51 protein-coding genes and 1 pseudogene are annotated in these 55,938 nt (G+C 73.4%); 22 read left to right on the top strand and 30 right to left on the bottom strand.

What is annotated here, in order from left to right; genetic code table 11:
* The first annotated feature begins 451 nt into the window (after positions 1-451).
* Together J2S46_RS05920 and J2S46_RS05915 are read left to right on the top strand one after the other, a co-directional pair.
* Positions 452-880: an SRPBCC family protein gene (locus J2S46_RS05920; RefSeq protein WP_191292747.1), complete on the top strand. Its 429-nt coding sequence runs from the start codon at positions 452-454 to the stop codon at positions 878-880.
* Between the two features lie 189 nt (positions 881-1,069).
* Positions 1,070-1,984 (top strand): alpha/beta hydrolase, encoded by a 915-nt coding sequence (locus J2S46_RS05915; RefSeq protein WP_191292746.1) that lies wholly within the window; start codon positions 1,070-1,072, stop codon positions 1,982-1,984.
* A gap of 31 nt (positions 1,985-2,015) precedes the next feature.
* Here the strand turns inward: J2S46_RS05915 and J2S46_RS05910 are convergent, their stop codons facing one another.
* The 3 genes from J2S46_RS05910 to J2S46_RS05900 all read right to left on the bottom strand — a co-directional run bounded on the left by J2S46_RS05910 (position 2,016) and on the right by J2S46_RS05900 (position 4,921).
* Positions 2,016-3,737: a dolichyl-phosphate-mannose--protein mannosyltransferase gene (locus tag J2S46_RS05910; protein WP_191292762.1), complete on the bottom strand. Its 1,722-nt coding sequence runs from the start codon at positions 3,735-3,737 to the stop codon at positions 2,016-2,018.
* Positions 3,738-3,823: 86 nt separating this feature from the next.
* On the bottom strand, positions 3,824-4,243 hold the full coding sequence (locus J2S46_RS05905; RefSeq protein WP_191292745.1) for a cellulase: 420 nt from the start codon (positions 4,241-4,243) through the stop codon (positions 3,824-3,826).
* 168 nt (positions 4,244-4,411) lie between these two features.
* Positions 4,412-4,921: a SigE family RNA polymerase sigma factor gene (locus J2S46_RS05900; RefSeq protein WP_191292744.1), complete on the bottom strand. Its 510-nt coding sequence runs from the start codon at positions 4,919-4,921 to the stop codon at positions 4,412-4,414.
* A gap of 688 nt (positions 4,922-5,609) precedes the next feature.
* Between J2S46_RS05900 and J2S46_RS05895 the strand changes: the two genes are divergently transcribed.
* Positions 5,610-6,254: a dihydrofolate reductase family protein gene (locus J2S46_RS05895; RefSeq protein WP_191292743.1), complete on the top strand. Its 645-nt coding sequence runs from the start codon at positions 5,610-5,612 to the stop codon at positions 6,252-6,254.
* Between the two features lie 133 nt (positions 6,255-6,387).
* Positions 6,388-7,599, top strand: coding sequence for a glycosyltransferase (locus J2S46_RS05890; RefSeq protein WP_191292742.1), 1,212 nt, complete (start codon positions 6,388-6,390; stop codon positions 7,597-7,599).
* 258 nt (positions 7,600-7,857) lie between these two features.
* Here the strand turns inward: J2S46_RS05890 and J2S46_RS05885 are convergent, their stop codons facing one another.
* Positions 7,858-8,505: a DJ-1/PfpI family protein gene (locus J2S46_RS05885; protein WP_191292741.1), complete on the bottom strand. Its 648-nt coding sequence runs from the start codon at positions 8,503-8,505 to the stop codon at positions 7,858-7,860.
* Between the two features lie 71 nt (positions 8,506-8,576).
* Between J2S46_RS05885 and J2S46_RS05880 the strand changes: the two genes are divergently transcribed.
* Together J2S46_RS05880 and J2S46_RS05875 are read left to right on the top strand one after the other, a co-directional pair.
* Entirely contained in the window at positions 8,577-9,551 is a 975-nt protein-coding gene (locus J2S46_RS05880; RefSeq protein WP_191292740.1) for a helix-turn-helix domain-containing protein, read from the top strand.
* Between the two features lie 73 nt (positions 9,552-9,624).
* Positions 9,625-10,590, top strand: coding sequence for an alpha/beta hydrolase (locus J2S46_RS05875; RefSeq protein ID WP_191292739.1), 966 nt, complete (start codon positions 9,625-9,627; stop codon positions 10,588-10,590).
* 64 nt (positions 10,591-10,654) lie between these two features.
* Here J2S46_RS05875 and fdxA read toward each other — a convergent pair whose 3' ends face one another.
* Positions 10,655-10,978, bottom strand: a complete 324-nt coding sequence (gene fdxA, locus J2S46_RS05870) for a ferredoxin (RefSeq protein ID WP_191292738.1) — start codon at positions 10,976-10,978, stop codon at positions 10,655-10,657.
* 96 nt (positions 10,979-11,074) lie between these two features.
* Between fdxA and soxR the strand changes: the two genes are divergently transcribed.
* The 3 genes from soxR (at position 11,075) to J2S46_RS05855 (ending at position 13,098) form a co-directional block, all read left to right on the top strand.
* Positions 11,075-11,539, top strand: a complete 465-nt coding sequence (gene soxR / locus J2S46_RS05865) for a redox-sensitive transcriptional activator SoxR (RefSeq protein ID WP_191292737.1) — start codon at positions 11,075-11,077, stop codon at positions 11,537-11,539.
* Between the two features lie 198 nt (positions 11,540-11,737).
* On the top strand, positions 11,738-12,118 hold the full coding sequence (locus J2S46_RS05860; RefSeq protein ID WP_191292736.1) for a MerR family transcriptional regulator: 381 nt from the start codon (positions 11,738-11,740) through the stop codon (positions 12,116-12,118).
* Complete coding sequence (locus J2S46_RS05855; RefSeq protein ID WP_191292735.1) at positions 12,115-13,098, top strand: aldo/keto reductase; 984 nt, start codon at positions 12,115-12,117, stop codon at positions 13,096-13,098. The genes J2S46_RS05860 and J2S46_RS05855 overlap by 4 nt, the downstream gene beginning before the upstream one ends.
* A 135-nt stretch (positions 13,099-13,233) precedes the next feature.
* Here the strand turns inward: J2S46_RS05855 and J2S46_RS05850 are convergent, their stop codons facing one another.
* Entirely contained in the window at positions 13,234-13,725 is a 492-nt protein-coding gene (locus tag J2S46_RS05850; protein WP_191292761.1) for a pyridoxamine 5'-phosphate oxidase family protein, read from the bottom strand.
* A gap of 310 nt (positions 13,726-14,035) precedes the next feature.
* Here J2S46_RS05850 and J2S46_RS05845 point away from each other — a divergent pair, with 310 nt between their 5' ends.
* Positions 14,036-15,292: an alpha/beta hydrolase family protein gene (locus tag J2S46_RS05845; RefSeq protein WP_229913141.1), complete on the top strand. Its 1,257-nt coding sequence runs from the start codon at positions 14,036-14,038 to the stop codon at positions 15,290-15,292.
* Here the strand turns inward: J2S46_RS05845 and J2S46_RS05840 are convergent.
* From J2S46_RS05840 to J2S46_RS05815, 6 genes are all read right to left on the bottom strand, one after another.
* Positions 15,279-15,836: a DUF6924 domain-containing protein gene (locus J2S46_RS05840; protein ID WP_307348937.1), complete on the bottom strand. Its 558-nt coding sequence runs from the start codon at positions 15,834-15,836 to the stop codon at positions 15,279-15,281. The two genes, J2S46_RS05845 and J2S46_RS05840, sit on opposite strands and share 14 nt — an antisense overlap.
* A gap of 179 nt (positions 15,837-16,015) precedes the next feature.
* Entirely contained in the window at positions 16,016-17,233 is a 1,218-nt protein-coding gene (locus J2S46_RS05835) for an aminotransferase class V-fold PLP-dependent enzyme (RefSeq protein WP_191292732.1), read from the bottom strand.
* A 254-nt stretch (positions 17,234-17,487) separates the two neighbouring features.
* Positions 17,488-18,465 (bottom strand): ROK family protein, encoded by a 978-nt coding sequence (locus tag J2S46_RS05830; RefSeq protein ID WP_191292731.1) that lies wholly within the window; start codon positions 18,463-18,465, stop codon positions 17,488-17,490.
* 252 nt (positions 18,466-18,717) lie between these two features.
* The gene (locus J2S46_RS05825; protein WP_191292729.1) at positions 18,718-19,620 is read right to left on the bottom strand and encodes a carbohydrate ABC transporter permease; all 903 of its coding nucleotides are present in this window, start codon (positions 19,618-19,620) and stop codon (positions 18,718-18,720) included.
* The gene (locus tag J2S46_RS05820; RefSeq protein ID WP_191292728.1) at positions 19,617-20,555 is read right to left on the bottom strand and encodes a carbohydrate ABC transporter permease; all 939 of its coding nucleotides are present in this window, start codon (positions 20,553-20,555) and stop codon (positions 19,617-19,619) included. Before J2S46_RS05820 ends, J2S46_RS05825 begins: the two co-directional genes overlap by 4 nt.
* Positions 20,556-20,677: 122 nt before the next feature.
* Positions 20,678-21,946 (bottom strand): extracellular solute-binding protein, encoded by a 1,269-nt coding sequence (locus J2S46_RS05815; RefSeq protein ID WP_191292727.1) that lies wholly within the window; start codon positions 21,944-21,946, stop codon positions 20,678-20,680.
* A gap of 566 nt (positions 21,947-22,512) precedes the next feature.
* On the opposite strand from J2S46_RS05815, the gene nagA reads away from it, so the two are divergent.
* The 3 genes and pseudogenes from nagA to J2S46_RS05800 form a co-directional block, all read left to right on the top strand.
* Entirely contained in the window at positions 22,513-23,685 is a 1,173-nt protein-coding gene (gene nagA, locus J2S46_RS05810; RefSeq protein ID WP_191292726.1) for an N-acetylglucosamine-6-phosphate deacetylase, read from the top strand.
* Between the two features lie 62 nt (positions 23,686-23,747).
* Positions 23,748-24,263 (top strand): P-loop nucleotide/nucleoside kinase family protein, encoded by a 516-nt coding sequence (locus J2S46_RS05805; RefSeq protein WP_191292725.1) that lies wholly within the window; start codon positions 23,748-23,750, stop codon positions 24,261-24,263.
* A gap of 126 nt (positions 24,264-24,389) precedes the next feature.
* Positions 24,390-24,803 (top strand): annotated as a pseudogene (locus J2S46_RS05800) (NPCBM/NEW2 domain-containing protein); the annotation flags it as partial.
* 62 nt (positions 24,804-24,865) lie between these two features.
* Here J2S46_RS05800 and J2S46_RS05795 read toward each other — a convergent pair.
* The 6 genes from J2S46_RS05795 to J2S46_RS05770 all read right to left on the bottom strand — a co-directional run bounded on the left by J2S46_RS05795 (position 24,866) and on the right by J2S46_RS05770 (position 34,032).
* Positions 24,866-25,729: a class II fructose-bisphosphate aldolase gene (locus tag J2S46_RS05795; protein ID WP_191292724.1), complete on the bottom strand. Its 864-nt coding sequence runs from the start codon at positions 25,727-25,729 to the stop codon at positions 24,866-24,868.
* A 30-nt stretch (positions 25,730-25,759) separates the two neighbouring features.
* The gene (locus J2S46_RS05790; protein WP_191292723.1) at positions 25,760-26,677 is read right to left on the bottom strand and encodes a 1-phosphofructokinase family hexose kinase; all 918 of its coding nucleotides are present in this window, start codon (positions 26,675-26,677) and stop codon (positions 25,760-25,762) included.
* A gap of 82 nt (positions 26,678-26,759) precedes the next feature.
* Entirely contained in the window at positions 26,760-27,644 is an 885-nt protein-coding gene (locus J2S46_RS05785) for an SIS domain-containing protein (protein WP_191292722.1), read from the bottom strand.
* Between the two features lie 292 nt (positions 27,645-27,936).
* Positions 27,937-30,483, bottom strand: a complete 2,547-nt coding sequence (locus J2S46_RS05780; protein WP_191292721.1) for a phosphocholine-specific phospholipase C — start codon at positions 30,481-30,483, stop codon at positions 27,937-27,939.
* 231 nt (positions 30,484-30,714) lie between these two features.
* Entirely contained in the window at positions 30,715-32,520 is a 1,806-nt protein-coding gene (locus J2S46_RS05775; RefSeq protein WP_191292720.1) for a ricin-type beta-trefoil lectin domain protein, read from the bottom strand.
* Positions 32,521-32,964: 444 nt separating this feature from the next.
* Positions 32,965-34,032 (bottom strand): ROK family protein, encoded by a 1,068-nt coding sequence (locus tag J2S46_RS05770; RefSeq protein ID WP_229913140.1) that lies wholly within the window; start codon positions 34,030-34,032, stop codon positions 32,965-32,967.
* A gap of 150 nt (positions 34,033-34,182) precedes the next feature.
* Here J2S46_RS05770 and J2S46_RS05765 point away from each other — a divergent pair, with 150 nt between their 5' ends.
* Positions 34,183-34,968 carry a DeoR/GlpR family DNA-binding transcription regulator gene (locus J2S46_RS05765; RefSeq protein ID WP_073928001.1) on the top strand — a complete coding sequence of 262 codons (786 nt, stop codon included), beginning with the start codon at positions 34,183-34,185 and terminating at the stop codon, positions 34,966-34,968.
* A 260-nt stretch (positions 34,969-35,228) separates the two neighbouring features.
* On the opposite strand, the gene J2S46_RS05760 is transcribed toward J2S46_RS05765, so the two are convergent.
* Positions 35,229-35,882 carry a TetR/AcrR family transcriptional regulator gene (locus tag J2S46_RS05760; protein ID WP_191292719.1) on the bottom strand — a complete coding sequence of 218 codons (654 nt, stop codon included), beginning with the start codon at positions 35,880-35,882 and terminating at the stop codon, positions 35,229-35,231.
* 1,022 nt (positions 35,883-36,904) lie between these two features.
* Here J2S46_RS05760 and J2S46_RS05750 point away from each other — a divergent pair.
* Positions 36,905-38,497: an alpha-L-arabinofuranosidase B gene (locus tag J2S46_RS05750; RefSeq protein WP_191292718.1), complete on the top strand. Its 1,593-nt coding sequence runs from the start codon at positions 36,905-36,907 to the stop codon at positions 38,495-38,497.
* 249 nt (positions 38,498-38,746) lie between these two features.
* Here the strand turns inward: J2S46_RS05750 and J2S46_RS05745 are convergent, their stop codons facing one another.
* The 4 genes from J2S46_RS05745 to J2S46_RS05730 form a co-directional block, all read right to left on the bottom strand.
* On the bottom strand, positions 38,747-39,937 hold the full coding sequence (locus J2S46_RS05745) for an NAD(P)/FAD-dependent oxidoreductase (RefSeq protein WP_191292717.1): 1,191 nt from the start codon (positions 39,935-39,937) through the stop codon (positions 38,747-38,749).
* An 85-nt stretch (positions 39,938-40,022) separates the two neighbouring features.
* Positions 40,023-40,973 carry an RNA polymerase sigma factor SigJ gene (gene sigJ / locus J2S46_RS05740; protein ID WP_191292716.1) on the bottom strand — a complete coding sequence of 317 codons (951 nt, stop codon included), beginning with the start codon at positions 40,971-40,973 and terminating at the stop codon, positions 40,023-40,025.
* 131 nt (positions 40,974-41,104) lie between these two features.
* On the bottom strand, positions 41,105-41,923 hold the full coding sequence (locus tag J2S46_RS05735; protein WP_191292715.1) for a hypothetical protein: 819 nt from the start codon (positions 41,921-41,923) through the stop codon (positions 41,105-41,107).
* Between the two features lie 66 nt (positions 41,924-41,989).
* The gene (locus J2S46_RS05730) at positions 41,990-42,496 is read right to left on the bottom strand and encodes a SigE family RNA polymerase sigma factor (RefSeq protein WP_191292714.1); all 507 of its coding nucleotides are present in this window, start codon (positions 42,494-42,496) and stop codon (positions 41,990-41,992) included.
* Between the two features lie 243 nt (positions 42,497-42,739).
* Here J2S46_RS05730 and J2S46_RS05725 point away from each other — a divergent pair, with 243 nt between their 5' ends.
* From J2S46_RS05725 to J2S46_RS05715, 3 genes are all read left to right on the top strand, one after another.
* Positions 42,740-43,168 (top strand): PPOX class F420-dependent oxidoreductase, encoded by a 429-nt coding sequence (locus J2S46_RS05725; protein ID WP_191292713.1) that lies wholly within the window; start codon positions 42,740-42,742, stop codon positions 43,166-43,168.
* A gap of 273 nt (positions 43,169-43,441) precedes the next feature.
* A complete protein-coding gene (locus J2S46_RS05720; RefSeq protein ID WP_191292712.1) occupies positions 43,442-43,600 on the top strand; it encodes a hypothetical protein in 159 nt (52 codons plus the stop codon).
* A gap of 409 nt (positions 43,601-44,009) precedes the next feature.
* Positions 44,010-44,150, top strand: a complete 141-nt coding sequence (locus J2S46_RS05715; RefSeq protein WP_191292711.1) for a hypothetical protein — start codon at positions 44,010-44,012, stop codon at positions 44,148-44,150.
* Between the two features lie 109 nt (positions 44,151-44,259).
* Here the strand turns inward: J2S46_RS05715 and J2S46_RS05710 are convergent, their stop codons facing one another.
* Positions 44,260-44,856 (bottom strand): hypothetical protein, encoded by a 597-nt coding sequence (locus tag J2S46_RS05710; protein WP_191292710.1) that lies wholly within the window; start codon positions 44,854-44,856, stop codon positions 44,260-44,262.
* Positions 44,853-45,017, bottom strand: a complete 165-nt coding sequence (locus J2S46_RS05705) for a hypothetical protein (RefSeq protein ID WP_191292709.1) — start codon at positions 45,015-45,017, stop codon at positions 44,853-44,855. The genes J2S46_RS05710 and J2S46_RS05705 overlap by 4 nt, the downstream gene beginning before the upstream one ends.
* Positions 45,018-45,330: 313 nt before the next feature.
* Here J2S46_RS05705 and J2S46_RS05700 point away from each other — a divergent pair, with 313 nt between their 5' ends.
* Entirely contained in the window at positions 45,331-45,942 is a 612-nt protein-coding gene (locus J2S46_RS05700) for a LuxR C-terminal-related transcriptional regulator (protein WP_191292708.1), read from the top strand.
* Positions 45,943-46,014: 72 nt separating this feature from the next.
* On the opposite strand, the gene J2S46_RS05695 is transcribed toward J2S46_RS05700, so the two are convergent.
* Positions 46,015-47,424, bottom strand: a complete 1,410-nt coding sequence (locus J2S46_RS05695; protein WP_191292759.1) for an APC family permease — start codon at positions 47,422-47,424, stop codon at positions 46,015-46,017.
* A 383-nt stretch (positions 47,425-47,807) separates the two neighbouring features.
* On the opposite strand from J2S46_RS05695, the gene J2S46_RS05690 reads away from it, so the two are divergent.
* Positions 47,808-49,448, top strand: coding sequence for a glycosyl hydrolase family 8 (locus tag J2S46_RS05690; RefSeq protein WP_191292707.1), 1,641 nt, complete (start codon positions 47,808-47,810; stop codon positions 49,446-49,448).
* Here the strand turns inward: J2S46_RS05690 and J2S46_RS05685 are convergent.
* Positions 49,433-49,783 carry a phospholipase domain-containing protein gene (locus J2S46_RS05685; RefSeq protein WP_503129180.1) on the bottom strand — a complete coding sequence of 117 codons (351 nt, stop codon included), beginning with the start codon at positions 49,781-49,783 and terminating at the stop codon, positions 49,433-49,435. The genes J2S46_RS05690 and J2S46_RS05685 overlap by 16 nt on opposite strands.
* A 412-nt stretch (positions 49,784-50,195) precedes the next feature.
* On the opposite strand from J2S46_RS05685, the gene J2S46_RS05680 reads away from it, so the two are divergent.
* Both J2S46_RS05680 and J2S46_RS05675 read left to right on the top strand, forming a co-directional pair.
* On the top strand, positions 50,196-50,420 hold the full coding sequence (locus tag J2S46_RS05680; RefSeq protein WP_370882167.1) for a hypothetical protein: 225 nt from the start codon (positions 50,196-50,198) through the stop codon (positions 50,418-50,420).
* A gap of 187 nt (positions 50,421-50,607) precedes the next feature.
* Positions 50,608-51,309: a 2-phosphosulfolactate phosphatase gene (locus J2S46_RS05675; RefSeq protein WP_191292705.1), complete on the top strand. Its 702-nt coding sequence runs from the start codon at positions 50,608-50,610 to the stop codon at positions 51,307-51,309.
* 216 nt (positions 51,310-51,525) lie between these two features.
* Here J2S46_RS05675 and J2S46_RS41015 read toward each other — a convergent pair whose 3' ends face one another.
* The 3 genes from J2S46_RS41015 to J2S46_RS05655 all read right to left on the bottom strand — a co-directional run bounded on the left by J2S46_RS41015 (position 51,526) and on the right by J2S46_RS05655 (position 55,925).
* Complete coding sequence (locus tag J2S46_RS41015; protein WP_191292757.1) at positions 51,526-53,121, bottom strand: carbohydrate binding domain-containing protein; 1,596 nt, start codon at positions 53,119-53,121, stop codon at positions 51,526-51,528.
* Between the two features lie 635 nt (positions 53,122-53,756).
* Complete coding sequence (locus tag J2S46_RS05660) at positions 53,757-55,382, bottom strand: FAD-dependent monooxygenase (protein ID WP_191292704.1); 1,626 nt, start codon at positions 55,380-55,382, stop codon at positions 53,757-53,759.
* A gap of 120 nt (positions 55,383-55,502) precedes the next feature.
* Positions 55,503-55,925: a hypothetical protein gene (locus J2S46_RS05655; protein WP_191292703.1), complete on the bottom strand. Its 423-nt coding sequence runs from the start codon at positions 55,923-55,925 to the stop codon at positions 55,503-55,505.
* Positions 55,926-55,938: the final 13 nt, after the last annotated feature.

Genomic DNA, 55,938 nt, shown 5'->3' with positions numbered 1-55,938 from the left:
CGGTCGAGGAGGCGGACATGATCGCGTACGACCGGCTCCGCTTCGCGGCTCCGGCACCGCGCAGCGGGTCGGCGGGGGCCACGACCGGGTCCCCGTCCGCCTGCGGCTGCCGCCCTTGCCTGCCCCCGGGGGAGTCCTTCCGCGGATGCGTGGGTCGTTCGGCCGACGCGTGGTGCGCCCCCACCGCCGCTACGGGCGGCGGGAGTTCCGGTGTCCCGCCCGGGGCCCGGCGGCCCGGCGGCGCGGCGCGCCGGACCGGGTGACCTCACCGACCGACCCGGATCCGGTGACTCAACGCCGGAGGCCTGCCTTCCGACGGTCAACTGACTGATGTCGCGGCCCCGCTGTGCGGTCCAGAGTGAGGGCGACCGGGCAGGCCCCGGCACCGCCCACGAAGCCCCGCGCTCTCCCGGGCCACCCGTCGCCCCCCGCACATCCACCTGGAGCACCCATGACAGTCGTCAACCTGCATCTCGTCTCCTCGCTCAGCCCGTCCGCCGTGCTGGCGGTGCTCACCGACTTCGGCCCCGGCCGTCCCGAGGCCTGGCCCAGCATCGACGCGGAACACTTCGAGGTGCACGGCGTGGGGGAGAACTGGGCCGAGGTGACCGAGGGCACCGCCGCCGCCTGGGAACGCGCCCGCTACGACTGGGAGCCCGGCGGCGACGAGGTCACCATCACCACCCTCGACTCCAAGCTCTTCGGGCCGGGCGGCGGCTGGCTCTTCCGCCTGACCCCCGAGGGTGACGGCACCCGCGTCGACGTCCGGCTGACCAGGACGCCCGGCAGCCTGAAGGGCAAGGTGCTGGCCTCCCTGCTCCCCGTCGTGGCCCCGGCGTCCCTGCGCAAGTCCTTCGCCGGGCCGCTGAAGGCCAACTGACCGCCGGCCGAGGGCGGGGCGGTCGTGGACACGTCGTAGCGGGTGCCGACCACCTTGTCCCCGACGACCACCTCGTCCCCGCGCCCGGATCCGCCTGGCGAGGCACAGACCGGCGGCACACCTGTCCGGCACACCCGTCCACCACACCCATCACCCGACTCACGCCACCAGCAGATCAGGAGACCCCCCATGGCCCGTACCAGCGTCACCTTCGACAGTGCCGGCATCGACATCGCCGCCCACCTCCACACCCCCGACGCCCCGGCCGCCGGCCCGTGGCCCGCCCTCGTGGTCGGCCACCCCGGCACCAGCGTCAAGGAGCAGTCCTCCGGCCTGTACGCACGGCAGTTGGCCGAGCGCGGCTTCGTCGCCCTCGCCTTCGACGCCGCCCACCAGGGCGAGTCCGGCGGCCTGCCCCGCGGTCTGGAGGACCCGGCCAAGCGGGTGGAGGACTTCAAGGCCGCCGTCTCCTTCCTGGGCCTGCGTCAGGAGGTCGACGCCGAACGGATCGGGCTCCTCGGCATCTGCGCCTCGGGCGGCTACTCGCTGGCAGCGGCGGGCGGCGACCACCGGGTCGGGGCCGTCGCCACCGTCAGCGGCGTGGACGTGGCCCGCCAGTTCCGGCTCGGCGCCGACGGCACCCAGGACCCGGCCGTCTTCCGGGGCCTGCTCGACGCGGCCGCCCGGGCCCGTACCGCGGCGGCCCGCGGCGAGGACCCCGGCGCCCTGCCGGTCTTCCCCGAGAGCGCGGAACAGGCCCGCGCGCTCGGCGGGGAGCACGCGGTGGAGGGATTCGAGTACTACTGCACCGCCCGCGGCCGGCACGGGCGTTCGGCCAGGACCCTGGCCTGGCCGAGCGTCGACAAGCTGGCCTTCTTCGACGCCTTCCACGCCGTCCCGCTGATCGGCCCCCGGCCGCTGCTCCAGATCGTGGGCAGCCGCGCCGTCACCGACTGGATGGCCGTCGACGTCCACCAGCGCGCCACCGGCCCCAAGGAGCTGTACCGGATCGAGGGCGCCAGCCACGTCGACCTCTACGACCGCGAGGAGCACGTCGACGCGGCCGTCGAGAAGCTCACCGCGTTCTTCACGGCGAACCTCTGAGCCTCGCGGAAGGGCAGGTGCGCGGCCGGGTTCAGAACCAGCTGTCGAGCCACAGTCTGGCGCGCCAGTCGGCGTACGGGATGCTCTGCCCCGTGTAGACCGGGACGAAGTGGACGAAGTTCCAGCCGATCAGCAGGACGAGCACCAGGGCCACCACTACGCCCCGGACCCGGCGCCGCTCGCTCGCCCCCGGCGGCCCGGGCAGGGCTCCCAGCATCATCGCCACGGCCAGGCTCAGGTACGGCACGAAGGCGACCGCGTAGAAGGAGAAGATCGTGCGGTCCTGGTACAGGAACCAGGGCAGATAGCCGGCCCCCACCCCGCACAGGACGGCGCCGGCGCGCCAGTCGCGTCGCAGCGCCCATCGGAAGAGGAGGTACACCAGCGCGCAGCACGCCGACCACCACAGGAGCGGCGTGCCGAGGGCCAGGACGGTCTGCGAGCAGGCGGTCGCCGCGTGGCAGCCGGCCGTGCCGGGCTCCGCCTGGGTGTAGTGGAACAGGACGGGACGCCCGAGGACCAGCCAGCTCCAGGGGTTCGACTCGTACGGGTGGGGCGTGCTCAGCCCCACGTTGAACTCGTACACCTGGTACTCGTAGTGCCACAGGCTGCGGAGCGCGGCGGGGACCCACGACCAGGTGCCGCCGCGCCCGTCCGCCCAGTGCCGCCCGTACCCCTGGTCGGAGCGTAGCCAGCCGGTCCAGGTCGCCAGGTAGGTCAGGGCGGTGACCAGGACGAGGGACAGCGCCGACCCGAGGTCCTTGCGCAGCACCGCGCGGTAGGGGCGGTGCGCGCCCGCGGTGCGGCGGGCACCGGCGTCCCACAGCAGGGTGAGGACGAGGAAGAAGGCGAGGAAGTACAGGCCGTTCCACTTGACCGAGGCCGACAGGCCGAGGAAGGCGCCGGCCGCGAGCCGCCACGGCCGCGGGCCCGTCCCGGCACGGGCGGCGGTGCGCCCGTCCGGGCGCGCCGGGCCGTCCCCGTCGGACGGCAGGGCGGCGGCGAGCCGGGCCCGCGTGCGGTCCCGGTCGATCAGCAGGCAGCCGAAGGCCGCCAGGGCGAAGACCATCACGACGAGGTCGAGCAGCGCGGTGCGGCTCATCACGTAGTGCAGGCCGTCCACCGCCATCAGCGCCCCGGCCAGGCAGCCCAGCACGGTGGAGCGGAACAGGCGGCGGCCGATGCGGCAGAGCATCAGCACCGACAGCGTGCCCAGGGCCGCCGTCATGAAGCGCCAGCCGAACGGGCCGAGGCCGAACATCCACTCGCCGAGGGCGATCACCCACTTGCCCGCCGGAGGGTGCGCGACGAAGGCCCCGGCGTCGGAGAGCGGGATCACCTGGGGCCGGCCCAGGATCTGCGGGTCGGCCACCAGGCGGTCCGGCCAGCTGCCCTCGTAGCCGAGCCGCAGCAGGGACCAGGCGTCCTTGGCGTAGTACGTCTCGTCGAACACGACCGCCCGCGGGCTGTCCAGCCGCCAGAAGCGGGCCAGCCCGGCGAGGAGGGTCACCAGCAGCGGACCGCCCCAGCCGGACCAGCGCGCCATCCGGCGCAGCGTCGCCGGGGCCGGCCGGAGCGGGCGACGCATCCGCGACCCGGGCTCGGGGAACGGGGCCACCAGACGGTCGCGCACGGAGAGCTGCGGGCGGGCGGCGTACCCGGCGCGGTGCAACCGCCGCTCCCACGAGGTCGGACGGCGGTCGGCCGCCGGCCCCGGCGGGCCGGTGGGGGCGGTCGCGTTCTCGGGTATCACGTGGTGGGCCTTCTCCTCGGGGAGGGCGGGACGAGCGGGGGAGGGGTGCCCGGCGGCCGGCGGGTCGCCCGCCGTCGGGGCGGTCCTCACCCGACGGGACCGCCCGCGCCCGGCCGGGGCGCCGGCCGGGTGGCCGAGATCCGGGCCGGCCCCGTCGCCGGCCCCGGCGTCGACAGGCCGTACGGTTCCGGCGCCCCTTCGGCGGTGGAGGCTGGGCGGCCGGGTGACGTCATGGTCACCGACCCGGCGGAGACCAGGGGAAGGGGCCGGGGGCCGGCCGGCCCGCCCCGGGTGAAGGAACTCGCGACGACCAGCAGCGCGACGCAGAGTCCGGCGGCGGTCAGTACCGATCCGGCGGCCTTCCACGCCGTCCGGACCCGCTTCCGGGCCCGCACGCCGGCGTGCAGGCGGTCGCGGTGGCGGTCCTCGTAAGGCGTTTCCTCCTGTCCCTCGCGCATCATCCGTACCAGCTCCTGCTCGAAGCGATCCATGGCTCCCCTGGTCACCCGACCCTCCTCATCCGACTCGTCCCGCCCGACTCGTCCCGCCCGAGTCGCCTCGCCCGACTCATTCCGCCCGCACGCGTCACCCCGCGCGATCCACCCCGCGCGATCCACCTCCTACGGTCCGCACCCCCGGCCCGCACCCACGGCCCTCCCGGCCGGACACGTTCCTCACTCGACCGGGCTGACGGCCTCCGCCAGCAACTGCCGCAGCCGCGCGACGCCACGGGCCGTCAGCGACCGGGCGGTACCCACCGGGCACCCGAGCGCCTCCGCGACCTGCCCCTCGGGCAGGTCCTGGTAGTAGCGCAGCACCACCGCGGCCCGCTGCCGGGCCGGCAGCAGCGCCAGCAGGGCCTCCAGCCTGGTGCGCTCGTCCGCCGCGGCCGCCTCGTCCGCCGCTGCGGGCGGGTCGGGCAGCCGGCCGACGGGCTGCTCGCCCCACCAGCGACGCCGCGCCGACCGGGCAGCCGCACGGGCCAGCACCTTCCGTACGTAGGCCTCGGGCGCCTGCTCGGCCACCCTCGGCCAGGCGAACCACAGCTTGACGAGCGCCTCCTGCAGCAGGTCCTCCGCCCGGTGCCGGTCCCCGCCGGTGAGCAGCCGCGCCAGGTGGAGCAGCGCCGGCCAGCGAGCCGCCACGAAGCGGTCGAACTCCTCGACCCGCGCCTGCCCCGTCACCCTCGACCCCTTGCCTCCCCGCCGAGCACGCCGGCCCCTGCCGCACTCCCGTGGGGAGCGGTGCGGCGCACGCGTCGCGGACGACGTGCGCCGCCCCACGACCACGGACGCGTTCCTGTACCCCTGTTAAGGCGCTGGACCTCGCTCCGCTATGCACGTCCGGGCTATGACGTGGGTCACACCCGCGGTGCGCCCGGTCGGCGGGTTGGGTTCAGGGCCACCTTGAGCCGGATGGCGCGCGGTCACGCTCCGGCGCGGGCCCAGGTGCTGGCCCTGCTGCACCTGGTCGGGACGGAGCCCACCTGGTCGGGACGGAGCCCGTCTGGGCCGGGCCCTGCCGGGGCCACGGTGACCGGTGGCGACACGCCACCGCCGTCCCTTCCGGCCCGAGCCTGCCGGCGGGCGGCGGTGCCGCCCCCGGCGCCGACCGGCTCCGCGCCGGTGAACATGCACGAGGAACGACGTCGCTGCCCGGGGCAGGGCGTCGGATGTGGCAGTCTCGTCGGTGATCGAGTTCGTGGCGGAGCCCGTCGGCAGGGCAGGCCTCCGCTCGCGGCGGCGGATTGTCAGACCCCCGCAGCATCATGGGTCAGGACACCGTCGGCCCGGTCGGCTGACCGGTCAGGGGCGCAGCGACGAGTTCCTGCGGCCTTCTCACCAACGTTGTCCGAGCACACCGGAGGAACACGTGGCTCAACTGTTGAGGGTCCAGAACTTCATCGTCTCCAGTGACGGCATCGCCGCCGGTGAGGACCAGAGCTTAGAGCGGCCGTTCGGCTACGACCATCCCGAGAAGCTCTTCGCCTGGGCGGGTGCGACGGCGAGCTGGCCCAATCGCACGGAGCCTGGGGGGAGCCGGGGTCTCGACGACTACTTCACCCGCGACTTCGCCCGCAACATCGGCGCCGAGATCATGGGCCGCAACAAGTTCGGGTTCCAGCGCGGGCCCTGGCAGGACCACGAGTGGCGCGGCTGGTGGGGCGACGAGCCGCCGTTCCGTACCCCGGTGTTCGTGATGACCCACCACTGGCGTCCCTCCTTCACCCTCTCCGACACCACCTTCCACTTCGTCGACGGAGACCCGGCCACGGTTCTCGAACGGGCGCGCGAGGCCGCGGAGGGCAAGGACGTCCGGCTCGGCGGCGGCGTGACCACGGTGCGGGAGTTCCTCGACGCGGACCTCGTCGACACCATGCACGTGGCGGTCTCGCCGGTGAAGCTCGGGTCCGGACTGCACCTCTGGCAGTCCCCCGACGAACTGCTCGACCGCTTCCACCTGGAGGTCGTGCCCAGCCCGAGCGGCGTGACGCACCACCTGTTCTGGCGGAAGTGACCCACCCTCAGGGCCGGTCCGACGGCTGCCGCCCGGCCGCCGTCGGCCCGGCCGGGCCCGGTGGGGCGCACGGCGAGCGGACGGCGACCGCGAGCGGTGCTCGGGGCGACGACGAGTGGGGCAGAATCACCGCATGCGGATCCTGATCGTCACTGCCGGCTCACGGGGAGACGTCGCGCCGTTCACCGGCCTGGGGCGGCGCCTGCTGGACGCCGGGCACGAGGTCGCGGTGGCCGCCCATCCGTCCTTCGCCGCACTCGTCGGCGGGTGCGGCCTCGCGCACCGGCCCATGCCGGGCGACCCGCAGGAGCTGATCCGGTCCTGGGCCCGGGCGGCGTCACGGGAGGAGGCCCGGGCGCTGACGGCGGCGTACGCGGACGGGCTCGCCGACGGCGTGGCGACAGCCGTGGCGGACGGCACCGACCTGGTGCTCACCGCCTTCGGCCCGGCACCGCTCAGCCGGTCGGCCGGCGAGGCGCTGGGCATCCCCGTCATCGAAACCCACCTCGTACCGGGGGTCGCCACCAGGGAGTTCCCGCTGCCCGGCGCCTCGGCCGCCGAAGGCCTGGGGCCGGAGGGCAACCTGGCCGCCGGACGCGAGACGGTGCGACGCCGGGACACCCTCTTCGCGCCTGCCGTGACCCGGCTCCGCGACCGCCTCGGGCTGCCCGCGGGCGGACCGGCGCAGCAGGGGGACGACGCCCGCCCGGTCTTCGCCGGCTTCAGCCCGACGGTGGTGCCGCGACCGGCGGACTGGCCGTCCCGGGTCGAGGTGACGGGCTACTGGTGGCCTCCTCGGCCGGACGGCTGGAGCCCCCCGGCCGAGCTGGCCGACTTCCTCCGGGCCGGCCCGCCGCCGGTGTTCATCGGGTTCGGCAGCATGGCACCGGGCGAGGGGGAACGCCTCAGCGAACTGGTGGGAGCCGCGGTCAAGCGGGCGGGCGTGCGCGCGGTGGTGCAGGCGGGATGGGCCGAGCTGAGCGGCGGCGGTGACGACCTCCTGGCGATCGGCGACGTCCCGCACGACTGGCTCTTCCCACGCACGGCCGCCGTCGTCCACCACGCCGGCGCGGGAACGACCGGAGCCGCGCTGCGCGCCGGCGTGCCCGCCGTGCCGGTCCCCGTCATGGCCGACCAGCCCTTCTGGGCGGACCGGCTCCACCGGCTCCAGGTCGCCCCCCGGCCTGTGCCGTTCCAGGACCTCGACGCCGAGAACCTCGCCGCCGCGATCACGGCCTGCGTGACCGACCCGGCCCCCCGCCGCCGCGCGGCCGAACTCGCCCGCCTGATCGCCTCCGAGGACGGCGCCGGCGCCGTCCTCGCCCACGTCGCCACGTTGGGGTGACGGGGGAGCGGGGCTCGGAAGGAGACGATCTCCGCGCTCGCGGCCCGCGTGGTGTACCTGGCGACCGACGTGGCCGATCTCGCGGAAGGCGAGCAGGCGACGTCCTACCATCAGGAGATCGAGCGGCAGATCAGGACGTCCGGGGTGAGCTGGACGGTCGTGCGGGCCGTCGACTTCGCCACCAACACGCTCGGGTGGGCCGACCCCGCCGGCCCGCGCCGCCGCCCGGGGGAGCGCCGCAAGACCCCTGCGCGCAGGTCACCGCCGACCGGTCGGGCCGGCCTCGGCGGTGAGGTCACCAGCCCAGGTGTATTCCATCTGGCGGGCGGTGCGGCGGGCGAGCTCTTCGCCGAAGAGCCGGCCGACGATGTGCAGCGCGGCGTCGATGCCCGCGCTGATCCCGGCGGAGGTGACGATGTCGCCGTCGTCGACCCAGCGGACGTCGGTGCGCACCCGGACCTCGGAACGGCGCCGGGCCAGCTCCTCCTGGTCCTCCCAGTGCGTCGTGGCCGGGCGGCCGTCCAGAGCTCCGGTGGCGGCCAGCAGGAAGGCGCCGGTGCAGATGCTGAAGGTCAGGGCGGCGGTCCGCCGGCGCCGGGCCAGCCAGGCGACGACGTCCGCGTCCGCCTCGACCGCCGTGGTGACGCCGCCGGGGATCACCAGCACGTCGAAGGGCGGATCCTCGTCCAGGGTGTGGTCCGCCACGATCCTGAGTCCTCCGCGGGCGCGGACCGGGCGGCGGGTCGCCGCGACCGTGAGGACGCGCAGCAGGGGCTGGTCGTCGGTGGTGCGGGCCAGCCGGCCGGCGGTGCTGAAGACCTCGAAGGGGCCACCGAGGTCGAGGACCTCGACCTCGTCGAAGACGAGCATGCCGAAGACGCGGGGAGCGGTGCGGTCAGGGTGCATGCCCTCAGGCTCGGGCCTCGTGGCCCTCGTCCGGGAGTGTCGGAAACGACGCGCACCGCTAGGATCCCGTCATGCGTCGCCACCGGATCGCCTGCCTGGCCTTCGACGGGATGGCCCCCTTCGAGCTCTCCACGGTCGCGGAGGTCTTCGCCGTCCCCCGGCCGGAGCTGGACGTGGACTGGTGGTACGGGTTCGAGCTGTGCGCCGAGACACCCGGGCCGCACCGCGTCGTGGGCGGCTTCGACATCGTGGTGCACCACGGTCTGGACCGGCTCCGGTACGCCGACACCGTTGTCGTTCCCGGGGTCGCGGACGTGCGCCGCGACATCTCGCCGAAGGTCCTCGACGCGCTGCGGGACGCGCACGGACGAGGGGCGCGGGTGGTGTCCATCTGCAGCGGCGCGTTCGCCCTGGCCGCCGCGGGGCTGCTGGACGGGAAGGAGGCGACCACGCACTGGCGGTACGCCCGGCTGCTCCAGGAACGCCACCCGGCGGTGAAGGTCGACGCGTCGGTGCTCTACGTCGACCACGGATCGGTCGTCACCGCGGCCGGAACCGCCGCCGGTATCGACGTCTGCCTGCACCTCGTCCGCACCGACCACGGCGCCGATGTCGCCGCTCGCGTGGCCCGCCGGATGGTCGTGGCCGCACACCGCGAGGGCGGCCAGGCCCAGTTCGCGGAGCACCCGGTGGGCAGGCCGCCGTCGGACGACCCGATCGGCAAGGTCATCCGGTACGCGTCGGAGAACCTGCACCGGCGTCTCGCCGTCGACGAACTGGCCGAGGTCGCGCACCTGTCGGTGCGCCAGTTCGAACGCCGATTCGCCGACGTGGCCGGTCTGCCGCCGGGGCGCTGGGTCACGCAGCAGAGGATCCGGGCCGGTGCCGTCCTGCTGGAGTCCGCGGACACGCCGATCGAAGCGGTGGCCGGCCGGGTGGGCCTGACCGTCGCGGGTTTCCGCCGGCACTTCCGGGAGGCGATGGGAGTCAGCCCCTCGACGTACCGTCGCCAGTTCCGGAGCCGCCCGGCACCGCCGACGCCGTAGGAGTGTGAAGGTTCCTGATGAGGTTGCTGCTTCCGGCCGGGGTGCTCGGGACCGGAGTGGCATCCTGGCCTGCATGGCCGAACCGAACGACGCCCAGCTCGCCGATGCCCAGCTCGCCGATGCCGAACTCGCCGCCTTCGTCCGGGCTGTTCGCCAGGACCCGGGGCTGCCGGCTCGTGCCGTGGGCGCGGCGGAGTTGAGGCGGGCTCAAAGACTCCGCGCCGAAGCCCGGCCGCCGGGCCCCGAGGTCGCCCGGGTCGAGGATCTGACGGTCGGCCCGGCCGCCGTCGGGGCCCGCCTCTACCGGCCTTCGGCGGCGGCCCTGCCGTTGGTGGTCTTCCTGCACGGCGGGATGTGGACGATCGGCGATCTGGAGTCGCACGACCGGGCATGCCGAAGACTGGCGCTCGGGACAGGTGCGGCGGTGCTGGCTGTCGACTACCGCCGAGCTCCGGAGCACCCGTGGCCGGCCGCCGTCGACGACTGCGTGGACGCCGTCCGATGGGCCGTCGCCGGCGGGGGGCGCGGCGCCGGGGAGGCCGGCCCGACCTTGGTCATGGGGGACAGCGCAGGAGGGAACCTCGCCGCGCTCGTCTGCCTGCGGCTGCGCGACGAAGGCGGACCGCTGCCGGCCGCCCAGATCCTGCTGTACCCCAACACCGACCTGACCCTCTCCCGCCCCAGCACCCGGACGAAGGCCACGGGGTGGGGTCTGACGACCGACGACGTCGCCTGGGGGGCCGAGCAGTGGGTGCCGGACCCGTCCCGGCGCGCCGCCCCGGAGGTCAGCCCGCTGCACGCCGCCGATCTCGGCGGGCTCCCGCCCGCCGTCGTGATCACCGCCGAGCACGATCCGCTTCGGGACGAGGGCGACGCGTACGCCGCCCGGCTGGCGGCTGCGGACGTTCGGGTCGGCCACCGTTGCGAGGCCGGCATGGTCCACGGATTCCTCACCCTCGACACCCTCTCTCCCGCTGCCGCCGCGGCGGGGGAGAGGGCGTTCGCGGATGTCGCCGAACTGCTTGGCCGGACGGACTGACGTCGAATCAAGAACGCTTTTCAGGAAGCCTGTTCGGCCCGAGGGCTCCAGCGGGGGCCCCGGCTCATCCGGCGCCCTGGGGCGGCAGCGCCGCCACGACCGGATGGTCCTTGCCGATCGGGCCCAGCCTCGCGCTGCCGCCGGGAGCGCCGAGATCGGCGAAGAACTCGGCGTTCACGGCGGTGAAGTGCTTCCACTCCTCCGGGGTGTCGTCCTCGAAGAAGATCGCCTCGACGGGGCAGATCGGCTCGCAGGCGCCGCAGTCGATGCATTCGTCCGGGTTGATGTACACCATGCGCTCCCCCTCGTAGATGCAGTCGAGCGGGCATTCGTCGATGCATGCCCTGTCCTTGACGTCCACGCAGGGCAGGGCGATCACAAAGGTCATCGGGCTACCGTCCTCTTCGGGTCGTTGCTGCTTGCCGTTCCGACGCAGCCGACCGTAGGGCCTCAAGTAAGCTTGAGGTCAACAAGGAGGCCCCGCATGGCGAGCTATCACCCGGGCGGCGCCCGGGCCACCCCGGACGACTGGCTGAGCATCGGCGAGGTGAGCGCGCGGACCGGGGCAGCGGTCTCCGCGCTGCGGTTCTACGAGGAGCTCGGCCTGATAGCGTCCGAGCGCGACGAGCGAAACCAGCGCCGTTACCCTCGGCACATGCTGCGCCGTGTCGCGCTGGTCTCGGTGGCCAAACGGATCGGCATCCCCTTGCAGGACCTCCGGGAGGCGTTCGCCGATGTGCCGCTCGACCGTCCGCCGAGCCACCAGGAGTGGCAACGCGCCTCGCGCGGCTGGAAGCACCGGCTGGAGGAGCGCCGGCAGACCATCGAGCGCCTTGAGGCCGAACTCACCGGCTGCATCGGCTGCGGATGTCTCTCGATGAAGGCATGCGCGTTGCTGAACCCCGGCGACGCGCTCGCCGAGGACGGCGCCGGGCCCCGGCGGCTGTGAGGGCGGGTGCACCGGAGCGCGGCGATCCGGTGCACCCCGCCACCTCGCCCACCTCCGATTGCGAACGGCCGCCGCGACCAGGCGGGGCACCGCTTTCCGGCGGGGCGCCGCGACCATACCGGGCGCCGCGATCCGACCGGGCGCCGCTTCCCGGTCCGGGCTTGACCTGGAGCGCACTCCAGCTGCGACGGTAGTCGCATGGCGGACACACTCTCCCCCGCTGAGGTCGTGGAACGGTCCGGCTTCAGCATCGACACCCTGCGCTACTACGAGCGCATCGGCCTGCTCGACCGGATCGACCGAACCGTGGGCGGCAGGCGGCAGTTCAACGAGAACCACCTCGATTGGCTGGGTGTGCTGCGCTGCCTGCGGGACACCGGCATGCCCATCGCCGAGATGCAGCGCTACGCCGACTCCGCCCGCGAGGGCGACGCCACGCTCGCGCAGCGGCTGGAGCTGCTCACCGAGCACGCCGCCCGCGTGGAGCGGACCATCGCCGAACTTCGGCGCCAGCAGCAGCACTTGGCGGAGAAGATCGCCTGGTACCAGGCGCAGATCCAGATCGGACCGGGAGAATGACCATGAACCGCACCCTGGGAAGGACCGGCATCGAGGTCGGCGCGATAGGCGTGGGCTGCTGGGCCATCGGCGGCCCCTTGCACGCCGGCGCGGAGCAGTTCGGCTGGGGTGCGGTGGACGACGAGGAGTCGACCGCGGCGCTCCGCCGCGCCTTCGAGCTGGGCGCGACCTTCTTCGACACGGCCTCCAACTACGGGGCGGGACACAGCGAGAAGGTCCTCGGCCGGGCCTTCGCCGGCCGCCGCGACCAGGTGGTGATCGCCACCAAGTGGGGCAACACCTTCGACGAGACCACCGGCGAGGCCACCGGCCAGGACGCCACCCCGGCCTACCTGCGCACCGCTGTCGAGGGCAGCCTGCGCCGCCTCGGCACCGACTACCTCGACCTCTACCAGTTCCACATCGCCGATGCCCCGTTGTCCACCGCCCTCGACCTGGTCGACACCCTTGAGGAGTTGGTGACGGCAGGCAAGATCCGCGCCTACGCCTGGTCCACCGACGACGCCGCCAAGGCCGCCGGTTTCGCCGAGGCGGCCCCGGGCTGCGCGGCGATCCAGCACGACTGCTCGGTGCTCAACCCGGCGCCGGAGATGGTGGCGGTGGTGGAGGCGTCGGGCCTGGCCTCCGTCGCGCGCGGCCCGCTGGCCATGGGCCTGCTCTCCGGCAAGTACCACGGCGGCCGCCGGGTGGCCTCCGACGACGTCCGCGCCCAGGGGCACCGGTGGATCCCCTACTTCGGCCAGGACGGCGGGGGCGATCCGCAGTGGCTGTCCCGCATCGACGCCGTCCGCGAGGTGCTGACCGGCAACGGCCGCACCCTCGCGCAGGGCGCCCTGGCCTGGCTGCTGGCCCGAACCGACACCGTCGTCCCCATCCCCGGCTGCCGCACCGTCGCCCAGGTCGAGGAGAACCTCGGCACCCTCGCCCACGGTCCGCTGCCCGCGGCCGAGTTCGCCGAGGTGGAGGCTCTGTTGCGCTAGCGGGCGGATGAGGAACCGGGTTCCGGCCCCCCGCCCGGGCGGATGAGGAACCGGCTCGGGGGCTGCCGGCCCGGATCCCGCCTGAGGGGGGCCGGGCCGGCCTCCCCCGGACCCGCGGGGGTGGCCGCGAGCGTCCTACCCCGCGCCGTGAGTACGGGAGTTGACGGCGGCCGGCGGGGGGAAGCGGGTGGCGAAGTCGCAGACGGTGACATGGGTCGGATCGATGGAGATCAGCGCCATCTCGGTGGTGTTCGCGCGCTTGACGCGCTCCCACTCCTCCATCCCGGCCTCCCCCACGCTGCGGCGGGAGGCGTCGATGTGCTCCTGGGGGACTCCCTGCCGGATCTCGACCGAGGCCGTGCCCCGGACCATCATGATCAGCGGGGTGAAGTCGGTGGTGTCGACGGTGAAGGACACCTGGGGGTGCGCCGTGATCGCCCTGACCTTGTAGGCGCTCGTCGGGGTGGCGAAGACGAAGGCCTGGCCGTTCCACAGGTAGGCGACCGGGACGGTGCGCGGGTGCCCGTCCAGTCCGACGTACCCGAGCCGCATCGGGATCGGCGCCTCCAGGAGGGTTCGGATCACCGGGTCGGTGTTCACCAGGTGCACGATCTTCGAGTGGTCCACGGTAGTCCCCATCTGTGCCGGTGGAGCGGTGGATGTGACCGCGCCTGTTCCGTCATGGTCGCGCGCCCCAGTCTTGCAAGTCGGGGGCCACGCCGGTTCTCCTGTCGTGCCTCCCGGGAACCGGTGTCCCATGACCTGGTCACTTCGCGGCCGCCTCACTCGTTCGAGTGAGCGGAAGGCATGGGGCGGGTGGGCGCCGCCGATCGTGGGTAGCTCCCGCAACGCTGCCGGGCGCCCGGGGCCGCCGGCACCTGGCCGGTGCGGGCCGAGGGCGCCGGAGACGTGCAGCCGGCCCTACGGAAGGAAGCCCGTGAGCGACGCCACGCCGGTCATCGACCCTGAGGAGAACGGTCCCGAGGGGGACGCGTTCTACCTCCCGCCGTCCCCGCTGCCCGACGGCGTCCCGGGCGATCCGATCCACGCGCGGCGCCTGGACAACCCCGCGGCCGCGCTGGAGGCGGGTGAGAACTGGCTGGTCCTCCACCGCTCGCAGGACGTGCGCGGCGAGGCGGTGGCGACGTCCGGGATCATCGTGCTGCCGGACCGCGACGAGCACCCCCTGCCCGCGGACGGCAGCGGCTACCCGCTCGTCACCTGGGCCCACGGCACGGTGGGCATCGCCAACTCCGTCGCGCCGTCCAGGGACCGGGGCGACACCGGGGCCTCGCCGATGAACGCCTCGCCGCACGGCTTGCTGAACGGCTTCCTGCGCCGCGGCTGGGCGGTGGCGATGACGGACTACGAGGCCCTCGGGACGGGTACGGAGGAGCACCTCCACCCCTACCTCCTCGGCGCCTCGGAGGCGAACGGGGTACTGGACATCGTCCTGGCGGCCCGGCGCCTGTTCCGGGGCGCGATCGGCGACGCGTACGCGATCGTCGGGCACTCGCAGGGCGGCCAGGCCGCGCTGTTCGCCGCCCACCACGCCCCCGAGCGCGTCGGGAACGGCCTGGTGGGGGTGGCCGCGATCGCCCCGTCCAACCACCCCCTCGGCCTGGTACGGCTCGGCGCCACCGACGGGAAGGAGGGCGAGGGGTTCGCGTTCACCCCGTTGTTCCTGGCCGGCGCCCTCGGCGGCGACCCGACGATCGACCCCGCCCAGGTCCTCACCGACGAGGCACTGGCGCTGTGGCCGCAGGCCCGGCACCTGTCCCGGGCGGAGCTGAGCGGGCCCGAGTCCTGGGGCGGCATCAAGGGCAGCGACCAGTTCAGGGGCGGCTACCCGCAGAACCCCAACCCGCACCAGGTCAACTTCGACCGCCAACTCGGCGCCATGAACCCGGACGTGGAGATCACCGTCCCGGTACGCATCACCCAGGCCGCCGACGACCTACGGGTCAGGGCCGCGCTGCCGTTCCCGCTCAAGGGCACCGACGTGCTGGTGGACGAGCTCAACAGCACCAACAAGAAGCACGGCATCGAGGTCGAGTACGAGCGCATCGCCAAGGACGTCGTGGAGGTGCCGCAGTCCGAGCCGCAGAAGACCTTGGGCGTGCACTTCGCCACCATCGACCACGACGCCGCGGACCTCACGGACTGGGTCCACGACCTCTTCACCCACGCCTGACGCGACGGCCGGCACCGCGTGGGCCCCTCGACGTGGCACCGGCCGGCCCCGGCCCCGCACCGGAGTACGCGGAGCGATCGGAGAGCCAGAAGGACCGGAAGACGCCGGCGGGATCCGTCCGAGCGGCGTCGACGACGTCCGCGAAGTCCAGGTTGGCGATCGACAGGTTGGCGTGGATGGCCTCGATGCCGGCGGGAACCGTCCGGACCGTCCCGCCGGCCGCCTCGAACTCCTCGTCGCTCGCGCAGTCGTTCCTGGTCGGAACGGCCACGGCCAGCAGCGGGTGGCCGTGGTCGCGCATGGTCGTGGAATCGGCGAGGAAGACGACGGTCAGTTCCTCGTCCGCACGGACGGCAGCGATCACGTCGTCGGCGGCGGCGCCGTCCCAGGCCGGATCGTCGACCACGTGGATCTGGGGGTCAAGGTCGCCGTCGCACCATGGTCCGGACAGCTCCGCGCGTACGGCCGGCCAAGCCGCGGCATCGGCGAAGTCGGTTCTGATGACCAGCGCGGCGTCGTGGCGACCGACAACGGCGGGCAGCACGTTCGGCTCCGTTCTCCTCGGGTGGGCACGCCCCGTCAGGATGGCACCTCACGCCGACAACCGGGCCGAGCCCGACCGGGAGGCCGAACCCCGACGGGCCGGCCCGGGCCCGTCGGGGCGGGATCCGGGACACCCTGCGGATCCGGGCCGAGCGCCTGCCGGGCGATGCCCGGCCGGCGTCAACGCTGCCGGACGGCGTCGTGCGCCCATGCGCCGAGCACCGGCACGCAGCGTTCGGCGAAGTCCTCGAAGTCGGCGGCCGTGTTGTAGACGTGGGTCGAGATCCGGAAGTAGCCGACACCGTCGAAACTGGTGAACGCCGCCTCGATTCCCAGCTCGTGCGCGACCTGGTCGCGCAGGGCGTCGGCGTCGGCGCGGGTGGCCGCCAGGCCGTCGGGGAGCCGGACCAGCCGCAGGGCGTTCACCGGCATGCCGACATCGACGGCGGCGCTCTCGCCGGTCAGCCCGGCGAAGGCCTCGCCGATGATCCGCTCGGCGTAGTCGGCCAGCTCGTGCAGGTATCCGCGGGCCGCCTTCCAGCCCCAGGTCCGCTCGACGAAGCCCAAGGCGGCGGGCGCCGCCAGGTAGCTGGTGGCGTCGATGGTGCCCTGGGTGTCGAACCGCTCGGGGAAGGGCTCCTCGGCCCCCCAGGAGTCGATCAACGGATGGAGCTGCTCTCGGAGTTCGCTGCGGACCACGAGCGCCGAGGCGCCCCGCGGGGCGCAGCCGAACTTGTGCAGGTTGCCGACCCAGGCGTCGAACTCCAGCCCGGCCAGCGGGTCCTCGGCCAGCCCCGGCACGTGCGCCCCGTCGATCAGCAGCGGGATGCCCGCCGCCCGGGCCGCCGCGCCGACCTGGGCGACGGGCATCCAGCGGGCGGTCGCCGAGGTGATGTGGTCGAGGACGATCAGCGCCGTCCGGTCGGTGACGGCGTCCAGCACCGCCGCGGCGGCCTGCTCGGCGGTGGCGTGGAGGGGCACCCGCGCGGTCCGGACGCTGCCTCCCCAGCGGCGGGCCAGCCGCTGGGCGCCCATGGTGACGGCGCCGTAGCCGTGGTCGGTGACCAGCACCTCACCACCGGGCCGGGACGGGAGGCTGCCGTAGACGACACTGGCACCGCCGCTGGCGTTGGGCACGAGCGCGAGGTCGCGCACCCCGACCCGCAGGAACTCGGCGATCTCCGCCCGGGCGGCCGCGACCCGCCGCGGCAGGGCGGGGAACCAGACGACCGGCGCCCGGTCCATCTCGGCCCGCAGCCGCTGCTGCTCCTGCTGCGCCGCCCGCGGGACGGCGCCGAAGGACCCGTGGTTCAGGTGCCGCAGGGCCGGGTCCAAGGTCCAGGCGTCGGCGGCCGGCCGGCCGTCCGGCATCAGCAGGGGGAGCGGGGCGGACGTCATCTCGTCTCCGTTCGGAGGTCGTCGGTCACCGGCGGGCGGTTGTCGGGGGTCTCCCGGGACCGGGATCCATCCTGCCGTCCGGCGGGTGCCGCGCCTACGGCGGCCTCCCCGCCCGGGCGGCCACGCGGACCGGCAGGCCCGTCGCGGGGTGGGCTTCGGCGCCGGACGGCGGCACCTGGGCGGCGACCGCCGGGCGCGGGCCGGCGCCCGGCGGCTTCCGTGCTCCGGTGGTGCCGGGCGGGGCCGGTACCGGGTCACCCGTGGGAGGTGCGTTCGGCGGGGACGCCGGGGACGGCTCTCATCACGTCCGCCGCGTCCCAGGCGTGCAGTCCGGCCCCGAGGCAGCCCGCGCGGTCGCCCAACGCGGCCGCGACCAGGTGGGGTCGCCGGTGGAAGGTCAGCTTCTCGGCGAGCCGGGCCCGCAGCGGGCCGAGCAGCAGGTCACCGGACTCCGCGAGCCCCCCGCCGAGGACGACGACCTCGGGGGCGAGCAGCGTGACGGCGGCGGTCAGCGCGGTGGCGAGACCCTCGACGGCGCGCGCCCAGACGGCCCGGGCCTCCTCGTCGCCCTCGGTCAGCCGCGCGGCGACCTCGGCGGCGCCGGAAACAGGCCGCCCCGACAGCGCGGTGTAGGCCATGGCGATCCCTGCCGCGGACGCCACCGTCTCCAGACAGCCCGCGCTGCCGCAGGGGCAGAGCCGGCCGTCGGGCTCGACGACGAGGTGGCCCAGCTCGCCCGCGTAGCCGCCGGCCGCCAGCAGCCGGCCGTCGTTGACCAGGGCGGCCGAGATGCCGGTACCGATCGCCACGAAGAGCGCGTCCTGGGCGCCGCGGGCGGCGCCCAGCCGGACTTCGGCGAGCGCCCCCGCCCGTACGTCGTGGCCGAGCGTGATCGGCAGGCCGGTGCGCTCCTCGAGGACCGCGGCGAGGGGCAGGTCGCGCCAGCCGATGTTGGCCGAGTAGACGGCGAGGGACCGCTCGGCGTCGACGATGCCCGGGACGACCACACCGGCGCGGCGGACGGCGAGGCCGCGCTGCGCCGCCTCGCGGGCGAGGGAGCGCAGGGCCGCCACGACGGCGTCGACGACGGCTTCCGGTCCGTGCGCGCGGGGGGTGGGGCGCCGCTCGGTGAACAGCAGGACCGACCCGCGGTCGATCAGGGCTCCCTTCATGCCGGTGCCGCCGACGTCCAGGGCGATCACGCACTCGCCGAGCAGCGGGCCGTCAGCCATCCAGTCCCTCCAGAGCGGTGGAGCGGCGGAGCCGGTGCGCGCGGGCCGGCTGCCCGGGCGGGGTCGGCCATGCGTCGGCCGGGGGTGCGGCCGGGGCCGGCCGGCAGGCGTGTTCGACGGTCGTCAGGACCTGTGGTGTGTCGGACATGGGCGGCTTCCTGGTCGGTGGGTGACGGCGACTGCCGGCTCCGGGACCGTTCGGTCCCCGGCCGGCAGCCGCCCGGACGTGGCCGGTGGCAGCTGGCCGCCGGGCTACTTGACCGATCCGGCGGTCAGTCCGGAGACGACCTGGCGCTCGATGAAGGCGAACAGCACCACCACCGGGACGATCGCGACGACGGACCCGGCGAACAGGTAGTTCCACTGGACGGTGTAGTTGCCGATGAAGCCGTTGATGCCGACGGTGAGCGGCTGGCTCTCCGGGACGGTCGACAGGGTCAGGCCCATCACGAACTCGTTCCACGCCGCGATGAAGGTGAAGATCACGGCGGTGACCACGCCGGGCAGGGCGAGCGGCAGGGTGACGCGGATCAGCGCCTGGAACCGGCTCAGCCCGTCGATCATCGCCGCCTCCTCCAGCGCGACCGGGATGGAGGAGATGTAGGCCGTGAGGATCCAGATCGCGAACGCCAGGTTGAAAGCGGCGTTGCAGATCATCAGCGTCCAGACCGAGTTCAGCATGTTCAGCTGGTAGAACTCGCGGTACAGGCCGACCAGCAGGGAGGTGGGCTGGAACATCTGGGTGACCAGGACGAGCAGCAGGAAGAGCTTGCGCCCGCGGAAGCTGATCCGGGCCGTGTAGTAGGCGGCCGGCAGGGCGACCAGCAGGACCAGCAGCGTCGACCCGGCGGCGACCAAGAGGGTGACCCGCAGGTTGCCGCCCAGGGTGGACTCGCGCCAGACGTCCACGAAGTTGGACCAGGCGAAGTGCTCGGGCAGGTAGGTGGCGTCGCGCAGCTCGTCCGCCGGGCGCAGGGCCGTGACCACCATCTGGGTGTACGGCAGCAGGAAGACGGCGGCCAGCAGCCAGGCCACCGAGGCGATGACCAGGGTGCGCGGACGCAGCCGGCGGCGGGGCCGGGGGGTGACGGTCCGTTCCGCGGTGCGTTGGCGGCTCTGCCCGGTGCGGGGCCGGTCGAGGGTCTGCGGGCTCATCGGTTGTCCTCCTCGTTCCAGCGGCTGACCTTGAGGAAGAGCAGCACCATGATGACGACCAGCGCGAAGTTGACCACCGACATGGCCGCGCTCTCGCCGATGTCGGTGTCCTTCAGCTGGTACATGAAGACCGTGGTGGTGGCGGTGTCGCTGCTCGGGCCGCCGCGGGTCATGCCCCAGATGACGGGGAAGGAGTTGAAGACGTTGATCAGGTTGATCACCACGCCGACCAGGAAGGCGGGGCGCAGCAGCGGCAGGGTGATCAGGCGGTAGGTGCGCCAGGTCCCCGCGCCGTCGACCTCGGCGGCCTCGTAGAGCTCGGCGGGCACGGTCTGCAGGCCGGCCAGCAGGGTGTAGGTGGTGAACGGCAGCGAGACGAAGATCGCGACGAACATCATCCACGGCCAGGCGGTGGACGGATCGCCCAGCCAGTCGCGGGGGCTGTCGACGATCCCGAGGTCGACCATGGCGGTGTTGAGGACGCCGGCGGTCTGGTTGAGCATCCACTTGAAGCCGATGGCGGTCATCAGCACGGACGCTGCCCAGGGGGCGATCAGGGCCCAGCGGGTGAGGCGCCGCCCGGGGAACTCCTGGTTGAACAACTGGGCCAGGGCCAGTGAGGCGATCATCGTGACACCGACCACGACGACGGTCCAGATCACCGTGACGGTGAGGACGTGGCCGAGATCGGCCTCGCCGAAGAGCTTGCGGTACTTGTCCAGGCCGGCCGGGCCGCGGACGAAGCCGCTGGGGCTGATCCGCTGGAACGAGGTGTGGATCATCTCGTAGACCGGCCACACCACGACGGCGAGGATCAGCAGGACGGCCGGGCCTATCCAGGGCAGCGGACCGAGCCGTTCGAAGCCCGGGCGGCGCACGGTCTTCGGGCTCCGGTCCGGCCGCTCGGCCTTGGAACGGGAGAGGGTGAGGGACACCGGTGGTGCCTTCCGTACGTGTACGGCGGTGGTGCCGCACGAGCGGGATGGAGCTGGTGCGGGGCGGCGGGGAGTGGTCAGGGCGCTCCGCCGCCCCGCGGTCAGGGGGGCCGGCCGGGCGGCTACTTGTCGGCGGCCGCGGCCTTGGCCTTGTTCTGCAGGTCGCCGAGCACCTTGGCCGGGTCGTCCTTCACGGCGGTGCCGATGCTCTTCTTGATCTCGGCGGAGACGCTGTCCCAACTGGTCTTGCCGAGCGGGTAGAAGGAGGCCTGCGGGAGCAACGCGAAGAACGGCTCGAGGTCCTTGTGCTTCCCGCTGGTGGTCATCTCCTTCAGGGTGTCCTGGGTGACCGGCATCAGGTTGTAGAGCTCGTCGAACTTCAGCGTGTTCTCCTTGGTGTACGCGAAGTCGAGGAACTGCTTGATCTGCTCCTTGTGGCCGTTCTTCTTGAAGGCCATGGTCCAGTCGGCCACGCCGAGGGTGGACTTGAGCGCGCCGTCCTTGCCCGGGATGGCGGTGACGCCGTAGTCGACCTTGCCGTCCTTGGCCATCTGGATCAGCGAGGGGTGGCCGTTGAGCATCGCGGCCTTGCCGGCGGCGAAGTCGGCGAACGCGGTCTTGCGGTCGGTGCTGGCCGGGTTGGCGTAGGTGAGGCCGGGGTCGACGAGGTTCGCCTTGAGCCACTGGAAGGTCTCGACGTTGGCCGGGCTGTCGAGCTGGTAGCCGCCGGAGGTGTCGGTGATGCCGCCGGCGTTGCCCAGCTCCCACATCGCGCTCTCGCCCTGGGCCTCCTCGGGGCCGAGCGGCAGGGCGTAGGGGGTCGTGCCGGGGGCCTTGGCCTTCAGCAGCTCGGCGTCCTTCTTGACGTCGTCCCAGCTCCTGGGGGCGTCCGTGATGCCGGCCTGCGCGAAGAGGGCCTTGTTGTAGAAGAAGGCCCGGGCGGAGGAGACGAAGGGGATGCCGTACTGGACGCCGCCGACCTGGCCGGCCGTGGCGAAGGTGGAGATGAGGTTGGCCTGGGTGGCGACCGAGAGCACGTCGTCGACCTTGTAGAGCAGGTTGTCGGCGACCTTGTCGGCGTAGCCGCCGGTCTGCAGGATGTCCGGCTGGTTGCCGCTCTGGATCATCGTCTTGACCTGCTTGTCGATGTCGTTCCAGTTGACCACCTGGACATCGATCTTGATCTTCGGGTTGGCGGCCTGGAACCGCTGGGCGACGTCGTCCCAGTAGGCCTTGGAGCTGTTGCTCGCTTTGTCGCCGTAGTCGGCCGCGACGAGCTTGAGGGTGACGGTGCCGTCCGCGGACGTGCCGCCGCCGTCGCTGCCGCAGGCGGTGAGCGCGAGGGCGCCGATCGTACCGGCCGAGACGAGGGTGAGGACGCGGTTCTTCATGGGGATGACCTCCTCGGCCCCGGGGTGCCGGGCGCCGGACGGTTGTTCTGGGCCACGGAACGCGCGTCCGGGCTGTGGGGGAGGACCCTCGCCGACCTGCGCGACCGACGGAGACTTCGCCCATTATGCTGCGCGAATGTGCGCAAAGCTAGCAGGTTTCAATCATCTTTGCGCGTTTGCTTGGACTCAGTGTTCATCAGCCGTCCGCTCCGGTCCAGCCGCCGTTTCGAGACCGTTGTCAACGCGACACCCGCCATCGATCCTCGGCGCGGGTGTGGGGCACGTGCCGTGATCGGCCTGCATCGCTGCGTGCTTGTGCTTGAAGCCCGCCGAGCGAACCCGGAGGCGACCGCCAGGCTTCGGACCGGTCCGGTTCGGCCCGGCCGCGTTCGACGCCTTCCGTGGCGCCCACCCATGGATATGCTTGAACCTGCACACTTCAGTGCTCTTTGCTGCATGATGCTTCATCATTCCTCGCGTCACCTGCGCGGGGAGGTCCCTGCCCCGGCCCGGAAGAGAGGCCCCATGCACCACCGGAATGCCGCGTACGGCCCGACGGACATCGCATGACCGCCGCCCCCACGGCCCTCTCCGGGGCCAGGCTGGTCACCCCCGGCGGCACGGTCGACAACGGACGGCTGCTGATCGAAGGAGCCAGGATCGCCGGCCTGGGCGGAGCGCCCGAGCCGGGCGACGTGGACCTCGCGGGCCACACCGTCGTGCCGGGCTTCGTCGATCTGCACGTCCACGGCGGCGGGGGCGCCACCTACGCCACCACCGACGCCGAACAGGCGATGGCAGCCGTCCGGTTCCACCGCCTGCACGGCACCACCACGACCGTCGCCAGCACCGTCACCTGCGAGGTCGACGACCTCTGCCGGCAGGCCGCCGTGCTGGCGGAACTCGCCCAGGACGGCGTGCTGGCCGGCCTGCACTTCGAGGGCCCCTTCATCGCCCGCGCCCGTTGCGGCGCGCACGCCCCCGAACTGCTCCGCGACCCCGACCCCGCCCTGCTGCGCCGGCTCCTGGACGCCGCCAAGGGCCACGCCCGGATGGTCACCCTCGCCCCCGAACTTCCCGGCGGGCTCGACGCCGTCCGCGCGCTGGCGCACGCGGGCGTGATCGCCGCCGTCGGCCACACCGCCGCCGACCACCGCACCGTGGGCGCCGCCGTCGACGCCGGCGCCACCGTCGCCACCCACCTCTTCAACGGCATGCCCGGCCTCGGCCACCGCGATCCGGGGCCGGTCGGCGCGCTGCTGGAGGACGACCGGGTCACGGTCGAGCTCGTCAACGACGGCGTGCACCTGCACCCCGCGATCGTCGGCCTCGTCTACCGCGCGGTCGGGGCCGGGCGGGTCGCGCTCGTCACCGACGCGATGAGCGCCGCCGGCATGGGCGACGGGGCGTACCGGCTCGGGCCGCTGGACATCCGGGTCCGCGGCGGGGTCGCCGAACTCGCCGACGGCAGCTCCATCGCCGGCTCGACCCTCACCCTCGACCGGGCGTTCAAGCGGGCGGTGACGGTCGACGGCCTCACCCTGGCGCAGGCCTCGCAGTCGCTGTCCGCCGTGCCCGCCCGCCTGCTCGGCCTGGCCGACTCGGTCGGCACGCTGGAGGTCGGAAAGCAGGCGGACCTGGTGGTGCTGGACCCCGCCTACGAGGTCGTCGCCGTGATGCGCAAGGGCGCCTGGGTCGCCGGCGCCGGCCACCTGCCGACGCTCCGGGCGACCGCATGAGGGCTGCCGCCACCGTCCTGGACGGGCGGTGGGCGGCGGGCCGGTGTGCGAGGGTGTCGGTCATGCTGATCGCGATGGCCGGGCTGCCCGGCGCGGGGAAGAGCTCGGTCGCCGACGCCCTGGGACGGCGGCTCGCCGCTCCGGTCGTGGCGGTGGATCCGATCGAGGCGGCGATGTGGCGGGCGGGGGTGGCCCGCAGCCAGCCCACGGGCCTCGCCGCGTACGTCGTGGCCGAAGCGGTGGCCGGCGGGGTGCTGGCCCTGGGGCAGACGGTGGTCGTCGACGCGGTCAACGCCGCGGAGGAGGCGCGGGGGCAGTGGCGGTCGCTGGCGGACCGTCACGGCGTGCCGCTGGTCTTCGTCGAGGTGGTGTGCTCGGATCCGGCGCTGCACCGCCGGCGGCTGGAGAGCCGCTCCCGGGACATCGACGGCTTCGAGGAGCCGACCTGGGAGGCGGTGCGGCGGCGCCGGGAGGAGTTCGCCCCGTGGACCGGCGACCGGTTGGTGCTGGACAGCGTGATCGGCCTGGCGTCGAACGTCACGACGGCGCTGGAGTTCCTGGCCGAGGCGGCGCACTGACCCCGGACGGGCACCGGCGCCCGCCGTGCCGCCTTACCGGCCCCGGGCGGGGCGGAACATGTCCGTCGTGTCCCGGCTCCCGGGATCTCGTCGATCCGGATGTTCGCGCCGTGATCTGCTCCCGGGGTGCCGTCGACGCGCAGGAGCGGTACCGCGACGAACACGGCGTCACCAGCCGGGCGAACGCCCAGGACAGGGGCCGTGGCACCCGGCTCGCGGAGGCGGTCCGCAAGGACGAACGGCAGGCGGTGCGTCTCGCGCCCGTGCGGGACCGCATCCACCGGCGGGCGTGGACCGGCCGCCCCGGGCACCGAGGTGGTAGCCGATCTCGGACGGCGCGTGGAGGCCCGGGCCCTTGGCGTACGGCGGTCCGCGCTCGGCGCGACGAAGGCCTCGGTCCGCGGCGACGGCAAGGTGCTCCTCGGCACCGGCAGGCTCACCGGCGCCTCCGGCCCGGCCGAGGTCGACGTCCGCGGCGTGCGCCTGCTGCGGCTGGTCGTCGAGGACGCCGACGGCGACTCGGCCTTCGACCAAACCTCCTCGGCCCGGGCCGGGGTGACCGCGCTCCGACCGGGTACCGGGGCCGGCGCCCCGGCGGCGGATCACCGGACGGGCGCGGCGGCCACCGTCCTGAGGAGCTGGGCGACGGTGTCCGTGACGGCCTGCCGGCCCGCCGCCAGGTACCGGCGCGGGTCCACACCCTTCGGGTCGGCGTCGAGGTGGGCCCGGATCGCGCCGGTCATGGCGATGTTCAGGGCCGTCCCGATGTTGACCTTGCTGATGCCGCCCAGGACGGCCCGCTGGAGTTCCTCGTCGGGGACGCCGGAGGATCCGTGCAGGACCAGCGGGAGCGGGAGGCAGTCGTGGAGCGCGGCGAGCAGGGCGTGGTCGATCACGGCGTCGCGCGAGGTCATCGCGTGCGAGCTGCCGATCGCCACGGCCAGCGCGTCCACGCCGGTCTCCTCGACGTACCGCCGGGCCTCGCCGGGTTCGGTGCGGGCCCCCGGGGCGTGGGCGTCCAGCGGGCCCCGGCCGTCCTTGCCGCCGACCTCGCCGAGCTCGGCCTCCAGCCAGAGGCCGTTGGCGTGCGCCCACCGCGCGGCGCTGCGGGTCGCGGCGACGTTCTCCGGGTAGGGCAGGTGCGCGGCGTCGAACATCACCGAGCTGAACCCGCAGTCGGCGACCTCCCGCAGCAGGGCTTCGTCCTTGACGTGGTCGAGGTGCAGCGCCACCGGCACCGCGCTGTGGCGGGCGGCGCTCACCGCGGCGGCGGCGATCGGGTGCAGCCGGCCCGCGCGGAACCTCACGGCGTTCTCGCTCACCTGCAGGACGACCGGCTCGCCGACCGCCTCGGCGCCGGCGATCACGGCTTCGATGTGCTCCAGGGTGATGACGTTGAAGGCGGCGACGGCGCTTCGGCGGGCGACGGCCTCGGCGACGAGTTCGCCGGTGGTGGTCAGCGGCATGGTGGTTCTTCCCTCCAGGGGACGGGCGGTTCAGGCGGGGAGGATCTGGACCTGGGTGAGGTAGCGCTCGTAGGCGTGCCGGTCGAACATCCCGGCGTAGGGGGCGTGGACGGTGGCGGCGGACAGGGCGACCGCGTGGTTCAGCGCCTGCGGCAGGGGGGTGCGGTCGGCGAGACCCATGGCCAGCGCGGCGACGGCCGCGTCGCCGGCCCCCGTCGGGTTCCCGCGGATGTCGGCCGGGGGTGACAGGAAGGCCCGCCAGGTACCGGTCGGCGTGACGGCCAGCAGCCCGTCCGGTCCGAGCGAGGCCACCACCGTCCGGGCACCGGCCCCGGCCAGCTCCTTGGCGGCGAGCGCGGGGTCGTCGGTGCCGGTGGCCTCCCTGAGTTCGGCGGCGTTCGGCTTGATGAGGGTCGGGCCGGCCGCGAGGGCCTCGATGAGCGCCGGACCGGCGGCGTCCAGGACGACCGGGACGCCGTGGGCGCGGGCGAGGCGGACGAGTTCGCCGTAGGCGTCCGGCCGGACCCCGCGGGGCAGACTGCCGGACAGCACCAGCGCCTGGCCGCTCGGCAGCAGGCTCGCCACCCCGGCGACCAGGGCGCTCCACTCCGTGCCGGACAGCTCCGGGCCGGGTTCGTTGAGGATCGTCGCGTCGTCCGGGTCGACGACGGCGACCGTCCGCCGGGTCACCCCGCCGGCCAGCGGGACGGTCAGGCTGGACAGGCCGGCCTGGTCGAGGTCGGCCTTGACCGCCGCGCCCGAGGCCCCGCCGACCGGCAGCACGGCCGCCGTCCGCCGGCCCAGGCTCCGCAGGACCCTGGCCACGTTGACGCCCTTGCCCCCGGCCTGCTCGTGGACGGTGTCCACCCGGTGACTGGCGTGCGGGCGCAGCGCCGCGACGGTGTAGGTGATGTCGAGTGCCGGGTTGGGGGTGACGGTGACGATCACGGCCGGGCCCTTCCGTCCGCCGCGGTCCCGGCGGCTCCGGCCCCGGCGCGGTGGCCGGCGGCCGGTGCGGGTGCGGGCGCGGTCATGCGTCGGCGAGGATCACGGAGCGGGTGAGGTTGCGCGGCCGGTCCGGGTCCAGGCCCTTCGCCGCGGCGACCGCCACGGCCAGCCGGTGGACGCGGACCAGCTCGGCCAGCGGGTCGAGCCGGCCCTCCACCCAGCGGGCGCCGGTGGCCTCCACCTGCTGCGCCAGGCCGGTCGGCGCCTCGCCGATCATCCAGGTCGCGGTGGTGGGCGACGCGATGCTGATCGGACCGTGCCGGTACTCCATCGCCGGGTACGCCTCGGTCCAGGCCAGGGCGGCCTCGCGCATCTTCAGGCCGGCCTCGACCGCCAGGCCGACGGTCCAGCCGCGCCCGAGGAAGGTGAACTGGGTGGACTCGACCAGACCGGCCGGCAGCGGCTCCGCCAGGGCGCGGCGACCGTCCTCCTCCACCGCCTCGCTGTGCAGGCCCAGCTGCGCCCGCAGCAGGGTCAGCGCGGTGGTGGCGAACCGGGTCTGGACGACCGACTGCTCGTCGGCGAAGTCCAGTACCACGGCGTCGTCGGCGAGCGACATCACGGGGGTGTTCGGGTCGGCCGTGACGGCGACCGTCCGGACCTTCCCGCGCAGCGACTCCACCAGCTCCAGCACTTCGGTGGTGGTGCCCGACCTGGTCAGCGCGATCACCCGGTCGTAGGCGCGCACGCCCAGGAACTCCGAGGCCGCGAACGCGTCGGTCACGCCCTGCCCGCCGGCCTCCCGCAGCGTCGCGTAGGCCTGGCCCATGTAGAGGGACGTCCCGCAGCCGATGATCGCGACCCGCTCGCCGGCCCGGGGGAGCACGTCCTGGTGGGTGGCGGCCAGGTCGGCCGCGCGGCGCCAGCACTCCGGCTGGCTGGCGATCTCGGTCTCCACGTACGTCACGACTGGCCTCCATGATGATCATTTGATTGAAGCTGATGCTTGATACTTATATTCAAGCATCTTTGAGCATCGATGGACAGTACCGGTGCACCGGTTCCGGCGCCGGGACCGTCGGGGAGGGCCGGCCGCCGGCCGGTGGGACCTCCCGCCGGCGGCCGGCCCACGGGTCGGACCGCCCACGGTGCGCCCCCGGCCGGGTGAGGGCCCGCCCTGTGAGCCGCACGCGGGAACGTCCGGCAGCCGCGGGGGCTGCCGGACGTCGCCGGGTCGTGACGGCCCGCCGGCCGCCGGACTACCAGCCGAGCGGGGTGAGTTCGGCGGCGGAGGCCCACGGCCCGCGGTTGCCCGCTTCGGTGAGGATGCGCAGGCGCAGGTAGCGTGCGGTGGTGGGCGAGCAGCGGATGGTCCCGGGGGCGGCGGTGTCGGCGAGGGCACCGGTGGTCAGGGCCGTTCCCCAGCTGGTGCCGTCGGTGCTGAGGTAGAGCTCGTACCGGCCGATGCGGCCGTTCACCCCGCCGTCCTGCCGGGGGAGGCAGGTCAGGCCGGTGACGGTGCGGACGGCCCCGAGGTCCAGCTGGATCTCGTGCGGGAGCGCGTCGGCGGTCGGGGACCACCTGGTGTGCCAGAGGGTGCCGGGACTGCCGTCGACGGCGTTGACGGCGGCGCCGTTCTCGCCGGTGATCTCCTGGCTGTCGAAGTACTTGACGGTGGCGGCCAGCGGGCCGGAGCCCATCACCGGGTCGCTGGTGCTCTCCGCGCCGTTCTCCAGGTGCCCGGCGAAGCGCCGCAGGAACCCGTCGCGGGTATCGGCGGTGGCGGTCAGGTCGTACCAGCCGTTCAGGCCGCCGGCGGTGGAGAACCCGTCCTCGGTGGTGGCGCCCGCGGCGAGCGGGTACGTCCAGGGGCCGCCGTTGCGGTTGTTGCCGCGGACGGTGACCTTGCACGCGGCGCTGCCGGTGTTCGTCATCCGCAGCCACACCAGGTTGCCTGCGGGGTCGTGGCGCAGGGTGACCTCCGGGTTGGCGTTCCCGGCGGTGGTGGCGGTGACCCGGTTGCCGACGAAGCGGCGGACGAAGCCGTTGGGGCCGACGGCGCTCAGGTCGTAGGCGCCGGTGGGGCTGCCCGCCGTCCAGGTGTCGCTGACGGTCCTGCCCGGGCCGACGGTGTAGCGCCAGGGGCCGTCCGTGCGGAAGGCGCCCGCGTAGACGTAGAAGTGGGCGCCGGCGCCGCCGTTGCTGGCGAAGGTGATGCTCAGCGCCGCGGCGGTGGCCCGGGCGGAGACGGTGAGGTCGTAGGGCAGCGGCCGGGCGGTGCGGGTCCCCGCCTCCTGGACCGGCATCACCTGGTCGGCGGGCGGGGCGGGGTTGGTGCCGGACGGGCCGCCGGTGAGCACGGGAGCGGGCAGCGAGGGATAGGACGGGGTGGCGGCCGTGGTGTCCAGCGTGGCGGTCAGGTCGCCGCAGACCGCGCGGCGCCAGGGGGAGATGTTCGGCTCGGCTATGCCGGTCCACTTCTCCAGGAACTGCAGGACGGAGGTGTGGTCGAAGACCTGGGAGCAGACCTTGCCGCCCCGGCTCCAGGGGGAGACCACGAGCAGCGGCACCCGCTGGCCCAGGCCGATCGCCTCGCTCCCGTAGAGGTCCTCGCCGACCGCGGCGGTGGAGAGGCCGTCGGCGGCGGTCACCGGCGGCGCCGGCGGCGGGACGTGGTCGAAGAAGCCGTCGTTCTCGTCGTAGTTCAGCAGGAACACCGTCCTGTTCCACACCTCGGTGTTGGAGGCGAGGGCGTCGAGGACCTGCTTCACCAGGTCGGCCCCGGTGTTGGGACCGTGATCGGGGTGCTCGGACTGCGACTCGGGGGCGACGATCCACGACACCGCCGGCAGTCGCCCGGCCGCCACGTCGGCACGGAAGGCCGGGGCCAGCTGACCGGGCCTCACCCGGGCCAGGCCCCGGTCGTAGAGGCTGCGCTCGGCGGCGGTGAGGGTGGCCAGGCCCTGGTCGAGCTGGGCGAGCAACCGGGTCTGCCGGGTGCCGGAGGCCGCCAGGAGCGCGTAGTAGAAGTACTCCAGCTTCGGGAACGGGCTCCCGTTGTCGTCCTTGGCGAAGGCCAGGGCCTTCCTGCCCACGGTGACGAAGGTGGCGAAGAAGTCGAGGCTGTTGTCGCCGTAGTTGTCCCACTCCTGGTAGGTCTTCCAGCTGCGGCCGGCACTCTCCAGGCGTTCCGCGTAGGTGGTCCAGTCGTATCCGGGATGGCCGGGGTTCTGCCAGGCCGCGTTGCCCACGGCCCGCACGGTGGTGCTGCCGGGTTCGTAGCCGAGCTTGCCGGTCCACTGGTAGATGCGGTTGGGGTTGGTGGGGCCGAGCTCCGAGCAGTGGTAGGCGTCGCAGATGGTGAACGCGTCGGCGAGCGCGTGGTAGAACGGCAGCGCGGCGCGGTCGAAGTGGGCCATCGTCCGTACGCCCTTCTGCGGGACCCACTGGTCGTAGCGCCCCTTGTTCCAGGCCGCGTGCCCGCTGCCCCAGTCGTGGGCGGTGCCGGCGAGGAACTGGTCGCCGATCCGGTAGGGCAGGACGTGGCCCGAGCCGTTCGGCTGCTTGAAGACCGGCGAGCCGTTGGGCAGGGTGATGGCGGCCGGGTCGTTGAACCCGCGGACCCCGCGCAGGGTGCCGTAGTAGTGGTCGAACGACCGGTTCTCCTGCATGAGGATGACCACGTGCTCGATCGCCCCGAGCCCGCCCGCGGGCGTGTCGAGGGCCAGCGCGTTGCGCAGGTTCAGCGGGAGCATGGCGAAGCCGGCGCCCAGGGCGCCTGCTCGGAGCAGATTTCGACGCTTCATGGGGACTCCTTGGGACGAGGGGGTGCTGCTCGGCCGCTCTGCCGGCGTGGGGGTGGCAGAGCGCTCCGGGCCTCCGCCGTGGGGACGGAGGCCCGGGGCGCGGCTCGTCGGGGCTCGGGCGCCGGGGCTCGTCCGGCGATCCGGGTCGGATCGGCGCGCGGCTCCCCGGAGGTCCGGCGTCCTGCGCCCGGCGCCGAGGGCCGGACAGGCCCTGGGTGGAGGGTGAAGGAGCTACGGAGCGGGCGGGGTGTCGAAGGGGGCGCTCCAGGTCTGGTTGGGCTGGTGCGTCCCGCAGGCGTAGGTGTTGACCGTGGAGTTGGCGTTCGCGAAGTCCGAGCCGTTGACGTCGATGCAGACGCCGTTGGCCTGACGCAGCTGGCCCTGCCGGTTGTAGGTCCACTTCTGCTTGCTGTCACCGGTGTTGCAGGTGGCGAGGGTCAGCCCGGTGGAGTCGCCGGAGATGCACAGGGAGGTGTTGGCCAGGGAGGAGATCAGGCCGTTGGCCTGGCGCTGCCACTGCTGGTTGCTGTTGCCGGTGCAGGTGTAGAGGGCGACCTTGTGGCCGAGGGCGGCGCCGCTGTAGGCGTCCAGGCACAGCGCGGAGGCCTGGAAGGCGCTCTGCGGGGCCTGGATCTGGCCGACCGGGAGAGCACCGCCGCAGCTGCCGGGATCGATGGTGAACATGGCCGTGTCGTGGGCGGCGACGGTGGTGGTGATGGCGGCGGTCACCGACTGGTCGGTGTGGCTCCACAGGTCACGGGCGGTGCGGGTGCAACCGGTGTTGCCGAAGCCGACCTTGGCGAGGTCGATGGTGTAACCGGTCGCGGATGCGCCCTTGTTCAGGACGGCGACGGCGCGACGGCCGCCCGCGAGCGGCTTGACGACGACGTCGATCCCGGCGGTCGCGGAGGCGTTGTTCCGGGAGGCGAGGTAGCCGCCGGCGCCGAGCGGGTCCTGGTCGACGGCGATGATGTCGCTGTTCTTGAGGATGTTCAGCTGCGGCGCGTAGGTGACCGGGTCGGCGGCCATCCTGCGGACGTCGGAGCTGATCATGAGCGGGGAGCCCATCGCCGACCAGAGGGCGAACTGGCTGCGCTGCTCGGCCAGGGTGAGCTGGTTGTTGTCGCCGATGAGCAGCATGTCGGCGTCGTTGTGGTTGCCCGGGCCGTTGTAACGGGCCAGGGCCACGGTGTCGTTGAGGTTCTGGTAGACGCCGCCCTCGTAGTAGTCGCCGCCGTGCGGCCAGTCCCAGGCGGAGGCGCCGTCGCCGTGCCAGACGGCGATGTCGGGGCTGACCCGCCACATCTGACCGAGGGTGCGGACCCAGTCCATCGAGTTGTACTTCTCCGCGCTGGTGGGGCCGTAGCCGGCCGGCGCGGACTCGTTGAAGAGGACCTTGCGGCCGGTGTTCGCGGTCGCGGTCCTCAGGGCGTTCGCCATGGTGGTGAAGATCTGCTGGCGGTTGCTGATGTCCGTGCCGCAGTTGTCGACCTTGAGGGAGTCGATGCCCCAGTAGGCCAGCGAGTTGGCGTCCACCTGCTCGTGGCCCTTGACGCCGCCGGGCACGCCCTGACAGGTGTTGACGCCGGAGGTGCTGTAGAGACCGGCCTCCATGCCCTGGCTGTGCACGTAGGCGGCGTAGTCGGTGAGCTCCCAGTCGTAGCCGGGCTGGCTGCTGCTGCCCCAGGTGGCCGCACCGTGCAGGTAGCCGGCGCTGGTGCGCTGCATCCAGCAGTCGTCGACGGTGAGGTTGGTGTAGCCGGCGGCCACGAGGCCGGTGTCCTTCATCGCCTTGGCCTGGTCCTGCATGAACTGCTGGAACGAGTAGCCGGTGCGGGTGCCGTCGAGGCGGGCCTGGGCGGCGCAGGTGAACCGCGCCCAGTTGTTGAACCCCATCATCGGCTTGGCGCCGATCGCGGTGTCGGTGTTCGCGGCCACCGTGTCGGCGTTGGCGGCGGGGGAGGCGGCCACGGCGAGTCCGGTGGTGGCCAGAGCGGCTGCGGACGCGAGTCCGACCAGCCGGCGGTGCAGTCTCATGGGGGCTCCGTGCAAGGTGGAGTGAAGTGGGGGTGGAGCCATGGTGATTCAAAGTGCGCGATTTGGCTATCACCAAAGCAGAATTGCGCAAACCGTGGCAGTTTGACGAAGTGAAGTCAAGAGTCTTGGACGTCTGGACCGCGAACCTGACGGGCCGTCGGCCGGCCGCCGACAGATGGCCCGCCCGCGATCGCCCGTGGCCCCCACGGCCACCCGCGACGGAACGCCGGGGCCCCGGCCGGGCTCGTCGTCGGAGGTGCCGGCCCGCGCCTCGTGACGGGACGGCGGGCCGCCGTGGTTCGGGGGCCTGGATGTGCGGGCCGTTCCCGTCCGGGGCCGGCCGCCCCGTGAGTGCGCCGGAAGGGCCCGAAGTGCAGGCCCGGGGGCCGCCGCCGAAGCCTCGTCGGCCGGGGTCCGGTCGGGGGTTCCGCGGGCGCCGCGCCGTCAGCGGGCGGTGGGCCGCGCCGGGGCGGCGTGCAGCGAGGTCCACCGCCGCGGGCGCGGCGGCGCCGCCTGCCGGGCCAGGTGCAACTGCTGGGCCAGCAGCGCGGCGCCCAGCACGGCGGCCTGCCGGCCGAGACCGGAAGGCACGATGCGCGGTGCCTCCCGGAAGGCCAGTCGCTTGGACAACTCGGCCTGGAGCGGGTCGAAGTAGGATCGCCCGGCCCTGGCCATGGCGCCTCCGACCACGATGCGCTCCGGGCCGGCGGGGCTGATCGCGGCACTCAGCCCGTCGGCGAGAGCCTCGATCGCCTCGCGCCAGATGCCGGCGGCGACCGGGTCGCCGGTCCGGGCCCTGCCCTGCACCTCCTTGGCCGTCACGTTCTCCTCGCCCGTGGCGAGCCGGTAGCGGCGGGCGACGGCGGCGGCCGACGCGACGGTCTCCAGGCAGCCGGCGCCCGCGCAGGAGCAGGGATCGCCGCCGGGGCGGACGGCCGGAGGGCCCAGTGCGCCCGCGCAGCCGTCACCCTCGCGCGTCGGCCGTCCGTCGACCACCATCGAGGCGGTGACGCCGTTGCCGACGGTCACGAACAGGAAGGACCGGCAGGAGCGGCCGGCCCCGAGCCGGGCCTCGGCCAGGGCGCCGGCCCGGACCTCGTGACCGAAGGCGACCGGCATCTCCAGCTCCTCGGCCAGCCAGCGGCGGACGGGCACCTGGCGCCAGCCCAGCTGTGCGGCGAAGACGGAGGTCCCGGTCGCCTCCCCGACCAGGCCGGGCACCGCGATGCCGGCCGCGGAGGCCGCGTGGCGGCGGGAGAGCTCGCCCGCGTAGTCCAGGACGGTCTCCAGGACCGCGTCGGGGCCGCGGTCCGCCCGGGTCTGCCGGCCTCCGCTGTGCAGCAGTGATCCGTCGGCCGCCATCGCGACCCCCTTGATCTGGGTGCCGCCCACCGCCAGGGCTACCACCACCGGGGGTGACGCCGCCCGGTCGGCCGTCCGGCCCCCGGCTGCCTGGTCCGGCGGGCGGGGCGAGCCCGGCCGGCGGGCGATTTCCTCGGCGACACGGGGCAAGACGACCTCCTGAGCGTGATCTCAGCGCGCATATGATCGAAGCTGAGCTATATATAGCTTCTTCGCTCAAAAAACTGCAATGGTGCTGGCGGTTTCGCCATGGTCCCCGCGATACGCTTCAGCTGCCGGTACAAGACGTGAGGAGAGGTCATGGGGACGCACGAGAGGTGGACGCGTCTGCTGGAGATCCTGGGCGACCGGGGGCGGATCGAGGTCGGCGAGGCCGTCGAGCTGCTGAGCGTCTCCGCGGCGACCGTGCGTCGTGACATGGACGAACTCGCGAGCCAGCAACTGCTGGTCCGCACCCGCGGCGGCGCCGTGCTGAGCGGTGTCGCCTACGACCTGCCGCTGCGCTACAAGACCGCCCGCCGCGCCGACGAGAAGCTCCGGATCGCCAAGGCCGCGGCTGCGCTGATCCCGCCCGGTGCCGTGGTCGGCCTGAACGGTGGCACCACCACCTCCGAGGTCGCGCGCGAGCTCGCGACCCGCGCCGACCTCGCCGAGCACAACAACGGGACGGCCCTCACGGTCGTCACCAACGCGATCAACATCGCCAACGAGCTGGCCGTCCGCCCGTACGTCAAGACGGTGGTCACCGGGGGAGTGGCCCGTCCCAACTCCTACGAGCTGACCGGTCCGCTGGCGACCATGGTGCTGCAGGGGATCTCGCTGGACTACGCGATCCTGGGCGTCAACGCGGTGGATCCGAAGAACGGCGCCGCCACCCACGACGAGGGCGAGGCCAGCGCCAACCGGGCCATGGCCGAGCGGGCGGACAAGGTGATCATCGTCGCCGACGCCACGAAGATCGGCCGGCGCGCCTTCGCCCAGGTCTGCGCCGTCCACGAGTTCGCGGTGCTGATCACGGACAAGGAAGCCCCGGAAGAGATCATCGAGCAACTCGTCGCCCAGGGCACGGAAGTGCACTGCGTCTGACCCTCGGTCCCCACCGCCCTCCCGGGGCCGCCACCGGGAGGGCGGTGGCGGCCCCCCGGCAGCCCCCCCGGGGGCCTCGGAACTCGGGGCGGCCTGCGGGCCGAGCGCTCCGGGGCGCTCGTCGGGGTGGCTCGTCACGGTCACCGCGTGCGGGTCGAAGGCCTCCTGGACAGGACGGAGCCACGCTCGCGACCGCGCCCGCCGGCCGTCGACGTGGACTCGTCGGTACCGTTACCCGCCGGGCGAGGAACGCGGCCGCCTCAACGCGGCGATGTCAGCAGGTCGTCCAGCTCCGCGGCGAAGAGCCGGGCGGGGTCGAAGCCCATTCCGGTGAAGTGGCCCGCGAGTTCGAGGGACAGCACGCCGTGCAGGCGGGTCCAGAAGGTCAGGAACCGGTGCAGGGCCTCGGGTGAGGCCGGGTGGTCGCCGGCCCAGTCCCGGTGGTCGGCCAGGTGCACGCCGAACGGTGTCGGGGGGCCGGCCGGGGTGAGCGCCGCGCAGGCGTCGACCAGGATGGTCATGATCTCCGAGGAGACGGCGGTGGTGTCCTCGGGCGCGTGGTAGTTGGGGACGGGGGTGCCGTAGACGAGGAAGTACCGCTGCGGGTCCGCCAGTGCCCAGCCGCGCAGGGCCTGGGCCAGCCCGGCCAGGTCGGCGCCCGCGGCGGCGGCCGCCCGGAAGGTGTCGGCGAGGCTCCGGTAGGCCGATCCGACGAGTTCGGTGATCAGGTCGTCGCGGCTGGCGAAGTAGCGGTAGAGCGCGGGGCCGCTCATGCCCATCTGCTTGGCGATGGCGTTGAGGGAGAGCGCGGACGCCCCCGCCGTCGCGATCTGCTTCCAGGCCTGTTCCACGATCTCGGCGCGCACCTGGGTGCGGTAGCGCTCGCGCGGGGTGGTCGAGTCCTTGGTCGCCACAGCCTGCCCTCTCCCGGTCGTCCGGCAATCGGCTACATGGTCATGAGTTAGTTAGAACTTATCACGAATCCCGTTGACCGTTGGATGCAGAAGCAGGACCAAGGACGGCGTCCGGGTGACCGCCGAGGAGACCCACACCGGCCCCCAGGTCGACGCCGACGCCCCCATGGGGACCGAGCTCCTCCGGCAGGGCTCGAAACCTGGCTGCGCGACCTGAAGGCCACCGCGGAGGCCCTCGCCCACGACGAGCGGCCGTGCTGAACGAGCCGGAGGGTCGCCGCTGCGCGCCTGGTGGGCGAAACGGGATGCGGCAGCTGAACCAGGTGGGGCCGCGCGGGGGTTCGCCGCGGCCGGCCTCGGCGAGAGCCGGAGCCGGCCGCGGGAGGTTCCGGGGGACTGGTCCGCCGCCTGCGGTCCGCCGCACCCGTAGTGCCGGCCCGCCCCCGCGCCCGACGAACCGCCTTACGTGCGGGCCTACTTCGGGAGAATTGACCGTGCCTCTTGTGTACTCCACTCCGGAGGTTTAGCGTCTATGCCATTCGAGCGCCCACCCCCTGCTCGACGGTACGTCAGATTTGTTAGCGCTAACAGATCGTCCGTCCGTCTGCCCGTCCGTCAGCCTGTCTGCTCGACGACCGCGTCCGGCCTGGCCGCGGCGTCCTGCCGGCATCACCAGCACGAGATCCACAGCCGTCGGCCGATCCCTGCCCACGGCACACCAGGCACGCCCCCGACCAGGACCGCGGCTCGCCGGTCATTCGCGCGCTCCGGGGTACCTGGTCCGCCCCCGCGGCGGATCGCGGGACTCTTCAACTCCCCGGTGCTACCGGCCTCGCGAGGCAGCGGTTCCGACGGCGCGCGCCGTGCGGGCGGGCCTCGACTCCGCCGAGCGCGCCCCGCATCGTGCCGCCCGCCTCACCTCCGGCGCCGGGCGAGGGCGGCCCCTGCCCCGACCACCGCGAGACATGCCGCCCCCGGCCGAGCCGAACAGGAGCCCGCCCCGGGCCACTTGTCGCCTCGGCATGCCACGGACCACCCATGAATCGAGGACAGAAGTGACGAATCTTCGTGCCGTTCTCCGGCGGCGTGCCGCCGTGCTGACGGCGGCCTGCGCAGCCGTGCTCGTCGCGGGGTCCCTCTCGGGCGCCGCGACCTCGCAGGCCGCGACGTCCCAGCCCTGCGACCTCTACGCCGCCGGCGGCACCCCGTGCGTCGCCGCGCACAGCACCACCCGCGCGCTGTACGGCACCTACAACGGGGCGCTCTACCAGGTGCGCCGCGCCTCGGACAACGCCACCCGCGACATCGGCGTCCTCAGCGCGGGAGGCTACGCCAACGCTGCCGCGCAGGACTCGTTCTGTGCCGGGACGAGCTGCGTCATCACGGTCGTCTACGACCAGACCGGCCGGAACAACCGCCTCACCCAGGCGCCTCCGGGAGGATTCAACGGGCCCGCGGCAGGCGGGTACGACAAGCTCGCCAACGCCACGATGGCGCCGGTCACCCTCAAGGGCAACCGTGCCTACGGCGTCTTCGTCTCGCCCGGAACCGGCTACCGCAACAACGCCACCAACGGGATCGCGACCGGTGACCAGCCGGAGGGCATGTACGCGATCCTCGACGGCACGCACTACAACGACGGCTGCTGCTTCGACTACGGCAACGCCGAGACCAACAGCCGCGACAACGGCAACGGCACCATGGAGGCCGTCTACTTCGGCAACAGCCGCGGTTGGGGCTCCGGAACCGGGAACGGCCCCTGGGTGATGGCGGACCTGGAGAACGGTCTGTTCTCCGGCGCCAACCCCGGCAACAACGCCAACGACCCGACGGTCAACCACCGCTTCCTCACGTCGATCGTCAAGGGCGAGCCCAACCACTGGGCCATCCGCGCCGCGGACGCCACCTCCGGGGCACTGTCCACCTACTACAACGGGGCCCGGCCGAACGCCGCCGGCTACAACCCGATGAAGAAGGAGGGCGCGATCATCCTCGGCATCGGCGGTGACAACAGCAACAGCTCCGCCGGCACCTTCTACGAAGGCGTCATGACCTCCGGCTACCCCTCCGACGCCACCGAGAACGCCGTCCAGGCCAACATCGTCGCAGCCGGGTACTCGCAGGGCTCGGGCGGCGGCACCGCCCTCAACCCGGGCTCGACGGTCTCGCTCCGGGCGACCACCGCCTGCTGCACCGGCAGGTACCTCAGCCACTCCGGCGCGGGCGTCGCCACCACGGCCGTCACCTCCGCCAGCCCGGCGGCCGACAAGGCCAACGCCTCCTGGATCGTCCGGCCGGGCCTGGCCAACAGCGCCTGCCGTTCCTTCGAGTCGAAGAACACGCCCGGCAGTTACCTGCGGCACCAGAACTTCCAGCTCTACCTGCACCCCGACGACGGCGGCGTCCTGTTCGCCAACGACGCCACCTTCTGCTCGCAGGCCGGCGTGAACGGCCAGGGCACCTCGCTGGTCTCCTACAACTTCGCCGACCGCTACATCCGTCACTACAACGACACCGGCTACGTCGCCTCCGACGGCGGCTCCAACACCTTCGACGCCACGGCCTTCTGGCCCGACGACGTCAGCTGGGTGGTCGCCGCCCCCTGGACGCCCTGACCGCAGCACCGGGGCACCCGGTGGGCCCCTGGACCGGTGATCCGGCAGGGGTCCACCGGCCTTCGTGGTCGGCGGTCGGCGGTTCGCCGGCAGGCGGTACCGGACCCGGCCGATCCCGCTCCGGCGGTCCGACCGGGCCTGCCGGCGAGGACGCCGCGGCATCCGGAACCCCGTCCGGAACCCCGGCACCCCGTCCGGAACCCCGGCACCCCGTCCGGAATCGCGCGGCGCCCGGAGGCTGAGACAGCGTCACCGGGTGACGAGGCGGTCGCCGGCCCCGGCGGTCGCCACCAGGTGCCGCCGCCGGCCCGGCAGCAGCAAGGTCGGATGGGCGACGCTCCAGGCCGCACCCGCGCAGATGAACTCCTTGATCCGGGCGCCGGTCCGGCCCGCCACGACGGTGGAGGTGACCTGGTCGTCCGGGGTCACGCGCTGCAGGATTCCGTCCCGGCGTCCGAGGCTGATGCACTGGACGGAGTAGCCGATGGCGCTCTCGGGCACCTCGCGGCCGGTCAGCCGCGCGGCGAGCGCGTCGGCGGCCTGCCACGCCATCGGGGTCGCCGTGGCGCAGGACATCCGCAGCGGCTTTCCGCCCTGGCCCTCGGCGAGCGCCGCGTCGCCGACGGCGTACACGTCGGGGTGCGAGACCGAGCGCATGGTGCGGTCGACGACGATCTGCCCGGTGCCGGACACCTCCAGGGTGGTGGCGGCCGCGATCGGGTGCACGGAGAAGCCCGCGGTCCACACCGTCACCCGGGCCGGGATCTCGCCCGAGGCGGCGGTGACCACCCGGTCCGCCTCGACGCGGGTGATGTCGGCCCGCTCGTGGACCGTGATGCCGAGCCGGTCGAAGACGACGCGCAGGTGGCGCTGCGCCTTGTCGCTGAGCCAGTCGCCGACGCCGCCGCGGGCCGCGATCGCGACCTTGAGGCCGGGGTGCGCCTCGGCGATCTCGGCGGCCGCCTCGATGCCGGTCAGGCCGCCGCCCGCCACCAGCACGGTCCCGCCCGGCTCCAGCTCGCCCAGGCGTGCCCGCAGTCGCAGCGCGTCCTGCTTCCCGGCGACGTTGTGGGCGTGCTCGGCGACACCGGGGACGCCGTGGTCCGCGGCGGTGCTCCCCAGGGCGTAGACGAGGGTCTCGTAGCCGAGGGTCTCGGCGCCCTGCTCGCCGGTGAGGGCGACGGTCCTGCGGTCGGCGTCGACGGCGGTGACCCACGCCTGCCGGACCCGCACCCCGGTACCCGCGTAGAGGTCGTGCAGCGGCCGCCGCGGCAGATCCTGCCCGCTCGCGAGCTGGTGCAGGCGCACCCGCTCGACGAACTCGGGGTCGCCGTTCACCACGGTGATCTCGACCTCGTCGCGGTGCAGCCGCCTGGCGAGGCGACCGGCGACGGTGGCTCCGGCGTACCCGGCTCCGAGGACGACGATGCGGTGATTCATGGCTCGCTCCTGTTCGGTTCGGTTGGACTCACCTCCTGAACCGGACAGCCGGGCGATCCCTGACAGGATTCGACTGTGACCTGGGTCACCAGATCTCGGTGAGGGGCCGGTGCGGGCCGGCGGCCGCCCAGCTGCGCGTGAGGCGTTCCAGCTTGTCCGGATTGACCTGGATGTGGACCGCGCCGACGCCCCCGGGAGCGGGCGCGAGGCAGATGATGCCCAGCACCCGCTCGCCGACCGCGATCAGCGCGGCCGGGCCGCCGTTGACGACGGCGGCGTGGAGGGCGACCCGGCCGCCCTCGCCGACCTGGGCCCGCTTGGCGGCGCTCGGCCGGAACAGGCCCCGCAGGTACCGCGCGACGTGCAGCGCGCCGACGACCGGCGTCCGGCGGGCCGCGACCTTGGCACCGCCGTCGGCCACGCTGACGGCGTCGCCGGTGAGGAGGCGGACCAGCGGTTCGGTGTCGCCGCTGAGGGCCGCCGCGAGGAACTCCTCCACGACCCTCCGCGCGGCCGCCGCGTCGACCTCGGTGCGGGTCCGTTCGCTCGCGAGGTGCTGCTTCGCACGGCGGTGGATCTGCTGGCAGTTGGCCTCGGTGAGGTCCAGGATCTCCGCGATCTCACGGTGCGGGTAACCGAACGCCTCGCGCAGCACGTACACCGCGCGCTCGTTGGGCGACAGCCGCTCCATCAGGGTGAGCATCGCCATCGAGACCGACTCGCGCTGCTCGAAGGTGTCGGCCGGACCGAGCAGCCGGTCCCCGGTCAGGAGCGGCTCCGGGAGCCACTGCCCGACGTAGGTCACCCGCCGGGCCCGCGCCGAGGTCAGCTGGTTGAGGCAGAGGTTGGTCAGCACCTTCGTCAGCCACGCCTCGGGCGTCTCGATCAGGTCCCGGTCCGCCGCGTGCCACCGCAGATAGGTGTCCTGCACCGCGTCCTCGGCGTCGCCGGCCGACCCCAGCAGCCGATAGGCGATCGCCTCCAGGCGGCCCCGGGAGCGCTCGAACAGGTCGGCCTCGTACGTGCGCAGTGACATCGCGCCATGATCGTCCATGGGTGCGGGCCGCGTCCACCACCCTGCGGGGGCCCGGTCGGCGACGGTCGTGCCGACGGATCCCGGCCCGCGCCCCGGACCGGCCGCCGCCGGCCGGTGGCTCAGCCGGTGGCTCAGCCGACGGCACCGAGGATCGGCGCCCAGGCGGCACCGGTGAGGGCGGCCACCGCCTGCTGCTCGGAGAGCGGGGGAGCGGTACGGGTGGGCTTCGGGACGTCGCCGCCGCTGCCGCCGCCGGTGCTGTTCCACTCCACCAGCTGAAGCTGCGCGCCGGTCGACCTCAGGGTCACCGTCACCGTCCAGCGGCGGGCGGTGTCGGCGCGCACCGGGTGCTCGGCAGCGTTCTGCTCGGTCATCACCACGGCCCCGCCGGGCACCGCGGCACTGCTCGGCAGTTCGCTCAGCCGGCAGGTGTCACCCTTGGCGCGGGCAGGTGTCCGCTCGCAGCTCAGCCCGTCGCCGTCGCCGAGCGGCAGCTTGAGCCGTACGGCCGAGACGCCGACCATGGCGGCGCCCTGCCCGTCGTCGACGACCAGTTCACCGTTGGCGACGTACCCGCCGGACGGGTCCGCAGGGTTGTTGCTCTGCCCGCTCACCTGGCTGAACCGACCCCCGGGGAAGGTCAGCTCCAGGGCCTGGACCATCTGGTCCCCGGTGATCGCCGAACGCGGCACCGCCAGCGCCACCGGCTCCATGTCGGAGGCCGCGGAGCGGGTCCCGGGGAACCCGCCGGGGGCCACCAGGCCGGCGGCCGCCGCGATCACGGCGCAGGCACCGACCCCGGCGCCGATCCCGGCGACGACACGGGCGCTGCGCCGGCGCCGACGGCTCCGCCCGCGCTCGACGGCTCCGCCCAGGAGAGCGGTGAGATCGGGTTCGAGGGAGTCGGCCGTGCGGTCCAGGGCACGGGCGAGGTCTGCTTCGAAGGGCATGCTGGCGTCACCTTTCGGTCACTGAAGGGGGGATTTGCGATGGATCGGGCCTGGAGGCACCGGTGTTCAGTGCGGCACCAGGTCGGAGAGACTGTCGCCCAGCAGCGCTCGCACCCGGCCGAGCGCACGGGTGCCCTGGGAGCGGACCGCGCTGCTGCTCAGCCTGAGCATCCGGGCGGTCTCCTCGATGCTGTGGTCCTCCCAGTAACGCAGCAGCAGTACCGCCCGGTCGCGGGGCGGGAGTTGGCCGAGCGCGTCCAGCAGGGTGAGCCGCAGCGCGGTGTCCGGGCCGGACGTCGCACCGTCGGGCAGGTCCCCGACGGGCCGCTCGCCGGTGCTCCGCCGGCGCCGCAGGCTGAGGAAGGTGCGGACCAGAACCGTCCGGGCGTAGGCCTCCGGGCTGTCCGCGCCGGCCACCCTGCTCCAGTGCACGTACAACCGGCTCAGGGTCTCCTGGACCAGGTCCTCGGCGAGGTGGGCGTCACCGGCCGCCAGGACGTACGCCGAACGGTGGAGCGCCTTCGCCCGCGCGGCCACGAACTCCAGGTACTCATCCTCCTGTGCTGACTTCACTCGGTTACCGCCTGTTCGTTCGTTCCGTGATCCCCGTGCATACCCCTCATGACTACGTGAGGCGTCAGGATGTCGCGCGGGTGGGGCACTTTCTCCCGCACCGCCGCCGGACCGCCGGCGCGGAACCCCGTTGCGGGCACCCGATGCACCGCCGGCGGCGGGGCCGTGACCGGCCACCTGGTCGGAGCCCGCCCGGCCGGCGGGGCGTGCAGGTCAGGACGCCGGGGTCGTACGATCCCCAGCATGGTTCACGACCTCAGCAACCCCGACGATGTCTTCCTGGCGTTCTGGCGCGAGCGCCTGCTCTCCACCCTGACCACCGTGCGTCCCGACGGCACCCCGCACGTGGTGCCGGTCGGCGTCACCTACGACCCGGAGGCCGGGCTGGCCCGGGTGATCACCAACCGGGCCAGCCGCAAGGCCCGCAACGTCCAGGCGGCCGGCCCGGACGGGATGCGGGTGGCGCTCTGCCAGGTGGACTGGGCGCGCTGGTCCACCCTGGAGGGCGTCGCGGTGGTGCGCGAGGATCCGGAGGCCGTCGCGGAGGCCGTCCGCCGCTATGCCGAGCGCTACCGCCAGCCGAGGGTCAACCCGGACCGGGTCGTCATCGAGATCACCGTCGACAAGGTGCTGGGGCGGGCCTCCGTCCTTCGTGCGGCGGGCCTGGCCTGACCGGCGGGTCGCGGGGATGCGGCCGCCGGTACGGATGCGGTGGGTCCGGGCCGGCCGGGCGTGAGCCGTCGGTGGCCCGGGCCCCTCGGGTGGTCGGACCCCGGGAACGGGGTTCCACGCGCGGATGTGAGGCGCGTGACGGGAGGGTCCGCGGTTGTTTAGTGGGTGTTGATCGCCGCGGTCTAACGTCGCGTCAGCTCTCGCCCCGGGAGCACCGGCCCGCCTTCCGGTCCCGGCCGCCCGACCCGCCCCGCAGAATCGAGACGCCCGGCCATGAGCCAGCCACCGACCGAGACTCCGTCGGCAGAGCACCTGACGGACCACGACGCCGCCACCTTCCGCACCCTGCTGTCGGGGCTGGAGCGCTCCCTGGAGGCCGATCGGCGGTCCGCCGGCGGCCGGGCGACCGACGGGGCGTCCTCCGGTGAATGACCGCAGACCGGTCCCGGCGGTGATCGTGGTCGTGCCGCTCTGGCACCGGGGGGCCGGCTCGGGCATCCACGGCACCGATTACACCCTCACCCCGCCCCCCGCCCCGGGCGGGCCGCTCGGTGGCGAGGGCGCCGGTGGTCCGGCTGGCCCGGTGCCGCCCGGGGGACCCGCTCCGGCCGCCGGCCCCGGTCGTCCCGGCTGAGTCCCCGCTCGGCTCCCGGGCCGGTGCACGTCGGGCAGGCGGAGCGGGAGCGCCCGCGCGGACGGAACCCCGGTCCGGCGCCGGTGGTTCGCGCTCTTGTTCTCCCGGAGCCGCACTGCCAGGCTGGTCGTCGTACTCGGTGGGGATCGCACGCACGACTCGCTTGGGGGGACGCACATGGCGCAGCAGCAGCCCGGAAATCTCTTGGTGTGGCGGACACTTGTCCTGGTCGGGGCCGTCGGGGTCGCGATCGGTCTGATCGGCAAGGTTCCGCTGCTCGGTCTGGTGGCGGGGCCCGTCGCGATCGTCGGGGTGATCGGACTCTCGATCGCCCGGCGCAACCAGTAGGGACGCCACCAGCTGGGACGTCCCGGGAGGGACGCCGCCGGCGAACGGGCCCGGTCGCAGGCCTGCCACCTGCGGCCGGGCCCGCGCCACATGACGTGGCGTCGGATCATCAGCTCCACCGGATGTCGGCGGGCGTGTCGAGCGGCCGCCGGTCGGCCATGGCCTCCGGTGCGGCGAGGGTGTCTGCCTTGCGCAGGGCGACCGGGAACCGCAGGTGGGTCCGCTCCTCCGGCTCGCCCAGGTTGATCTGGAAGACGCGGAACTCGTCCAGGTCCAGGGCCTCCAACTGGTCGAGGTTCTGGGTCAGCAGGAACGCCGGCGTCCACCGCCGCCGCGATCGCCTCGGGGCGAGCAGCCCCTCGTTGTTGGCGTGGGTCAGCCTGGACCGGCTCATCCGGAAGGGCCCCACCACGGTGTTGCCGAACCTGAGCCGTTCCGAGGACATGGCGCGGAAGAACTCCCTGACCGAGCAGTGGTTCCCGTTCGCGTGGTAGTCCGGGCCGTTCAGCATGGCGTCCACGTCGGCGGGCGTCACGGTGGTGTCCGTCCCGGGGAAGGTGACGAGGATGGTGAGCCCCTGGACGTCGCCCTCGCCAAGCCGGTCGCCGAGCAGCAGGCCCCGATCGGCACCGAAGGTGAACAGGGCGTCCGGGTCGAGGGACTCCCGCTCGTCCTGGGGAACCGCCCGCTCGGAGCGCTCCTTCACCGGCAGACGACGGTACTCCCCTCCCGGCTCTCGTCGTAGACGACGCTGAAGCCGTCGACGGTCTCGTAGCGGGCGTATGTGTCGTCCCCGATGGTGGCGAGGTCCACATCGCCGCCGTGCTGCTGGGTGAAGGTGAGGATCTCACCGAAGACGGCACTCATGGCAGAACCCCACCCGGAGATTCGGCGAGCGCGGAGGGCTCGGCCCCAGTCTGGTCCGGGACACGGCGCCGCCCAAGGGCAGAAACACCCACAGGACGCGGGGCACAGTTGCCCCCGGGCCGGGCCGGTCCGGTCCTCGGCCGCCCGCTCTCCGTGCTTCGCGGGCCCGCCCTTTGCGAAGTGTTTACCCACTGGGGCGGGCCCCGGCGGGCCGCGCGGGCGGGGAGGGCGAAGACTGGAAGGTGCGAAGGTCCGGGGCCCGTGCCGGCACCGCCTGCGGAGCGCCGGGCAGCCACGCTACCGAGGGCCAGCCATGAGTACCGAGGTCAGACGGGTCGCCGTCGTCGGTGACTGCCCGCTGTTCCGGCGCGGCCTGGCCCAGGTGATCGAGTCCACCGGGGACCTGGCCCTGGTGCCGGCGGCGGGGTCCGTCGAGGAGGTGGAGGGCCGCCTGCAGCCCGGCGACGTCGTCCTGGTCGACCTGCAGTTACGTCCCGCCGACCTGTCCGCCGCGGTCTTCCGGCTGGCCGGCCGGGGCGCGGAGGTGCTGGTGCTCTGCTCCCCGCTGCAGCAGGACATCGTGCCGCCGATGGAGGCCGGTGCCCGCGGTTGTCTGAGCAGGCAGGCCGGCGAACCGGAGCTGCTGGCGGCGATCAGGCTGGTCGCCTCGGGCTGCGGGTACGTGTCGGCGGCGCTCGCCGTACGCCGCTGGTCGGAGCCGCCGTGCCGGGTCACCGACCGCGAGCGGCAGATCCTGGAGCTGGTCGCCAACGGCGAGACGGACCACGGGATCGCGGAGCGGCTGGGGATCAGCGAGCACACCGTGCACTCGCATCTGGACCGGCTGCGGGACAAGATCGGCTCCCGCCGCCGGGCCGACCTCACCCGCTTCGCGGTCGCCCACGACATCGTGCCCAACGCCTAGCCCCCCGCCGGCGACACGGGCCGGGCGCGGAGCCCACCGAGAGCGGCGCGCACCGGGCCCGCTGGCCGTCCGTCACGCCGTGCGCTGCTCCTGGGGTTCCGGCGCCTGCGCCGGCCGGAGGAACTCCTCGCGGATCTCCTTGGGCCCGAACGGCCAGGTGCGCTCCGTCCTGGCCCAGAGCAGGAAGGCGACGCAGCCCAGCGCGACCCAGGCCAGCGACCACTCCACCGGGTGGTACCCGGGGGAGTTGCGGTCCGCGTAGCCGTAGATGACCAGCCAGCCGACCGCCGCCACCACGCCCGGCAGCGGATGGAGCCACATCCGGTAGGGCCGGTGGAGGGCGGGCTGCCGGCGGCGCAGGACGACGACGGCGGCGATCTGGGCGAGCGCCTGGACGATCACCATCACGGTGGTGAGCATGGTGATCAGGACGGTCAGCGGCGGGTGCTCCACCGTGTCGCCGACGTGCCGGCTCAGATAGAAGCCCGCGGCGGTGACCAGCACCATGGTGACCAGCCCGAGGACGGGAAAGCCGTGCCGGGGGTGCAGCTTGCCGTAGGCCCGGAAGAAGGTGCCGTCGCGGGCGGCGTCGTAGGGCACCCGGGAGCCGCCGAGCAGGCCGGCCAGGACGGAGGCGAAGGCGGTGACCAGGATGAGGACGGTGACCACGTCGGCGGCGGCCCTGCCCCAGGCCTGTTCCAGCACGGCGGAGGCCACCGACCTGGAGGCGACGGAGTTCGGGTCGAGCAGCTGGTGCCAGTCCATCGCGCCGAGGACGCCGACCTGCAGCAGCATGTAGATCCCCATGATGCCGATGATCGAGTAGATGATGGCGCGGGGCAGGACCCGGCCGGGGTCCTTCACCTCGGCGCCCAGGTAGGCGGCCGTGTTGTAGCCGAGGTAGTCGTAGATGCCGATGGTCAGGCCGGCGGCGAAGCCGATCCAGAACTGCCCGTGGGTCAGCTCGACGGCGTGCGCGGGCCAGTCGAACGCCCGGCTCGGGCTGAAGCCGCTGAAGGCCGCCAGGATCACGGCGGCCACCGAGGTGATCATCACGCCCCACATCACGGTGGTGAGCCGGGCGATGCTCTCCACCCGGCGCCAGAGCAGCAGGACGACCAGGGCGCAGAGGGCCAGCCCGACCAGGTCGCCCTGGCCCTTGGTCATCCCCGGCCAGAGGTAGCCGAGGTACTGGACGAAGCCGACCACCCCGGTGGACATGATCAGCGGGATGAAGAGCATCGCCGTCCAGACGAACAGGAACGGCATCAGCCGGCCGGTGCGGTACTGGAAGGCCTCGCGGAGGTAGACGTAGCTCCCGCCGGCGCCGGGCAGCGAGGCGCCGAGTTCGGCCCAGACCAGGCCGTCGGCCAGCGCGAGGACGGCCCCGGCGATCCAGCCGATCACCGCCTGCGGGCCGCCGAACGCGGCCACCATCAGCGGGATGGTGACGAACGGTCCGATGCCGCACATCTGGCTCATGTTGATGGTGGTGGCCTGGAAGAGGCCGAGTTTGCGGGTGAAACCTGGGGACACCGGGGCCTCCGAGCACGGGGGAGAGGCGGAAGGACGGGGCCTGGTGGGGTCCGGCCCGCGAGGGGCTTCAAGTTAAAGAGCATTACTTGATGCGTCAAGCCCTCGCGGTGCGAGGGGGTGCGGGAGCTCCGCCCGCCGCCGGCCTTCCGTAGCTCGTCAGGAAACTTTCCTAACGAAAACTCTTGACCATGCCACCTCAGGCCCCGATTCTGATCCCGTCCCGTCCCGTCCCGTCCCGTCCCGTCCCGTCCCGTCCCGTCCCGTCCCGTCCCGTCCCGCCACGGCTTCACCAAGGGCGTTGTCCGGTACGACCGCTGAGGAGCTCAGGAATGAAGAACCTGCACAGAACGGGCGCCGCCGTGCTCGTCGCCGCCGGCCTGGTGGTGGGCGTCGTCGCCGCCCCGGCCTCGGCCGCCGCGACCCGCTACGAGGCGGAGGGCGCGGGTGTCTCGCTCGGCGTGGTGGAGGCCAACCACACCGGGTTCTCCGGCACCGGATTCGTCAACGGGGACAACACGGTGGGCAGTTGGGTGGAGTTCACGGTGAACGCCCCTGCCGCCGGAGCCGCCACCCTCGGCATCCGGTACGCCAACGGCACCACCGTCAACCGGCCCGCCGACATCGCCGTCAACGGCACCGTCGTCTCGGCGGCGCGCGCCTTCACGGGCACCGGCACCTGGGACACCTGGTCCACCGCCACCCTCACCACCCAGCTCGCGGCGGGCGCCAACCGGATCAGGCTCACCTCCACCACCACCGGCGGCCTGCCCAACCTGGACTACCTGGACGCCGACCTCGGCACCACCACTCCTCCCGGCGGCCCGGCCGTCCCCTTCGGCAGCCACCGGTTCCCTTACACGGCGGGCACCTTGAAGCCCATCGGGGCCCAGTCGGCGCTCGACCAGCAGGTGATCAGCACCTACAACGCCTGGAAGGCCGCCTTCGTCAAGCAGAACTGCGGCAACGGCTGGTACGAGGTGATCTCGCCGGACGCCGACCACCCGTACGTGGCCGAGGCCCAGGGCTACGGCATGGTGGTCACCGCCACCATGGCGGGCGCGGACCCGAACGCCCGGACGGTCTTCGACGGCATGGTGAAGTACATGCTCGCCCACAAGTCCGTGAACAACGCCAACCTGCTGGCCGCCGAGCAGGACACCTCGTGCAAGAGCGTCAACGGCTCCGACTCGGCGACCGACGGTGACCTCGACGTGGCCTACGGCCTGCTGCTCGCCGACAAGCAGTGGGGCAGCAGCGGGAGTTACAACTACAAGGATCTCGCGGTCAAGCACATCAACGCCATCAAGGCGAGCGAGGTCAACCCCACCACCCACCTGATGCTGCTCGGCGACTGGTCCGCCGCGGGCGACGCGCAGTACTGGATCACCCGCTCCTCGGACTTCATGCTCGACCACTTCCGGGCCTTCAAGGCCGCCACCGGCGACGGCGCCTGGGACACCGTCCGCACCGCGCACCAGAACCTGATCACCGCGCAGCAGAGCAACTACGCCGCCGGCACCGGCCTGTTGGCGGACTTCGTCGTCAACACCAACGGCACCCCCAAGCCGGCCGCCGGGGAGGTGCTGGAGAGCCCGAACGACGGGGACTACGGCTGGAACGCCTGCCGCGACCCCTGGCGGATCGGGACCGACGCCGTCACCGGCGGCGACGCCGCCTCGCTGGCCTCCGCGCGCAAGCTCAACGCGTGGATCAGGACCAAGACCGGTGGCAACCCGGACAACATCGTCACGGGCTACCACCTCAACGGGACGGCCTTCGACACCGGCAAGGACATGGCCTTCACCGCGCCCTTCGTGGTCACCGCGATGACCGATCCCGGCTCGCAGGCCTGGCTCGACGCGCTCTGGACCAAGCTGGCCGCGACGCCGATCAGTTCCTCGCTCTACTACGGCGGCAGCGTGCAGCTGCAGTCGATGATCGTGGCCTCCGGCAACTACTGGGTGCCGTAGGCGAGTCCGGTGCCGACGGGAGGGTCCCGCGGCGCCTCCGAGGAAGGGCCGGTCCCCTGAGCGGGCCTGCGGGCCCCGGCGGAACGCCGGGGCCCGCAGGCCCGGCCGCGTACGGGTCGGTGCAGCCGGCCCGCGTGGCGCCGGGCGAACCTGGTGCCGGTACCGGCCGTCACGACGACGGCGTAGCGTCCGTCGGTCGTCGCCGTGTCCCAGGCGTAGCTGCGGGTGGCCCCGGACATGACCGTGGACGGCGTACCGGCGAACGGCAACACGATGTTCGGGCACACGGTGCAGGGGAAGTCCACCGTGCCGTCGGTGTCCATCCTGGTGACCAGGGGGCGCCGGGCGCGGGTACCTGGTCGGGCGAGTCGGGAGGGTGGGGCGCAGTTTGCTGGACAACTGGGCGCCCTTCATTCATCCGAATCGCGGCGGCCGGAGCATGAACGACGTAGGGCAGGACGTGGGGACCAGCGGGAATTCCCGCCGTCCGGGGGACCCTCGCCCGAGGGGCGGCTTCGACCCGGCCCGGTGACCGGACGGTGGGACCGGACGGGCCTAGGATCGTTCTGCCCTCCTCGGTCCGCCCGGCTGCCGCACGGGCAACCCCGGACGGGCAACCGGCCGCCCCGAGTCAGGAGGTACCCGCGTGCGCAGGTCGTCGACGGATCAGGTCCGGACGGGCCGGAGGGCTCGGCGCTGTCCCTCCGGTCGAAGGATTCGCTGCTGTCGATCGGATCGGTGGGCTCGGTGCTGTCCATCGGGTCGGTCGGGTCGGTGCTGTCGGTCGGGTCCGTCGGGTCCGCCCTGTCGGTGCTCTCGGTGGGTTCCTGGGCGAGTGCGGGTTCGCTGCTCTCCGCGCGGTCCCGCTGGTCCGTGATGTCGTGGCGGTCCAGTGCCGGGGTGCTCTCCGCCGGTGCCGTGGCGGCCGCAGCGGCCGTGCTGCTGGTCCAGCACCGGCGTCCGACGGGGTGAACCCCCGGCCGCGAGCCGACGACGGGCAGGCGGGCAGGCGGGCAGGGGGGGGGGCACGGCACTCAACTCGCCTGCCGGGAGGCCGGGGCGTGGGCGTCAGGTGGCGACGCCTGCCTCCTCCGGCCCCTCGCTGTGACGTGCGTCACTGTCCGAGGGCTTCGGGTCGGACGTGCGCGATCATGATCCGATGGACGCTCGTTTCCTCGGTATCGCCGAGCTGGTCGAAGTTCCCTCCGTGGCGGTCGTGGTGGACGTCATGCGTGCGTACACGGTGGCGGCCTGGGCCTTCGCCCGGGGCGCGGAGAAGATCGTTCTCGCCGCCTCGCCGGAGGAGGCCCTGACGCTCAAGTCCCGTCACCCCGGCTGGGTGGCGCTCAAGGACGGTCCGCCCGCACCAGGGTTCGACCTCGTCAACTCGCCGGGCCTGCTGCGGTCCGCCGACCTCGGGGGACGGACCGTCGTGCAGAAGACCACGGCGGGGACGGTCGGCGCCCTCGCGGTCGAGGACGCCTCCCTGGTGCTGTGCGCCGGCTTCGTGGTGGCGGAGGCGACGGCCCTGGTCCTGCGGGCCCGCGAGTGCGCCGACGTGACCTTCGTGGTCACCGGCGAGGACGGGCAGGCCGACGAGGACCTGGCGTGCGCCCAGTACATCGCAGGGCGAGCCGCCGGGGCCGGGACGGGCGCGACCGAGTTCCTCCGCCGGGCAGGGGAGTCGCGCGCCGCTCACGAGTTGGCCTCGGGTGTGCGCCAAGGAGCCCACCCCGACGACGTGGCGCTCTGCCTCGAACTCGACCGGTTCCCCTTCGCCATGGTGGCGACCCCGGAGGACTCGCTGATGGTCCTCCGGCCGTACGCCGTGCCTTCGGCGGCCGGCACGAATTCGAACTGACGGAGCGCCGGTGGCCGCGGAGGCGCTCTGATGTCCCGAACCGACCCCCGTGGAACGGCAGGGCCCGGGAGCATCCGACGCTCCCGGGCCCTGCTCGCTCGATGCCTGACTCCGCTCGGTCGCCCGCGCCCCGGGGCCGGATCCGGGAGTGGTTCCGGTCGGTGACCGGCTCCGGACCGGAGCGGTGCGCCGGGGCGCGGGCGGGTCAGTCGGAGATCAACGGCCCTGGAGGGACTTGACGTTGTCGCCGAAGGTCCAGCCCTTCGAGCCGTCCCAGTTGATCGACCAGGTCATGAGCCCCTTCAGCGAACCGCTGAAGGCGTTCCACGACTGGCTGACCAGGCTCGGCGCCATGTAGCCGCCACCCGCGCCGGACTGGGCGGGCAGGCCGGGCACCTGCTTGTCGTACGGCACCTTGATGGTCGTGCCCTGGACGGTCAGACCGTTGTTGAGGCAGGTGGTCTGCGCGGTGAAGCCCTGGACGGTGCCGGCCGAGTAGGAGTCGCCGGAGCAGCCGTACATGCTGCCGTTGTAGTACTGCATGTTGAGCCACCACAGGCGGCCGTTGTCGACGTACTTCTTGATGATCGGCAGGTAGGAGCCCCAGATGGACCCGTAGGTGACGCTGCCGCCGGTGACGTACGCGGTCTCGGGGGCCATGGTGAGGCCGAAGCCGGCCGGCATCTGGGCGAGGACGCCGTCGATGATGCGGATCAGGTTGGACTGGGAGGCGGACAGCGTGTTGATGTTGCCGCTGCCGGACAGGCCGGTCTCGATGTCGATGTCGATGCCGTCGAAGTTGTACTTCTTGAGGATCGGGACGACGGTCGCGACGAACTTGTCGGCGACGGTGCTGGAGCTCAGGTCGATGCCCGCGGCGGCGCCGCCGATCGACATCAGGAGCGTCGCCCCGGCGGCCTTGGCCTGGCACATCTCGGCGGGGGTCGAGACCTTCACGCCGGCGTCCATGCCGTCCTGCCACAGGACGGTGCCGTCGGAAAGGATCACCGGGAAGGCGGCGTTGATGACGTTGTAGCCGTGCGCGGCGATCCGGCTGTCCGTGATGGGGACCCAGCCCAGGCCGGGGTGGACGCCGTTGGAGGCGCCGTCCCAGTTCTCCCAGTAACCCTGCAGGACCTTGCCCGAGGGCTTGGGCTTCGTGGCGCAGGTCTCACCGCCGGTCGGCGTGACGGTCGGCGTCACCGTGGGGGTGACGGTGGGGGTGACGGTGGGCGTGACCGTCGGGGTGACCGTGGGCGTCACGGTCGGGGTGACGGTGGGCGTGACGGTCGGGGTCACCGTGGGCGAGGGGCTGCTGCCGCCGGGGCCCGCGAGCGACACGTCGTCCGCGTAGAAGGTGGGCTGCCCGTACCAGCCGTGCAGGTAGACGGACACCGAGGTGGTGCTCGGCCCGGTGCTGAAGCTGACGCTGAGCTGGCTGTACGACGCGCTGCTGGGCGTCCAGGTGGAGGTGGTGCCGGTGAGGCCGGTGCCGGTCGCGCCCAGGTAGACGTAGCTGCCCTGGACGTAGGCGCTCAGCGTGTACTGGGAGTTGGGCTGCACGCTGACGGTCTGGGCGCACTGGGCGGTGTCCTGGCCGGTCGGTGTGGCCTTGAGCGCGGAGGTGCCGGCGTGCACCGGGCTGCTGACGGTCGCGCCGGCGCCGGAGCAGGTCCAGCCGGAGAGTCCGCTCTCGAAGCCGGGGTTGGTCACCAGGTTGGTGGTGGCGGCGCCCGCCGTGACGGACCCGGACAGGGCGAGGCCGGCGCCGATGACGGCGGCCGCGCTCACCCCGGCGAGCGAGCGCATCATGACGGTGTGACCGTGCGCGGCGCGGCCGGTCCGGTGCACCTGGCCCGCGCGCTCCACGGCCGTCCGCCGCTGGTAGGAGGCTCGGGGCGGCTCGCTACCGGCCTGGTCCGCCGCGGGGCGGCCGGGCTCCTGGCCGGGGCGGAGATCGTCCGACGGACGTGGCGTGCGCGACCTTCGACGGAACATGCTGTGCTCCCTTTCCCGCCGGACGTCATGGACATGACCGACGCGTGGGGGCGCGACGCCCGGCTCTGGGTGAGGTGGGGACATGTGGGGCTGTGCCGAACTGGATCGTAGGAGGGGCGCCAAGGCGCGTCAATAGGTCTGGACCATTGGTCGGAAGGAGGCCAGTATGTGAAGGTGCGTCGGTCGACGGTCGTGCTGTCGGGCACGCCCGCGGTCGGCGCGGGCGGGTGGCGTGAAGGCATGCCGGGACGGCCGCCGCGCGACCGTCAGAGCCGGTGCGGACAACCGACGATGGTGCGAGCACCGTGGGCCGTACCATGGGGATCGGCGCACGCCGAAGGGTAACTACCGCTCACCGCAAGGCTTTTCGGCCGTCGGCGCTGCGGCGTGCGCCTCGCCCGACGCGTCCCCGGAACACGGGCTCCGAGCGCCCGCCGGCTCCCCGAGGGTCAGGCCGGGGCGAAGGTCCGGCGCAGCTGGGCCACCAGCTCCTCCGGGTCGGCGGGGTGGCAGCGGGCCCCGAGGTAGCCGTCCGGCCGGACGATGACCGCCTCACCCGGGCGCGCCGCGTAGGCGGCGGCGAAGGTGCCGTCGCGGTCCTGGACGCAGGGCAGCCGGACGCCGTCCGCCCGGGCGTCGGGGGCGAGGACCACGTAGACGTCCAGCAGGCCGTGCGCGGCCGCCGTCGCCGCCTCGGCGCAGCGGTGCAGCAGCTCGGCGGGGGTGTCCGGGCCCGCGTGCAGGAGCAGCGTGTGGTGCGGGCCGCGGAGCAGGTCGAACAGGCGGAGCGGGTACCGGGCCAGGTCGCGCACCAGCCCGCCGCAGTCGGGCGCCCGGTCGCCGGGGGCCGGGCCGGTCCCGCCCCCGGCGACGCCGTCGACCAGCGAGCTGCCCCGGTAGTTCACCAGCAGCTGCGCCTCGCGCAACAGGATGGTGGTGAAGTCGTCCGGGTCGGACTCGACGCCCGCCCGGGCGTGCCGCACGGTACGGCCGACGACCTCCTCGCCGATCGGGTGCCGTTCGGCCTGGTAGGTGTCGAGCAGCCCGTCCTCGGCCGCGCCGCCGACGACCAGGGCCAGCTTCCAGGCCAGGTTGTAGGCGTCCTGCACGCCGGTGTTCATCCCCTGCGCGCCGGTCGGCGGGTGGATGTGGGCGGCGTCCCCCGCCAGGAAGACCCGGCCCTCGCGATAGCGGTCGACCAGGCGGTGGCTGATCCGGAAGACGGACGACCAGCGCAGCTCGGAGGCCGTGGTCGGGGTGGGGGAGAGCCGGTCCAGAACGGTCTGGATGTGCCGCAGCTGGGGAGTCCGGCCGGACTCCAGCCCGTGCGCGACCTCCCCGTTGGTACCGCCGACCGACGCCACGGCCTCCAGCTCGGCCGGTACCAGCATGGACATCCGGTAGCGCTTGCGGCCGGGCAGCGGGATGCAGACCAGCACGTCGTCGACGCGGCCCTCGGCGTCGTGGTGGACGACCCGGAGGCCGAAGCCGGCCGGCAGGTCCCAGTCCACCTCGACGTCCCCGAGCATGTACTGCTCGGGGAACGCGTCGCCGTCGAAACGGATCCCCATCGCCCGGCGGACCGGACTGTGCGCGCCGTCGCAGCCGATCAGGTAGCGGGCCTGGACGTCCTCGCGGCCCTCGGGCGTCCTGAGCACGGCCCGGACGCCGTCCGCGTCCTGGCCGAGGTCGATCAGCTCCGTCCCGCGCTCCACCGCGGTGCCGTACCCCGCGAGGTGGGCCGTCAGCAGCCGCTCGGTGGTGTACTGCGGGATCGCCGCGAAGCCGTACGGGATGTCCGCCGGCAGGTCCAGGTCGATCCGCGGGCCGGGCTTCCCGTCGACGACGTTCAGCTGGCCGAGCATCGGGACGGCGGCGTCGAGGGCCTCCCGGGCCAGCCCCATCGCGTCCCAGATCTCCAGCGTCCGGGGCTGGATGCCCACGGCCTTGGCGTAGGGCTGCGGCTCCGCGAGCTTGTCGACGATCCGGCAGTCGACACCGCGCCGGCGCAGCTCCGCCGCCGCCGTCAGGCCGACCGGGCCCGCTCCTACCACCAGCACGTCGGTGTCGCCCATGGTCTCTCCCCGGCGTCGGGACGATGCACGACCGCATCACCCTTCAGCCTGCCCCCGCCCGGCCGGGGGCCGCCACTCGCGCGGGCCGCCCGCGGGCGCTGCCGCCGGCGTCCGGGCGGCTCAGGGCCGTGGCCAGGACCCTGCGGGCAGCGTGTCGTCCGGCGGGAAGAACGCGGTGACCGGGCCGCCCGCGCCGTCGCGCTGGAACCACACCATCCGGCGCCGCGCCCCGATGTACGCGGGGGCGCTCACGTACAGGTCGTCCCGCGGGGCCCGCTCGTTGCCCGGGGCGAGCGCCGCGTCCGTGGCGTCCGAGGCGATGGTCCGCAGCAGGGCCAGCACGGTCGCCTCCGCCGCGGCCGGCGCGATGGCGAGGTCCGCGAGGGCCTGCCAGAGCTCGGCCGACACGAAGCTGATCGGCGAGTTGCCCAGCGCGGGGTGCGGCCGGGGGTCCCGGTACGGGTGGACGCGCACGCCGTGGCGGTCGCGGGCGGCGGGGAGGTCCGGCGGTGGGCCGGGGGCCGCCGGTGGAACGGAGGTCATGACGGGCACGGTA

The organism is Kitasatospora herbaricolor, from assembly GCF_030813695.1.
Taxonomy (GTDB): Bacteria; Actinomycetota; Actinomycetes; order Streptomycetales; family Streptomycetaceae; genus Kitasatospora; species Kitasatospora herbaricolor.
Note: the sequence above shows the minus strand (reverse complement) of the source record. Positions and strands in the feature narration are given on the sequence as shown.

Coding starts and splice junctions, on each gene's coding strand:
- J2S46_RS05920 (WP_191292747.1), top strand. CDS start 452: ATGACAGTCGTCAACCTGCATCTCGTCTCCTCGCTCAGCCCGTCCGCC.
- J2S46_RS05915 (WP_191292746.1), top strand. CDS start 1,070: ATGGCCCGTACCAGCGTCACCTTCGACAGTGCCGGCATCGACATCGCC.
- J2S46_RS05890 (WP_191292742.1), top strand. CDS start 6,388: ATGCGGATCCTGATCGTCACTGCCGGCTCACGGGGAGACGTCGCGCCG.
- J2S46_RS05885 (WP_191292741.1), bottom strand. CDS start 8,505: ATGCACCCTGACCGCACCGCTCCCCGCGTCTTCGGCATGCTCGTCTTC.
- J2S46_RS05880 (WP_191292740.1), top strand. CDS start 8,577: ATGCGTCGCCACCGGATCGCCTGCCTGGCCTTCGACGGGATGGCCCCC.
- J2S46_RS05875 (WP_191292739.1), top strand. CDS start 9,625: ATGGCCGAACCGAACGACGCCCAGCTCGCCGATGCCCAGCTCGCCGAT.
- fdxA (WP_191292738.1), bottom strand. CDS start 10,978: ATGACCTTTGTGATCGCCCTGCCCTGCGTGGACGTCAAGGACAGGGCA.
- soxR (WP_191292737.1), top strand. CDS start 11,075: ATGGCGAGCTATCACCCGGGCGGCGCCCGGGCCACCCCGGACGACTGG.
- J2S46_RS05860 (WP_191292736.1), top strand. CDS start 11,738: ATGGCGGACACACTCTCCCCCGCTGAGGTCGTGGAACGGTCCGGCTTC.
- J2S46_RS05855 (WP_191292735.1), top strand. CDS start 12,115: ATGACCATGAACCGCACCCTGGGAAGGACCGGCATCGAGGTCGGCGCG.
- J2S46_RS05835 (WP_191292732.1), bottom strand. CDS start 17,233: ATGACGTCCGCCCCGCTCCCCCTGCTGATGCCGGACGGCCGGCCGGCC.
- J2S46_RS05830 (WP_191292731.1), bottom strand. CDS start 18,465: ATGGCTGACGGCCCGCTGCTCGGCGAGTGCGTGATCGCCCTGGACGTC.
- J2S46_RS05825 (WP_191292729.1), bottom strand. CDS start 19,620: ATGAGCCCGCAGACCCTCGACCGGCCCCGCACCGGGCAGAGCCGCCAA.
- J2S46_RS05815 (WP_191292727.1), bottom strand. CDS start 21,946: ATGAAGAACCGCGTCCTCACCCTCGTCTCGGCCGGTACGATCGGCGCC.
- nagA (WP_191292726.1), top strand. CDS start 22,513: ATGACCGCCGCCCCCACGGCCCTCTCCGGGGCCAGGCTGGTCACCCCC.
- J2S46_RS05805 (WP_191292725.1), top strand. CDS start 23,748: ATGCTGATCGCGATGGCCGGGCTGCCCGGCGCGGGGAAGAGCTCGGTC.
- J2S46_RS05795 (WP_191292724.1), bottom strand. CDS start 25,729: ATGCCGCTGACCACCACCGGCGAACTCGTCGCCGAGGCCGTCGCCCGC.
- J2S46_RS05780 (WP_191292721.1), bottom strand. CDS start 30,483: ATGAAGCGTCGAAATCTGCTCCGAGCAGGCGCCCTGGGCGCCGGCTTC.
- J2S46_RS05775 (WP_191292720.1), bottom strand. CDS start 32,520: ATGAGACTGCACCGCCGGCTGGTCGGACTCGCGTCCGCAGCCGCTCTG.
- J2S46_RS05765 (WP_073928001.1), top strand. CDS start 34,183: ATGGGGACGCACGAGAGGTGGACGCGTCTGCTGGAGATCCTGGGCGAC.
- J2S46_RS05750 (WP_191292718.1), top strand. CDS start 36,905: ATGCCACGGACCACCCATGAATCGAGGACAGAAGTGACGAATCTTCGT.
- J2S46_RS05745 (WP_191292717.1), bottom strand. CDS start 39,937: ATGAATCACCGCATCGTCGTCCTCGGAGCCGGGTACGCCGGAGCCACC.
- sigJ (WP_191292716.1), bottom strand. CDS start 40,973: ATGTCACTGCGCACGTACGAGGCCGACCTGTTCGAGCGCTCCCGGGGC.
- J2S46_RS05735 (WP_191292715.1), bottom strand. CDS start 41,923: ATGCCCTTCGAAGCAGACCTCGCCCGTGCCCTGGACCGCACGGCCGAC.
- J2S46_RS05725 (WP_191292713.1), top strand. CDS start 42,740: ATGGTTCACGACCTCAGCAACCCCGACGATGTCTTCCTGGCGTTCTGG.
- J2S46_RS05720 (WP_191292712.1), top strand. CDS start 43,442: ATGAGCCAGCCACCGACCGAGACTCCGTCGGCAGAGCACCTGACGGAC.
- J2S46_RS05705 (WP_191292709.1), bottom strand. CDS start 45,017: ATGAGTGCCGTCTTCGGTGAGATCCTCACCTTCACCCAGCAGCACGGC.
- J2S46_RS05700 (WP_191292708.1), top strand. CDS start 45,331: ATGAGTACCGAGGTCAGACGGGTCGCCGTCGTCGGTGACTGCCCGCTG.
- J2S46_RS05695 (WP_191292759.1), bottom strand. CDS start 47,424: ATGAGCCAGATGTGCGGCATCGGACCGTTCGTCACCATCCCGCTGATG.
- J2S46_RS05690 (WP_191292707.1), top strand. CDS start 47,808: ATGAAGAACCTGCACAGAACGGGCGCCGCCGTGCTCGTCGCCGCCGGC.
- J2S46_RS05675 (WP_191292705.1), top strand. CDS start 50,608: ATGGACGCTCGTTTCCTCGGTATCGCCGAGCTGGTCGAAGTTCCCTCC.
- J2S46_RS41015 (WP_191292757.1), bottom strand. CDS start 53,121: ATGATGCGCTCGCTCGCCGGGGTGAGCGCGGCCGCCGTCATCGGCGCC.
- J2S46_RS05660 (WP_191292704.1), bottom strand. CDS start 55,382: ATGGGCGACACCGACGTGCTGGTGGTAGGAGCGGGCCCGGTCGGCCTG.
- J2S46_RS05655 (WP_191292703.1), bottom strand. CDS start 55,925: ATGACCTCCGTTCCACCGGCGGCCCCCGGCCCACCGCCGGACCTCCCC.